Source organism: Anoxybacteroides rupiense (assembly GCF_014196195.1).
In the GTDB taxonomy this organism is placed as follows: domain Bacteria; phylum Bacillota; class Bacilli; order Bacillales; family Anoxybacillaceae; genus Anoxybacteroides; species Anoxybacteroides rupiense.
Window position 1 is genome coordinate 346,029 of record NZ_JACIDF010000003.1, and the last position, 54,781, is coordinate 400,809.

The 54,781-nt window shown below is 42.6% G+C and carries 50 protein-coding genes, 1 other RNA gene, 1 CRISPR repeat array and 1 other annotated feature (1 of these 53 running past the window's edge); of the genes, 48 read left to right on the plus strand and 3 right to left on the minus strand.

Features of this window, described 5'->3' with window-relative positions; genetic code table 11:
- Both GGQ95_RS07580 and dtd read left to right on the plus strand, forming a co-directional pair.
- Positions 1–1,921, plus strand: partial view of a RelA/SpoT family protein gene (locus GGQ95_RS07580; RefSeq protein WP_066146097.1) — the 3' portion only. Its footprint begins 278 nt before the window's first position; only the last 1,921 of its 2,199 coding nucleotides appear in the window; the start codon falls outside the window, past its left edge; the stop codon is at positions 1,919–1,921.
- Positions 1,922–1,935: 14 nt separating this feature from the next.
- A complete protein-coding gene (dtd, locus tag GGQ95_RS07585) occupies positions 1,936–2,388 on the plus strand; it encodes a D-aminoacyl-tRNA deacylase (RefSeq protein ID WP_044744648.1) in 453 nt (150 codons plus the stop codon).
- 383 nt (positions 2,389–2,771) lie between these two features.
- Here the strand turns inward: dtd and GGQ95_RS07590 are convergent, their stop codons facing one another.
- Positions 2,772–4,187: an N-acetylmuramoyl-L-alanine amidase family protein gene (locus GGQ95_RS07590; protein ID WP_183186563.1), complete on the minus strand. Its 1,416-nt coding sequence runs from the start codon at positions 4,185–4,187 to the stop codon at positions 2,772–2,774.
- 377 nt (positions 4,188–4,564) lie between these two features.
- Here GGQ95_RS07590 and GGQ95_RS07595 point away from each other — a divergent pair, with 377 nt between their 5' ends.
- The 29 genes from GGQ95_RS07595 to GGQ95_RS07735 all read left to right on the plus strand — a co-directional run bounded on the left by GGQ95_RS07595 (position 4,565) and on the right by GGQ95_RS07735 (position 32,334).
- Complete coding sequence (locus GGQ95_RS07595; RefSeq protein ID WP_183186564.1) at positions 4,565–4,741, plus strand: hypothetical protein; 177 nt, start codon at positions 4,565–4,567, stop codon at positions 4,739–4,741.
- Between the two features lie 64 nt (positions 4,742–4,805).
- Positions 4,806–5,035: a binding site (T-box leader), on the plus strand.
- Positions 5,036–5,092: 57 nt separating this feature from the next.
- Positions 5,093–6,370: a histidine--tRNA ligase gene (hisS, locus tag GGQ95_RS07600; RefSeq protein ID WP_066146088.1), complete on the plus strand. Its 1,278-nt coding sequence runs from the start codon at positions 5,093–5,095 to the stop codon at positions 6,368–6,370.
- 12 nt (positions 6,371–6,382) lie between these two features.
- Positions 6,383–8,167, plus strand: a complete 1,785-nt coding sequence (aspS, locus tag GGQ95_RS07605) for an aspartate--tRNA ligase (protein ID WP_080862251.1) — start codon at positions 6,383–6,385, stop codon at positions 8,165–8,167.
- A 50-nt stretch (positions 8,168–8,217) separates the two neighbouring features.
- Positions 8,218–8,401: non-coding RNA, 6S RNA (ssrS, locus tag GGQ95_RS07610), on the plus strand.
- A 457-nt stretch (positions 8,402–8,858) separates the two neighbouring features.
- The gene (locus GGQ95_RS07615) at positions 8,859–9,623 is read left to right on the plus strand and encodes a tRNA threonylcarbamoyladenosine dehydratase (protein WP_044744645.1); all 765 of its coding nucleotides are present in this window, start codon (positions 8,859–8,861) and stop codon (positions 9,621–9,623) included.
- A gap of 18 nt (positions 9,624–9,641) precedes the next feature.
- The gene (locus GGQ95_RS07620; protein ID WP_156450478.1) at positions 9,642–9,815 is read left to right on the plus strand and encodes a hypothetical protein; all 174 of its coding nucleotides are present in this window, start codon (positions 9,642–9,644) and stop codon (positions 9,813–9,815) included.
- 89 nt (positions 9,816–9,904) lie between these two features.
- A complete protein-coding gene (locus GGQ95_RS07625; RefSeq protein ID WP_066146083.1) occupies positions 9,905–10,777 on the plus strand; it encodes a TetR/AcrR family transcriptional regulator in 873 nt (290 codons plus the stop codon).
- Positions 10,778–10,839: 62 nt separating this feature from the next.
- Positions 10,840–12,135 (plus strand): replication-associated recombination protein A, encoded by a 1,296-nt coding sequence (locus GGQ95_RS07630; RefSeq protein WP_183186565.1) that lies wholly within the window; start codon positions 10,840–10,842, stop codon positions 12,133–12,135.
- Between the two features lie 53 nt (positions 12,136–12,188).
- Positions 12,189–12,827, plus strand: coding sequence for a YczE/YyaS/YitT family protein (locus tag GGQ95_RS07635; protein ID WP_183186566.1), 639 nt, complete (start codon positions 12,189–12,191; stop codon positions 12,825–12,827).
- 10 nt (positions 12,828–12,837) lie between these two features.
- Positions 12,838–13,254, plus strand: a complete 417-nt coding sequence (cymR, locus tag GGQ95_RS07640) for a cysteine metabolism transcriptional regulator CymR (protein ID WP_044744641.1) — start codon at positions 12,838–12,840, stop codon at positions 13,252–13,254.
- Positions 13,255–13,277: 23 nt separating this feature from the next.
- Positions 13,278–14,423: a cysteine desulfurase family protein gene (locus GGQ95_RS07645; protein WP_066146075.1), complete on the plus strand. Its 1,146-nt coding sequence runs from the start codon at positions 13,278–13,280 to the stop codon at positions 14,421–14,423.
- A gap of 12 nt (positions 14,424–14,435) precedes the next feature.
- Complete coding sequence (mnmA, locus tag GGQ95_RS07650) at positions 14,436–15,551, plus strand: tRNA 2-thiouridine(34) synthase MnmA (RefSeq protein ID WP_080862253.1); 1,116 nt, start codon at positions 14,436–14,438, stop codon at positions 15,549–15,551.
- 76 nt (positions 15,552–15,627) lie between these two features.
- A complete protein-coding gene (locus GGQ95_RS07655) occupies positions 15,628–16,290 on the plus strand; it encodes a tetratricopeptide repeat protein (protein WP_080862254.1) in 663 nt (220 codons plus the stop codon).
- Positions 16,291–16,309: 19 nt separating this feature from the next.
- Positions 16,310–18,667 carry an SF1B family DNA helicase RecD2 gene (gene recD2 / locus GGQ95_RS07660; protein ID WP_183186567.1) on the plus strand — a complete coding sequence of 786 codons (2,358 nt, stop codon included), beginning with the start codon at positions 16,310–16,312 and terminating at the stop codon, positions 18,665–18,667.
- Positions 18,668–18,770: 103 nt separating this feature from the next.
- Complete coding sequence (locus GGQ95_RS07665) at positions 18,771–18,962, plus strand: YrzR-like zinc ribbon domain (protein WP_044744703.1); 192 nt, start codon at positions 18,771–18,773, stop codon at positions 18,960–18,962.
- A 21-nt stretch (positions 18,963–18,983) separates the two neighbouring features.
- Positions 18,984–19,118, plus strand: a complete 135-nt coding sequence (locus GGQ95_RS07670; protein WP_183186568.1) for a DUF3918 family protein — start codon at positions 18,984–18,986, stop codon at positions 19,116–19,118.
- A gap of 89 nt (positions 19,119–19,207) precedes the next feature.
- On the plus strand, positions 19,208–20,269 hold the full coding sequence (locus tag GGQ95_RS07675; protein WP_369824171.1) for an AI-2E family transporter: 1,062 nt from the start codon (positions 19,208–19,210) through the stop codon (positions 20,267–20,269).
- Between the two features lie 333 nt (positions 20,270–20,602).
- Complete coding sequence (gene alaS / locus GGQ95_RS07680; RefSeq protein ID WP_080862258.1) at positions 20,603–23,239, plus strand: alanine--tRNA ligase; 2,637 nt, start codon at positions 20,603–20,605, stop codon at positions 23,237–23,239.
- A gap of 73 nt (positions 23,240–23,312) precedes the next feature.
- A complete protein-coding gene (locus tag GGQ95_RS07685; RefSeq protein WP_044744634.1) occupies positions 23,313–23,570 on the plus strand; it encodes an IreB family regulatory phosphoprotein in 258 nt (85 codons plus the stop codon).
- Between the two features lie 12 nt (positions 23,571–23,582).
- Entirely contained in the window at positions 23,583–23,999 is a 417-nt protein-coding gene (gene ruvX, locus GGQ95_RS07690; protein WP_044744633.1) for a Holliday junction resolvase RuvX, read from the plus strand.
- 14 nt (positions 24,000–24,013) lie between these two features.
- Positions 24,014–24,307, plus strand: coding sequence for a DUF1292 domain-containing protein (locus GGQ95_RS07695; protein ID WP_044744632.1), 294 nt, complete (start codon positions 24,014–24,016; stop codon positions 24,305–24,307).
- A 111-nt stretch (positions 24,308–24,418) separates the two neighbouring features.
- Positions 24,419–25,513: an endolytic transglycosylase MltG gene (gene mltG, locus GGQ95_RS07700; RefSeq protein ID WP_080862259.1), complete on the plus strand. Its 1,095-nt coding sequence runs from the start codon at positions 24,419–24,421 to the stop codon at positions 25,511–25,513.
- Positions 25,514–25,629: 116 nt separating this feature from the next.
- Positions 25,630–26,283: an O-methyltransferase gene (locus GGQ95_RS07705; RefSeq protein WP_044744630.1), complete on the plus strand. Its 654-nt coding sequence runs from the start codon at positions 25,630–25,632 to the stop codon at positions 26,281–26,283.
- Positions 26,280–27,209, plus strand: coding sequence for a peptidase U32 family protein (locus GGQ95_RS07710; RefSeq protein WP_183186569.1), 930 nt, complete (start codon positions 26,280–26,282; stop codon positions 27,207–27,209). Before GGQ95_RS07705 ends, GGQ95_RS07710 begins: the two co-directional genes overlap by 4 nt.
- Before the next feature lie 24 nt (positions 27,210–27,233).
- Positions 27,234–28,499 carry a peptidase U32 family protein gene (locus GGQ95_RS07715; protein WP_183186570.1) on the plus strand — a complete coding sequence of 422 codons (1,266 nt, stop codon included), beginning with the start codon at positions 27,234–27,236 and terminating at the stop codon, positions 28,497–28,499.
- A 1-nt stretch (position 28,500) separates the two neighbouring features.
- Positions 28,501–29,136, plus strand: coding sequence for a uridine kinase (gene udk / locus GGQ95_RS07720; RefSeq protein ID WP_080862263.1), 636 nt, complete (start codon positions 28,501–28,503; stop codon positions 29,134–29,136).
- A 156-nt stretch (positions 29,137–29,292) separates the two neighbouring features.
- Positions 29,293–29,769, plus strand: coding sequence for a transcription elongation factor GreA (gene greA, locus GGQ95_RS07725; protein ID WP_044744626.1), 477 nt, complete (start codon positions 29,293–29,295; stop codon positions 29,767–29,769).
- 55 nt (positions 29,770–29,824) lie between these two features.
- Entirely contained in the window at positions 29,825–31,600 is a 1,776-nt protein-coding gene (locus tag GGQ95_RS07730; protein WP_080862264.1) for a peptidoglycan D,D-transpeptidase FtsI family protein, read from the plus strand.
- A 110-nt stretch (positions 31,601–31,710) separates the two neighbouring features.
- A complete protein-coding gene (locus GGQ95_RS07735) occupies positions 31,711–32,334 on the plus strand; it encodes a YrrS family protein (RefSeq protein ID WP_066146558.1) in 624 nt (207 codons plus the stop codon).
- A gap of 29 nt (positions 32,335–32,363) precedes the next feature.
- Here GGQ95_RS07735 and GGQ95_RS07740 read toward each other — a convergent pair whose 3' ends face one another.
- Entirely contained in the window at positions 32,364–32,570 is a 207-nt protein-coding gene (locus GGQ95_RS07740; RefSeq protein ID WP_044744624.1) for a YrzA family protein, read from the minus strand.
- Positions 32,571–32,945: 375 nt separating this feature from the next.
- Between GGQ95_RS07740 and GGQ95_RS07745 the strand changes: the two genes are divergently transcribed.
- From GGQ95_RS07745 to cas2, 13 genes are all read left to right on the plus strand, one after another.
- A complete protein-coding gene (locus GGQ95_RS07745) occupies positions 32,946–33,587 on the plus strand; it encodes a class I SAM-dependent methyltransferase (protein ID WP_066146046.1) in 642 nt (213 codons plus the stop codon).
- An 18-nt stretch (positions 33,588–33,605) separates the two neighbouring features.
- Positions 33,606–34,307 carry a 5'-methylthioadenosine/S-adenosylhomocysteine nucleosidase gene (mtnN, locus tag GGQ95_RS07750; protein WP_159720173.1) on the plus strand — a complete coding sequence of 234 codons (702 nt, stop codon included), beginning with the start codon at positions 33,606–33,608 and terminating at the stop codon, positions 34,305–34,307.
- Positions 34,308–34,360: 53 nt separating this feature from the next.
- Positions 34,361–35,284: a PLP-dependent cysteine synthase family protein gene (locus GGQ95_RS07755; RefSeq protein WP_183186571.1), complete on the plus strand. Its 924-nt coding sequence runs from the start codon at positions 34,361–34,363 to the stop codon at positions 35,282–35,284.
- A complete protein-coding gene (locus GGQ95_RS07760; protein ID WP_183186572.1) occupies positions 35,285–36,418 on the plus strand; it encodes a bifunctional cystathionine gamma-lyase/homocysteine desulfhydrase in 1,134 nt (377 codons plus the stop codon).
- A 72-nt stretch (positions 36,419–36,490) separates the two neighbouring features.
- Positions 36,491–36,736: a YrhC family protein gene (locus GGQ95_RS07765; protein WP_183186573.1), complete on the plus strand. Its 246-nt coding sequence runs from the start codon at positions 36,491–36,493 to the stop codon at positions 36,734–36,736.
- 778 nt (positions 36,737–37,514) lie between these two features.
- Positions 37,515–38,243: a CRISPR-associated endoribonuclease Cas6 gene (gene cas6, locus GGQ95_RS07770; RefSeq protein ID WP_066146034.1), complete on the plus strand. Its 729-nt coding sequence runs from the start codon at positions 37,515–37,517 to the stop codon at positions 38,241–38,243.
- Complete coding sequence (gene cas8a1 / locus GGQ95_RS07775; protein ID WP_183186574.1) at positions 38,240–40,012, plus strand: type I-B CRISPR-associated protein Cas8b1/Cst1; 1,773 nt, start codon at positions 38,240–38,242, stop codon at positions 40,010–40,012. Before cas6 ends, cas8a1 begins: the two co-directional genes overlap by 4 nt.
- Entirely contained in the window at positions 40,009–40,896 is an 888-nt protein-coding gene (cas7i, locus tag GGQ95_RS07780) for a type I-B CRISPR-associated protein Cas7/Cst2/DevR (RefSeq protein ID WP_066146026.1), read from the plus strand. Before cas8a1 ends, cas7i begins: the two co-directional genes overlap by 4 nt.
- 2 nt (positions 40,897–40,898) lie before the next feature.
- Positions 40,899–41,600: a type I-B CRISPR-associated protein Cas5b gene (cas5b, locus tag GGQ95_RS07785; RefSeq protein WP_066146022.1), complete on the plus strand. Its 702-nt coding sequence runs from the start codon at positions 40,899–40,901 to the stop codon at positions 41,598–41,600.
- Positions 41,601–41,613: 13 nt separating this feature from the next.
- On the plus strand, positions 41,614–43,794 hold the full coding sequence (locus GGQ95_RS07790; protein ID WP_066146019.1) for a CRISPR-associated helicase/endonuclease Cas3: 2,181 nt from the start codon (positions 41,614–41,616) through the stop codon (positions 43,792–43,794).
- A gap of 15 nt (positions 43,795–43,809) precedes the next feature.
- Positions 43,810–44,307: a CRISPR-associated protein Cas4 gene (gene cas4 / locus GGQ95_RS07795; RefSeq protein WP_066146016.1), complete on the plus strand. Its 498-nt coding sequence runs from the start codon at positions 43,810–43,812 to the stop codon at positions 44,305–44,307.
- Positions 44,308–45,291, plus strand: a complete 984-nt coding sequence (gene cas1b, locus GGQ95_RS07800; RefSeq protein WP_183186575.1) for a type I-B CRISPR-associated endonuclease Cas1b — start codon at positions 44,308–44,310, stop codon at positions 45,289–45,291.
- 1 nt (position 45,292) lies between these two features.
- Positions 45,293–45,556, plus strand: a complete 264-nt coding sequence (cas2, locus tag GGQ95_RS07805; protein ID WP_066146010.1) for a CRISPR-associated endonuclease Cas2 — start codon at positions 45,293–45,295, stop codon at positions 45,554–45,556.
- A 200-nt stretch (positions 45,557–45,756) separates the two neighbouring features.
- Positions 45,757–49,053: direct repeats of the CRISPR family, unit length 29 nt; unit sequence GTTTTATCTGAACTTAGTGGGATATAAAG.
- Between the two features lie 344 nt (positions 49,054–49,397).
- Here the strand turns inward: cas2 and sigK are convergent.
- Positions 49,398–50,108 (minus strand): RNA polymerase sporulation sigma factor SigK, encoded by a 711-nt coding sequence (gene sigK / locus GGQ95_RS07810; protein ID WP_066146007.1) that lies wholly within the window; start codon positions 50,106–50,108, stop codon positions 49,398–49,400.
- A 191-nt stretch (positions 50,109–50,299) separates the two neighbouring features.
- Here sigK and gltP point away from each other — a divergent pair, with 191 nt between their 5' ends.
- From gltP to ytvI, 4 genes are all read left to right on the plus strand, one after another.
- The gene (gene gltP, locus GGQ95_RS07815) at positions 50,300–51,568 is read left to right on the plus strand and encodes a glutamate/aspartate:proton symporter GltP (protein ID WP_044744602.1); all 1,269 of its coding nucleotides are present in this window, start codon (positions 50,300–50,302) and stop codon (positions 51,566–51,568) included.
- A gap of 149 nt (positions 51,569–51,717) precedes the next feature.
- Positions 51,718–52,314 carry an undecaprenyl phosphate transporter UptA gene (uptA, locus tag GGQ95_RS07820; protein WP_183186576.1) on the plus strand — a complete coding sequence of 199 codons (597 nt, stop codon included), beginning with the start codon at positions 51,718–51,720 and terminating at the stop codon, positions 52,312–52,314.
- A gap of 451 nt (positions 52,315–52,765) precedes the next feature.
- On the plus strand, positions 52,766–53,545 hold the full coding sequence (locus GGQ95_RS07825) for an undecaprenyl-diphosphate phosphatase (RefSeq protein ID WP_044744600.1): 780 nt from the start codon (positions 52,766–52,768) through the stop codon (positions 53,543–53,545).
- A 112-nt stretch (positions 53,546–53,657) separates the two neighbouring features.
- A complete protein-coding gene (gene ytvI, locus GGQ95_RS07830) occupies positions 53,658–54,683 on the plus strand; it encodes a sporulation integral membrane protein YtvI (RefSeq protein ID WP_066146553.1) in 1,026 nt (341 codons plus the stop codon).
- The last annotated feature ends 98 nt before the right edge of the window (positions 54,684–54,781 follow it).

A 54,781-nucleotide genomic window follows, 5' to 3' on the forward strand; every position in this document is an offset into this window, starting at 1 on the left:
GTTTGGCGGCGAAGTAGCTATGCTTGTGGATGGTGTGACAAAGCTCGGCAAGATTAAATACAAGTCCCAAGAAGAGCAGCAGGCTGAAAATCATCGAAAAATGTTTTTAGCAATGGCACAAGATATTCGTGTGATTTTGATTAAATTGGCAGATCGGCTCCATAACATGCGGACGTTGAAGCATTTGCCAATTGAAAAACAGCGAAGAATCGCCAACGAGACACTGGAAATTTTTGCGCCGCTTGCCCATCGCCTCGGAATTTCGAAAATCAAATGGGAGCTTGAGGATACGTCGCTTCGTTATTTAAATCCGCAGCAATATTACCGCATTGTGAATTTAATGAAGAAAAAACGAGCCGAGCGCGAGCAATATTTGGAAGAGGTTATTCAAGAAGTGCGCGATCGGTTAAGCGAATTTTCGATCAAAGGTGAAATTTCCGGAAGGCCGAAGCATATTTACAGCATTTATCGAAAAATGGCGCTGCAAAATAAGCAATTTAATGAAATTTATGATTTACTAGCGGTTCGCATCATTGTGAACAGCATAAAAGACTGCTATGCGGTGTTGGGCATTATTCATACATGCTGGAAGCCAATGCCAGGCCGTTTTAAAGATTATATTGCGATGCCAAAGACCAATATGTATCAATCTTTGCATACGACTGTCATTGGCCCAAAAGGGGAGCCTTTGGAAGTGCAAATTCGCACGTTTGAAATGCATCAAATTGCCGAATTCGGGATTGCGGCACATTGGGCGTACAAAGAAGGAAAGATGGTCAAACCGAATTCTTTTGAAGAAAAGCTTTCCTGGTTTCGGGAAATTTTAGAATGGCAAAACGATGCAAGCAATGCCGAAGAATTTATGGAAACGCTAAAGATGGATTTATTTTCGGATACGGTGTTCGTCTTTACTCCGAAAGGCGACGTTATTGAGCTTCCAGCAGGTTCGGTGCCGATTGACTTCGCTTATCGGATTCATTCTGAAATCGGAAATAAAACGATCGGAGCGAAAGTGAATGGGAAAATGGTACCGTTGGATTATAAACTTAAGACAGGCGATATTGTCGAAATATTAACATCCAAGCATTCATACGGTCCGAGCCAAGATTGGCTAAAGCTTGCGCAAACTTCCCATGCCAAAAATAAAATTCGCCAATTCTTTAAAAAACAGCGACGCGAAGAGAATATTGAAAAAGGAAAAGAGCTTGTGGAAAAGGAAATTCGCGCTCTTGGCTTCGATGTGAAAGATATATTGACGGTTGAAAATGTCAAGAGAGTGGCGGAAAAGTTCAACTTCTCTAATGAAGAAGATATGTATGCGGCTGTTGGTTATCATGGGATTACCGCTGCGCAAATTGCTCATCGCTTAACAGATAAATGGCGGAAGCAGCGCGATTTGGAGGAGCAGCAAAAAAGATTGGCGGAGTCGGCGCAGGAGATGAAGACGCCGATTGGGAAAAAACGCGATTATGGCATTCAAGTGCAGGGAATCGATAATTTATTGATTCGTCTCTCACGTTGCTGTAATCCAGTTCCAGGCGACGAAATTATCGGATTTATTACAAGAGGACGCGGAGTCTCTGTTCACCGAACAGATTGTCCTAACGTAAAATCAAGCGAAGTAGAAGATCGGCTGATTTCGGTAGAATGGGAAAGCAATACGAAAACCAACCGCGAATATAACGTGGAAATTGAAATTTCCGGATTTGATCGACGCGGACTGCTCAATGAAGTATTGCAGGCCGTTAATGAAACGAAAACGGATATTTCCGCTGTTTCAGGAAGATCCGATCACCGCAATAAGATTGCTACCATTCATATGACGATTGCGATTCAAAACGTGAGCCATCTGCAAAAAATCGTAGAACGAATCAAGCAAATTCCAGATATTTATTCTGTGCAGCGAATTATGAACAATTAGAAAGGAACGCGGTCATGAGAGTAGTAGTACAAAGAGCCAAACATGCAAGTGTAACCGTCAATGGTGAAATAGTGGGCAGTATTGAATTTGGGCTTGTGCTCCTTGTCGGTGTGACCCATCAGGATACGGAGGAAGACGCGGCGTTTGTCGCTGATAAAATTGCCCATTTGCGCATCTTTGAGGATGAATCCGGCAAAATGAATCGGTCATTACTGGATGTCGGGGGCGCTATTTTATCCGTTTCCCAGTTTACATTGTATGGCGACTGTCGAAAAGGAAGACGACCCAATTTTATGGAAGCAGCCAAACCAGATCATGCGCTGCGAATTTATGAAGCATTCAACGAAGAATTAAGAAAAAAAGGGATTTTAGTGGAAACCGGACAATTTGGCGCTATGATGGATGTGGCATTGACAAATGATGGCCCGGTGACGCTTATTGTAGAAAGCAAAGAAAAAAGCGAGTAACTATATGGTTGCTCGCTTTTCTTTTATTATTCAACGGCACAAGTGTTGATGATCCATTATTTTACGTAAAAAATACAAAATTATTTGGTCAAATGCAAGCTTTCTGTCTCTTCCCCTGAACAACGAACGATTTGCCGGGAAATGAATGGGCTCGCTGGCGTTCTTGTTCGAGAAGGGCATGCTATAAGCCTGTCCAGCGGGCAAGCAAATCGCTTGCCCACTACGACAAAAAAGCGAGGAATCCAATATTGATATACCTGATTCAACATTTTGTTTTCCGCATGGCTTGCGATAGGAAAAGTTTTTTAAGTCACTTTTTTAGGTTAAAGAGTTTGGGAAAATACGTGCGCCTTCCTCCTTTTATGGACATGGCGTTGCCCTTATTAATTGCTGAAATAGCGTTGAAGCCCGGCAACAATTGCTTTGGTGACTTGCTTTTGGTATGAATCAGAGGCAATGATGCTTGATTCCTGCGCATTGTTCAAATATCCCAGCTCAAACAGAACAGATGGCATGCTTGTTTCTCGAAGGACGTGAAAGTCGCCAAATCGAATGCCGCGATACGGGATTGGCAGGGATTGAGACAGAAAAGGATCAAACGATAAAGCGAGAGGATAGTCATTTAATGAATGGTAATAATAAATGGTCATTCCTCTTGCTGTTCCGTCTGGCGAGCTATCGTAATGAATGCTGACAAACGCATCGGCTTTATGCTGTTCAGCCATGCTTACGCGCTCGGCTAAGGACAAATAGGTGTCGTCCTTTCTAGTGAGAATAACGGTGGCTCCAGCCGCCTGCAATTGATTTTTTAGCATCTGTGCGGTTTTTAATGTCATCGTTTTTTCCATCATTCCACCGCTGCCAATCGTTCCGCTGTCTTTTCCGCCGTGACCGGGATCAATGACAATCGTTTTGTTTTTGATTGTCCCTGTGTTTCCAGCATTGCGGACAACCGCTACCACCCAATCCGCAATATATCCGCTCTTTTGATGAGACAGTTCAATTTTGTACCAGCTACCTTCTTTAGCGATTACGCGGTATTGTTGTCCACGTTTGGCTGTCCCTTGAATTTGCGATTGAAGCGAAGGTTTTGAACGAATATTCGTACCATCTTCTAACACTGTAATGTAGAGAGTTGCCGTCATTATGTATGTGCGATAGACCCAGCCAGTCATAGAGCCAGGTGATTCGATTTGATACCAATCCGCAGTCTCGCCAATGATTCGCACCTGTTGGCCAAATGTGATTTTGCCAAGAATGGTGGCCTGTTGAGAAGGCTTTGTCCGCACGTTTAGCACATCAACGGCAACCGTTCCGGATTTCGATTGGAGGGAAGTGGTCCCGGAGCCAGTAGCTGACGCGAGGTAGTCTGATGAGACCCACCCCGTAAGCGTTCCGTTTTTGATTCTTGTCCAATGACTGTTGGTGTCGAGCACTTCCACCGTTTGGCCTAGCTTTAAATAACCAATTATGCTTGCTTGGCTGCTAGGAGCAGAACGAACACGGAGACGGTCAACGGTCGCTTGCATGTTTTCATTCATATCTGCAACATATTGCCGTGAAACCCATCCGGTTTCCGTAGTGCTTAGTTTAAGCTGTACCCAATCATTTTTTTCTTGGGCCACTATGTAAATTTCTCCTTTATTCAGTTTCTTTTTTATTGGATAAGAAGTGCCTGGTCCTTCCCGAACATTGAGGTGCTCTGTTTTGGTGATCACCATTTTGGCTTCGGCGCCGTCAGAGGAAGGGAAGGACAAAAGAAACAGAGCGACCAGCAGAAAATAAGCCGCTTTTTTCACATGGCAGCCTCCTTTCAAAAGTGTGAGATGATAACAGTTCTACAAAAAGTAAAAAAACCCTTTTATTTTTTTAAAAAACGGGAAAGATAAGTAGTGCTATATTTGGCGAATCATCGGTTAGATTACTGTTGGAATTTTTTAGAACAGAATGGGCGCGGCCTCGCCTTCTGACCACGAGTTTTGACCGCTATCGTCCGTTCATCATATTAATACGGCACAAGAACTGTAAGTGAATCGATCGGATCTTCGCGCCGCGAGCAACTTACGAATGGGGCCTGTGCAAACCCGGGGTTGTTTTCGTTAAACATTTGCGTGACATATCGATGCAAATCGTAACATGTCAAGTTACTGTCTTGAAAAGAGAAAGGATGAAGCAGGTGAGAAACAGCGCTAAAGGAGAATTTGCGCAACGCAAAGCAAGCGAGCTATTTCATGTAGACTTTCATGAATTTATGCGAAAGGAAGCCGATTATACCAATTATGAGTTAGCTTCAGAATTCGGTCTAACGTTGCGGGATGTGCGAAAATTGAAAAAACAGCTCTTTCGCTCATAAATCTTTTTCGTCTTCTTGACAAAATGATGATTCATTCGTAACATAAAAGATAAAAATTGCTGCAAAAAAGCCGATGATGGAGAAAAGTAGTTAAGAGTACACATGGCCAGAGAGGAAATGCCATAGGCTGAAAGCATTTCTCCGTGATGACTTAACGAAGGAACACTCCGTAGGTTTCTCTTTGAACGCGCATGCTAGTAGAAGGGAACGCGTACCGGGCGTTATCGGGATAAAGCGGAAGCGTTTGAGCTTCAATTAGGGTGGCACCACGGGAAAACGACTCTCGTCCCTATTATTTTAATAGGGAAGGGAGTTTTTTATTTTTACATAGAAAAAGTAGGAGGATGGAGCATGTCGTTTCAAATTCCGAGAGGAACGCAAGATATTTTGCCGGGCGAAGCTGAAAAGTGGCAATATATTGAGCAAATGGCACGGGATATTTGCCGACGTTACAACTATCAGGAAATTCGCACGCCGATCTTTGAACACACAGAATTGTTTTTAAGAAGTGTGGGAGACACAACAGATATCGTTCAAAAAGAAATGTATACATTTGAAGATCGAGGAGGGCGCAGCATTACGCTTCGGCCTGAAGGAACTGCGGCCGTTGTTCGTTCTTTTGTGGAAAACAAAATGTACGGGAACCCCAACCAACCTGTTAAATTGTATTATATGGGGCCTATGTTTCGTTATGAGCGGCCACAGGCGGGCAGATTTCGTCAGTTTGTGCAATTTGGCGTTGAAGCACTTGGAAGCAGCGATCCCGCTATTGACGCAGAAGTGATCGCGCTTGCGATGGAGCTATATCATTCATTAGGTTTGAAAAAGCTAAAGCTTGTGATGAATAGCTTAGGAGATGCTCCAAGCAGAAAAGCGCACCGTCAAGCGCTTATTGACCATTTTAAAGGACGGATCAGCGAGTTTTGTGAGGATTGTCAATCAAGACTTGAAAAAAATCCGATGCGCATTTTAGATTGCAAAAAAGACCGCGACCATGAATTAATGGAAACGGCACCGTCGATTCTTGATTATCTGAATGATGAATCGCGCCTTTATTTTGAAAAAGTGCAACTGTATTTAACGAAATTAGGGATTGCATTCGAAGTCGATCCACGGCTTGTTCGAGGGCTCGATTATTATAACCATACTGCCTTTGAAATCATGAGCGAAGCGGAGGGCTTCGGCGCGATTACGACGTTATGTGGCGGCGGCCGTTACAATGGATTAGTGCAGGAAATAGGCGGACCAGAAACGCCAGGAATCGGTTTTGCTTTAAGTATTGAACGTTTGCTCGCTGCCTTGGCTGCCGAGGGGATCACGTTGCCTGTAGCTCAAGGAATCGATTGCTTTATCGTAGCGTTAGGGGAAAAAGCGAAGGATGAATCGGTGATCCTTGTGAACAAGCTTCGTCAGTCGGGAATGAAGGTGGAAAGAGATTATCAAGATCGAAAAGTAAAAGCGCAGCTGAAGGCGGCGGATCGCCTTGAGTCCGCTTATGTTGCCATTCTTGGCGATGACGAGCTTGAAAAGCAAGTGATTGCCATTAAAAATATGGCGACAGGCGAGCAAACAGAGGTATCGCTTCATTCGTTTGTGCAATATATGAAAACAGCAGTTGAATCAAAGTAGGAGGGGACCATGATGTTTGGCAGGACGTATTACTGCGGAGAAATGACGGAACAAGCGGTGGGAGAAAAGGTCGTATTGAAAGGATGGGTGCAAAAGCGCCGCGATCTTGGCGGACTCATTTTTATTGATTTGCGTGATCGCACCGGTATTGTACAAATTGTTTTCAGCCCTGAAGTATCTGAGGAAGCGCTGCGTGTAGCTGAAGGGATTCGCAATGAATACGTATTGGACGTTGAAGGAACGGTTGTTCGTCGCGAAGAAAGCCAAGTCAACCCGAATTTGCAAACGGGGAAAATCGAAATTCATGTTCATCGTGTGACCGTTTTAAGCGAAGCGAAAACGCCACCGTTTATCATTTCTGACGAAACGGAAGTTGCCGAAGACGTACGGCTGAAATATCGCTATTTGGATTTGCGCCGTCCGGTTATGTTTCAAACGTTTAAAATGCGTCATCAAGTGGCAAAAGCGATTCGAGATTTTCTTGATGAAGAAGGATTTCTTGAGGTGGAGACCCCGATTTTAACCAAAAGCACTCCGGAGGGGGCCCGCGACTATTTAGTTCCAAGCCGTGTCCATCCAGGAGAATTTTACGCGCTGCCGCAATCGCCGCAAATTTTTAAACAATTGCTAATGGTTGGCGGATTTGAGCGCTACTATCAGATTGCACGCTGTTTCCGTGATGAAGATTTGCGGGCGGATCGTCAACCGGAGTTTACCCAAGTGGATATTGAAACCTCGTTTATGAGCCAAGAGGAGATTATGTCCATGATTGAGCGCATGATGGCGCGAGTCATGAAAACGGCAAAAGGAATCGAGCTATCGCTCCCATTTCCGCGCATGTCGTATAACGAAGCGATGAGCCGATATGGTTCTGACAAGCCGGATACGCGCTTTGGCATGGAGCTTGTCGATTTGTCGGAGCAAGTACGAGACTGTGGCTTTAAGGTGTTTTCAAGTGCAGTTGCGAATGGAGGACAAGTAAAAGCGATAAATGTGAAGGGAGCGGCTCAGCAATATTCACGCAAAGATATGGATGCATTGACCGAATTTGTCGCTCGTTATGGAGCGAAAGGGCTGGCATGGCTTAAAGTGGAAGAAGGCGGATTAAAAGGTCCGATTGCGAAGTTTTTCATAGAGGAAGAGCAAAAAGGAATCATTCAAGCATTAGAAGCGGAGACGGAAGATTTATTGCTGTTTGTCGCTGATTCCAAAGCGGTGGTCGCTGATGCTCTCGGTGCATTGCGTCTGAAGCTTGGAAAAGAGCTGCAGCTGATTGATGAAACCAAATTCCAGTTTCTCTGGGTCACAGATTGGCCGCTTTTGGAGTATGATGAAGAAGAAGGGCGCTATTATGCGGCGCATCATCCGTTTACAATGCCGGTGCGCGAAGATTTGCCTCATTTGGATACAGATCCGGGAAGCGTGCGTGCCCAAGCTTATGACCTTGTATTAAACGGCTATGAATTAGGTGGTGGCTCGCTGCGCATTTTTGAACGCGATGTACAGGAAAAAATGTTTCAAGTGCTTGGATTTACAGAAGAAGAAGCCCGTGAGCAGTTTGGCTTCTTGCTTGAGGCATTTGAGTATGGAACGCCGCCGCACGGAGGAATCGCTTTGGGATTAGACCGCCTTGTGATGCTGTTGGCAGGACGTACGAATTTGCGTGATACTATTGCCTTTCCAAAAACGGCTAGTGCAAGCTGCTTGTTAACAGAAGCGCCGAGCCATGTAAGCGATAAGCAATTAGAAGAATTGCATTTAACTGTGGATGTAGAAAAAATCAAAAATTTCAGTTAATTCCCTTCTTGAAAAGGCGAAAAAAATATGATATGATGCTTTCAAACCTAACAGTCCTGATGTGTTCGTCGTATAACCTATTGTTTTGACCGAACAATATGTTATACGGGAGTCCGCAGTTTTCAAGCGGCGTACATGCCTCAAACCGAGAGGACGTGCAAACCTTGAAACAGGACACCCACCTGCGTGGAGCGGGATCAAAACGAAGGCATCGACGGCACGATTGGGACTTGAGGCGATAAGTTGAAAAGCTTGTAAATCCAATAAAGATGAGTCATTTGTGCCAAATCGGACACATGTCGGGAGCCGGGCAAAAAGGAAGTGTTCGGACTTGGCCAAATGAAAGGCAATGAATCCCCTATGTAAAGAGAATCCTTTACATAGGGGATTTTTTATCCATTCGTGGTGTTAGATCAAATCCATTCCCTGACGGTCCTCACGCTATATACATAGGATCAATAAGCAGGATCTGGAAAAGCTTACGGTCAAAGGCAAGCTCTCCACTTTCTTCGATGATCGAAACGTCTCTCGCTTTTTTTCTGAATTTCTAAACGGTTCATTCTATCGTTTTCCAAACAGATGGAAGTTCAACTAATGGATCATCGAAAAATAAAATCCGATTGAAATACTGAACTTTATTGTGTAGGATAATATCGATGCAAAAATGATGAAAAATTCATGGAGGGTATCAATGCTACATCAATTTTCACGTAACGAATTAGCGATCGGCAAGGATGGACTAGAAACGTTAAAAAAGGCGACTGTAGCCATATTAGGAATTGGCGGCGTCGGTTCTTTTGCCGCTGAAGCACTGGCACGTTCGGGGGTCGGTCGGCTCGTCTTGGTAGACAAGGACGATGTGGACATTACGAATATCAATCGACAAATTCACGCTCTTCTTTCCACAGTAGGTCGTCCGAAAGTGGATCTAATGAAAGAGCGTATTGCGGATATTAACCCTGAATGTGAAGTTATCGCACTCAAAATGTTTTATACTGAAGAGACGTACGAGCAATTTTTCAGCTATGGGCTCGATTTTGTCATTGATGCTTCTGATACGATCACGTATAAAATTCATTTAATGAAAGAATGCTTGAAGCGCAATGTGCGGATTATCTCAAGCATGGGAGCGGCCAATAAAATGGACCCAACTCGTTTTCGTATTGCCGATATTTCGAAAACCCATACAGATCCCATTGCCAAAGTGATTCGGACTAAGCTGCGAAAAGAAGGAATCCGCAAGGGAATCCCTGTTGTTTTTTCTGATGAAAAACCGATTATTATTCGCGAAGATGTCCGCAAAAGGGTCGGCAACGATCAATCGGCGATTCGCAAAGCGCAAATGCCGCCATCATCGAATGCGTTTGTCCCTTCCGTAGCGGGGCTGATTATGGCTTCATATGTTGTGCGCGAGCTGCTAGAAGGAATCAAAATTTATCGCGTCGGTGAAGAATGAGCAAAGCAGGGCTTGCCTATGAAGGCAGCCCTGCTTTTTACGTTTATGCTGACAAAAGCATCGGAAAGGCTAATTTCTAAAAAGCGATGGAATAAGAGGATGAACGTCGCTGACATGATTGACGCGGATGGCCGTTTCGGTCGAACGATTTTTCAGCCGTCAAGCCAAAAAGGAAGAAAAGAGGGCTTGTAAAGCTTTCCCTTTTTAGCCATTCAAATTCGCTTTTTGGTCATGTTATAATAAAAATAATTAGGATAGATAAGGCGAGGAAGGAGAGCGCATTGAATAAAAAAGAAACCATTATTCGGGCAGCTATGAAGCTATTTGCACAAAAGGGATATCACGCAACGTCGATGCAGGAAATTGCTGAACAAAGCGGAATGGCGAAAGGTTCGCTTTATAATTATTTCAAATCGAAGGAAGAAATCGCGGTATCGATTTTTCGTTACCACTATGAAATTTTGTTTCGCAAAATATTTGAAGTCAGCCAAGACAAAAATCTATCGGCAAGAGAAAGATTTGAAAAGCAGCTTTGTATTCAAATCGAAGAGTTCATTCGCCATAAAGAATTAGTGCGAATGCATATGGGGGAGCAGGCGGTGAAGGTGAATGATGAGGTTCATCAACTTGCTTTCCGCATTCGTGCTCGAATATTAAATTGGTATCGCCAAGCTATTATTGACATATATGGAGAGCCGGTTCGCCGCTTTTCGCTTGATTGCGCTGCCATCTTAAACGGCATGCTGAAGGAGTATATGTTTTATGTGGCGGTTGAGCAAAAAGAATTGCAGCGTTCCCATTTTGTTCCTTTCGTGCTTCGACGCCTTGATGCGATTGTCAAAAGTCTGACGGAGGAGGAAAAGCCGCTGCTAAACGATCAAATGATGGAAGATTATCTCTGTCTCGGACTATCAACTAAAGAGGAAGCGAGGCAGCAAATTGTCGCCTACATTCAGCAAATGATGGATATGCTTAAGGACACGAGAATGAATGAAAGCGGCATCATCGACTCCCTTGAGACGTTAGAGCAAGAGTTTACCCAAGAGGATGACGTCCGAAAATTTATGGTTGAAGCCATTTTGCTTTATTTAGAACGCTTTTCTCTGCCATTGTGGAAGGAATTGAACGAAGCGATTGCCCGCTATTTTGCATAAAGTTCTCTGCTTTTGGAGCAGAGAGCTTTCTATTTTCAAAGGAACGAAGGAGGAAGCGAAAGATGCTTTTTTCACAAGAGCCCCTGTCGATCCGCATGAGGCCAAGAACGATTGATGAAGTGGTGGGACAGCAGCATATCATCGGTCCGCATACCGCTTTATATAAAATGATTCAAAACGGCTATGTGCCTTCCATGCTTTTATATGGAGAACCAGGAGTTGGGAAGACATCGCTCGCTTATGCGATTGCTGGAACTGTCGAGCGGGAATTTTTTGCATTAAATGCAACGACATCGGGAAAAAAAGAAATGGAAGAAGTGGTCGCGGTTGCAAAAATGTCGGGAAACGTTATTCTATTTATTGATGAAATTCACCGCTTTAATAAAGCACAACAAGATTATTTGCTGCCTAATATAGAAAACGGGTTGATCACATTGATTGGGGCCACGACAGAAAACCCGTTTCATGAAGTGAATCCGGCTATTCGCAGCCGCTGTGGACAAATTAAGCAGCTAAAGCGATTAACAGTTGAAGAGGTCACGGTTTTGCTACGACGAGCGCTGCACGATGACAAAAGGGGATTTGGCACTTTACCGATTGAAATGGACGACCGTTTGCTGCAACGCATTGCTGTCGGAACAAACGGCGATGCCCGTTCTGCATTAAATGCATTAGAAGCGGTTGTGTATGCTTCGCCAAAAAGCGGAGACCGCATTGTCGTCGATGAACAAACTGTCTCACAGTGCATAGAAAACAAAGGATTTTTCCATGACAAAAAAGGGGACGTCTATTATTCGTTATTGTCTGCATTCCAAAAAAGCATCCGAGGAAGTGATGTCGACGCGGCGCTTTATTATTTGGCGAGATTATTGGAAGGCGGCGACTTATCCGCTATTTGCCGGCGTTTGCTGGTGATTGCCTATGAAGATGTCGGCTTGGCCAATCCGCTGATGGGCATCAAGGTGAATGCGGCCATCCAAGCTGTGGAACGGCTGGGGCTTCCTGAAGCGAGGATTCCGCTGTCAGTTGTGACAATTGAATTATGTCTCTCGGCGAAATCCAATTCAGCATACAAAGCGATTGACCAAGCGATCCGTGATATCGAGCAAGGAAAGCTGGGAGAGATTCCTGCCCATCTAAAGGATGCGCATTATAAAGGAGCTAGCGTTCTTGGCCATGGAATAGGGTATCAATATCCGCACGACCATCCAAATGGATGGGTAGCGCAGCAATATTTGCCAAGCGAGCTGGAAGGAACGCAATATTATGTGCCGAAAGAAAACGGCGATGAGAAGCATTATGCGAAAGTGTATGAGCGTCTCTGTTCATTAAAAAGCAAGCACAATGAAGTAAGATGAAAAGTATGGTATAATGATTTCCGATTTATTGATTAAAAAAGTGGGGCGTGAATATGAAAGAGTCGATTGTTCGCTGGACCGTTTATTTTCTTGGTTTATTGGTCATGTCGTTTGGGATTGTTTTAACCATTAAGGCGGACATGGGAAGCGCTCCATGGGATGTGCTTCATATCGGTCTATATCGTCAGCTTGGCTTGACGATTGGTACATGGTCTATTATTGTGGGGATTATTGTTTTGGTGGCTTCCTCGCTTCTTTCGAAACAATGGCCCCAAATAGGGGCTTTTCTTAATATGCTCCTTGTGGGCTTGATGATCGATATGTATATGATGATCCCATCACTGCAAACTCCCCATACATTTATCGGGAAAATGGCGATGCTCTTTGGCGGAATCATCATAACAGGCTATGGAATGGGACTTTATATTTCGGCAAAGATGGGAGCCGGACCGCGCGATAGCTTAATGCTCGTATTGATGGAGAAAACCGGATGGAGAGTGGAGTACATCCGCATTGCGATGGAAGTGTTTGTGTTGTTGGTCGGCTGGCTACTGGGAGGACCTGTATCGATTGGCACGCTGGTTTTTAGTGTTACGATCGGCAAGGTCATTGGCATCGCCCTGCCGCAATGTCAGCAATGGACGGTGCGGATGGCAGTGGCGAAAACGGGAATGAATGGTTTAAGTCGTTAGGAGGAATAGGATGAAAATTTCAACAAAAGGTCGCTACGGTTTAACAATGATGATTGAGTTGGCAAAAAAATATGGAGATCGCCCGATTTCGCTCAGATCGATTGCAAAAACGCATAATTTGTCTGAGCATTATTTAGAGCAACTCGTTTCGCCGCTTAGAAATGCAGGGCTTGTAAAAAGCATCCGCGGAGCGTATGGCGGCTATGTGTTGGCCGATCATCCGGCGAAAATTACGGCGGGAGATGTGATTCGGGTGCTTGAAGGGCCCATCAGCCCTGTAGAAGAATTGGAAGAAGAAGAGCCGGCTAAGCGTGAGTTGTGGATTCGCATTCGTGATGCTGTACAGGAAGTATTAGATAGCACAACACTTGAAGATTTGGCGAAATATAGCAATGGGGATCAAGAATCCTACATGTTTTATATTTAAGCAGTGAGAAAGGAGAATTTTGGTTGGAACGTATTTATCTTGACCATGCGGCGACATCTCCCGTTCATCCTGCCGTCGCTGAGCGAATGCTGCCGTTTATGACAGAATGCTTCGGCAACCCGTCGAGCATTCATTTTTTCGGCAGGCAAAGCCGGCTTGCATTGGATGAAGCGCGTGAAACAGTAGCAAAAAGCCTTGGCGCAAAACCTTCGGAAGTGATTTTTACAAGCGGTGGAACAGAGGCGGATAATTTGGCGCTCGTAGGAGTGGCCTTAGCGAACCGGGAAAAGGGAACCCATATTATTACTTCATCTGTCGAGCATCACGCTGTTTTGCACACGTGTCATTATCTTGAAAAACAAGGGTTTGAGATTACTTATCTTCCAGTTGACGAATATGGAAAAATTTCATTGACAGATCTGAAAAAAGCGCTCCGCAACGATACCATCCTCGTCTCGATCATGTTCGGCAATAATGAGACCGGAGTGTTGCAGCCTATTCAACAGATCGGGGAAATGCTGAAAGACCATCCGGCTTTTTTCCATACGGATGCTGTCCAAGCATATGGGCTGATCCCCATCGATGTGAATCAACTTCATATTGATTTGTTGTCTGTTTCCGCACATAAAATTAATGGGCCGAAAGGTGTTGGCTTTTTATACGCTAAAGAAACCGTTAAGCTAATGCCTCGTTTATACGGGGGCGAGCAAGAGCGAAAACGGCGGGCTGGAACGGAAAACGTCGCCGGAATTGTCGGGATGGCAAAAGCCGTTGAAATTGCGCAGCAAACGATGAGCGAAAAAGCAGAGAAGTACCGTTCGTTTAGAAAGAAAATGCTCGCTATTTTTGCGCAAGCGGGGATTTCATACGCTGTCAACGGTGATGACCAGGAGGCGCTACCGCATGTATTGAATGTCACGTTTCCGGGAACGAACGTAGAATCGCTGCTTGTGAATCTTGATTTAGCGGGAATCGCCGTATCGAGCGGCTCAGCATGTACAGCGGGTTCCATTGATCCATCGCATGTTCTTGTGGCGATGTTTGGCAAGGATTCTGACCGCATCCGCTCCTCGATCCGTTTTAGCTTTGGGCTTGGAAATACGGAAGAACAAATTGAAAAGGCAGCGTATGAAACCGTAAAAATTGTTCAAAGACTTGTAAGCAAATAGAGGAGGAGAGAGATGAACAAAGCACCAAAAGACACGCGCGTCGTTGTTGGCATGTCCGGAGGGGTGGACTCATCGGTGGCTGCCCTTCTTTTAAAACAGCAGGGATATGATGTGATCGGGATTTTTATGAAAAATTGGGACGACACAGATGAAAACGGGGTGTGTACGGCAACGGAAGACTATGAAGATGTGATGCGTGTCTGCAATCAGATTGGCATTCCTTATTATGCGGTAAACTTCGAAAAACAGTATTGGGAGAAGGTATTTACGTATTTTCTTGATGAGTATAAAGCAGGGCGCACGCCAAATCCGGATGTGATGTGCAACAAAGAAATTAAATTCAAAGCGTTTTTAGAGCATGCGATGTCGCTTGGCGCCGACTATTTGGCGACAGGGCATTACGCGCGTGTTGCCTATTGCGATGGCGAATATAAAATGCTGCGCGGGGTTGATCAAAACAAGGATCAAACCTATTTCTTAAATCAGCTGGGACAAGCCCAATTATCGAAAGTCATGTTCCCGCTTGGAGAGCTTGAAAAAGCGCAGGTGCGTCAAATCGCCAAAGAAGCAGGACTGGCGACAGCAGGGAAAAAGGATAGCACAGGCATTTGTTTTATTGGTGAACGGAATTTTAAAGAATTTTTAAGTAACTACTTGCCAGCTCAGCCAGGAACTATGCAAACACTTGCTGGCGAAATAAAGGGCAAGCACGACGGAATCATGTATTATACGATTGGACAGCGTCATGGTCTCGGCATTGGCGGGAATGGCGAGCCATGGTTTGTCGTTGGAAAAAATGTGAAAGAAAATATTTTGTATGTTGCGCAAGGATTTGAGAATGAGCTGCTATATTCTGATTCAATCATCGCCACGAATGTCAGCTGGGTATCGGATCGAGTGCCGGCTGAACCGTTAAAATGTACGGCCAAATTCCGTTATCGTCAACCGGATAACGGCGTTGCGGTTCATGTCATCGACGACCGGACGGTGCGCGTTGTATTTGACCGTCCCGTTCGTGCTGTTACGCCGGGGCAAGCTGTCGTGTTTTATGATGGAGAAGAATGTCTTGGCGGCGGGACCATTGATGAAATTTTCCGCAATGGAGAAAAGCTTTGGTATGTGGGATAGCTTTGCAAAAACCTCAGCTCTTGGCGGAGTTGGGGTTTTTCCATTAAGATAAATGCAAAAGGGAGAGTTGGAAACGATGGAGAATCAAAATGCATTAGGCATTCAGCACATGCAGCAAGGGCGCTATGAGGAAGCAGTGAAATGCTTTCATGAAGCTATTGAAGCCAATCCAAACGATCCAATCGGCTACATTAATTTTGGAAATGTACTAGCGGCCGTGGGGGAAGAAGAGAAAGCGATCCGTTTTTTTAAAAAAGCGCTTGAGCTTGATCCAGAAGCGGCCACTGCTTACTATGGGCTTGGCTCTCTTTACTATAATCGCCAGCAATTTGTTTTGGCAAAGGACATGTTTGAACAGGCGGTGCAAAAAGGGATGGAGGACGGCGATGTATTTTTTATGCTCGGGATGTCGCTCTTGCTTTTAGAGCAGCCGCGTCTGGCTTTGCCGTATTTGCAACGCGCCTCCGAATTGAACGAAAACGATGCAGAAGCGCTTTTTCAGCTTGGCTTGTGCTTAGCGCAGCTTGAACTTGTGGATGAAGCGATGAACTGCTTCGAGAGAACCGTCGCTTTAGATGAAGGGCATGCCGATGCCTATTATAATTTAGGAGTGGCTTATGCTTATAAAGATGATGCACAGCAGGCACTTCATATGTTTAACAAAGCGCTTGCCATACAGTCAGATCATTTGCTTGCAGGACATGGGAAAAAATTGATGGAAAAAGCGCTGGAAAAATAAAAAAAGGCAGGGATTCCAATTGCAGCGGCAAGAATCATGGGCGTTAGGGGAAAAATCGTTTATTAAAGGGACGCATATCGTCACTATTTTTCATAACGAAAGCAACCTTTATTCCGTGGTCCGCATTCACGTTGAAGAAACGAATGAAGGGTATGACGAGCAAGAGGTTGTTGTAACTGGATATTTCCCGCGTATGAACGAACATGATGTTTATGTGTTTTACGGCGCTTTTAAAGATCACCCAAGATTTGGACGGCAATATGTAGCCGAGTATTTTCGAAAAGAAATGCCGCAAACAAAGGAAGGGTTGATCTATTATTTATCGAGCGATTTGTTTAAGGGGATCGGAAAGAAAACAGCGGAACAAATTGTGGAAGCGCTCGGGGACCAAGCGATTTCAGTGATACTAGCAGATCCGGAAGCGCTCGCGAAAGTGCCTAAGCTTCCGAAAAACAAAGCGAAAGAGCTATACGAAACGTTAAAGGAGCACCAAGGCCTTGAACAAATTATGATTGCTCTTTCTCAGTTCGGCTTTGGTCCGCAGCTGTCAATGAAAATTTACCAAGTATATAAAGAAGCTGCACTTGATGTCATTCAAAAAAATCCGTATCAGCTTGTCGAGGATGTAGAAGGGATTGGGTTTCGGCGAGCCGATGAGTTAGGCCAGCAGCTCGGCCTTTCCGGCAGCCATCCAGATCGTGTCCGAGCCGCCTGTTTATATGTCATCGAAAGCGATTGTTTGCAAGAGGGACATGTATATGTGACAAAAGAACAGTTGCTTTTTAAAGCTAAGCAGCTGCTTGAATCGAAAAGAGGAGAGGACATTCCTCCTGACATGATTGAGCGTGAACTGCTTGATCTAGCCAAGGAGGGAAAAGTCATTCATGAAGATGGCCGCTTTTATATTCCGACTCTTTACTTTGCGGAAAAAGGAATCATCACCAATATAAAGCGCCTGCTTGAACAAAAGGTAACAGGATTTCCAGAAGCGGAATTTTTGCTGGCGCTCGGCCGGTTGGAGGAGCGGTTGGATGTACAATATGGCCCGTTGCAAAAGGACGCGATTCAACAAGCGATTTCTTCCCCTCTGTTTATTTTGACAGGCGGGCCGGGAACGGGAAAAACAACGGTGATAAAAGGGATTGTGGAGATTTTTGCCGACCTCCACGGCGTTTCGCTTGACCCGAAGGATTATCATAAAGAAAATCCTTTTCCGATTTTGCTTGCTGCGCCAACAGGGAGAGCCGCAAAACGAATGAGCGAAGCGACAGGATTACCAGCGATGACGATCCATCGTTTACTTGGTTATAATGCTACAGAAGGATTTACTCATCATGAAGATGAACCGATTGAAGGAAATTTGCTCATTGTCGATGAAATGTCCATGGTGGACACATGGCTAGCTAACCAATTGCTGAAGTCCCTTCCAACTGGTATGCAAGTCATTTTGGTCGGTGATGAGGATCAATTGCCGTCAGTCGGACCGGGGCAAGTATTAAAGGATTTGTTAAAAACGTCGCGAATTCCTACTATTCGCTTGACAGAAGTATATCGTCAAGCAGAAGGATCCTCCATCATTGAATTGGCTCATTGTATGAAAAAAGGGGAGCTTCCTGCTGATCTAAGCTCTCCGAAAACAGACCGTTCCTTTATTCGCTGTAAAGCTGAACAAGTGGTTGATGTCGTGAGGCAGATTGCTGATAATGCGTGGAAAAAAGGGTATTCGGTAAAAGATATTCAAGTGCTCGCCCCAATGTATCGCGGTCCTGCCGGCATCGATCGTCTCAATCGAACGCTTCAAGAGCTGTTTAATCCAAAATTGCCACAAAAGCGCGAGCTGTCCAGCGGCGAAACGGTTTATCGCGTTGGCGATAAGGTGTTGCAGCTTGTCAATCAACCGGAGCAAAATGTGTTTAATGGCGATATTGGTGAAATTGTCGCCATCTTTTACGCGAAAGAGAATACGGAACAGCAGGACTTGGTTGTCGTATCCTTTGATGGAAACGAAGTCACTTATACAAGACAGGATTTAACACAAATTACCCACGCTTATTGCTGTTCGATTCATAAGGCGCAGGGCAGTGAATTTCCGATTGTGATTTTGCCGGTGGTGAAAAGCTATTATCGAATGCTACAGCGGAATTTGTTATATACAGCGGTGACAAGAAGCAAAAAATTTTTAATTTTATGCGGTGAGGAGGAAGCGTTTCGCATCGGAACGGCACGCTGTGATGACGGGGTGAGGCAAACAACATTAGCGGAAAAAATTCAACAGCTGTTTGAGCCTGCTGATGAAACGGAGCTGCCGTTGGATGATGCGGGGATCGGGATGGAAAACGTTTCACCGTATGACTTTATGATAGAAGAAACAAAATAAAACCATAAGGCACGCATCAAGCGCTCTTCCTTAGCCATGTATATTTTTACAACTGCTTGTCTAACATAACAGGTAAATGATGTGAAGAGGAGCGTGCCTTTTGGTGTTGAAATGTCCAAATTGCCAAAGTAAGGATTTGGGAAAAATAGGTGTGAATCAATATTATTGCTGGAACTGTTTTATTGAATTAACCATCAATAAAGGGATGATTCATACTCATCAAGTCGAAGAAGACGGAACGCTCAGCTCGCTCGATGATTTATTCAGCGATGAAGAACGAACGCTTTCGTCTTAAGGGAAGCGAGGAGGAATGACCATGAATCGTACAATGAAATCGCTCGCTGCTATTGGTTTGGGCGTTGCAGCTTACCAGCTTGTTCAACGCAATGGTGGTATGAATATGCGGAAAATGAAGAAGATGGGAAAGCAAATGATGCGTTCATTTATGTAACAAAGAGGGGGAGCCTATATAAAGGCCCCCTTTTTTGATGTATAATCTCCTCTCCTTCTTTTCAAACTATGGGAACAGGAGGGGTATTCGTGCAAAATGAGCAAATGCGTTTTTTCATTCGTCTTACCAAAATGCTGTTAGTCGTTATACTTCTATATTTTATTATGAGATTGAGGGATTTCTGGCTGCCTGTTTTACGGCTCATTGTTACGGTATTAACTCCGTTTATCATTGCGGCTTTTATCGCTTATTTGCTTCATCCGCTTGTCGAGTATATTCATAAAAGAGGAATTCCGAGAGCCCTAGCTATTTTAATGATTTATATCGTGTTTTTTGGAGGGGTGGGCTATGGTGCATACAAAGGGATTCCTGTGCTGCTTGATCAGTTGCAGGAACTGACTAAAAGCTTACCGATGCTGGCGGATACGTATCATGGATGGACGACGAAAATCCATGACCAAACAGCAAAATGGCCCAAAGAAATGCACAAGCGCGTGGAAACCTCTATTCTTGAAGTGGAGGCCTTGCTTGGCCTTTGGTTGACAAAGGCGGTTACAAGCGTTAAAAGCATCTTAAATTCAGCGATGGTCTTTTTACTTGTACCATTTATCGCCTTTTATATGTTAAAAGATATGGATGAAATGAAGCAAGCGGTTTGGAAACTAACACCGAAAAAGTGGCGAAAAGAAGGAATCGAATTTCTAAAAGATGTAGATGAGTCTTTAGGAAACTATATCCGCGGCCAGTTATTTGTTTGCACTTTAATTGGCGGAGTGGCTGCGCTTTCACTTTGGATTGCCGGCATGAATTATCCGCTTTTATTGGGGCTCATTATTGGCGCAACGAATGTCATTCCTTATTTTGGCCCGATTATTGGAGCGATACCGGCAGCCCTTTTGGCTGCGACGATTTCAGCAAAAATGATGATGATTGTGATGGGGATTATTTTTTTATTGCAATTTCTCGAAGGAAATGTTTTGTCGCCGCTGATTGTTGGAAAAAGCCTGCATATGCATCCCTTAATTATTATGCTCTCTTTGTTTTTAGGCGGGGAGCTTGCTGGAATTGTGGGAATGATTATTGCTGTTCCTTTTGTGGCGGTTTTAAAGGTGGCTGTTTTACATGCGCGCGAGCGTTTTAGTACACATTGACAAACGAAAGCCGCTTGTCTATAATCTTTGAATGAAAAGGTATACATGTATACATACAAGGCGATGAAGGATCGAGTATGTTACAGTCCATCTTAACGCGCCCGTGCGCACAGAGAGGAATTTCCGCGGCTGAAAGAAATTCCAGATGAAGGGTAACAGAACGCTAATCCCGAGCGCAGGAAAAACCTGACGGAGCAGCCACGTTACGGCTTATCGAGGTGATGGACGTCTTGTCCATAAGCAGGGTGGTACCGCGAGCGTAACTCTCGTCCCTGAGCAAGGGATGGGAGTTTATTTTTTATACCATAAATATGACTAAAGGAGGCACGAAAGATGAAAAAGCTTACATCAGCACAAATTAGGCAAATGTTTTTAGACTTTTTTAAAGAAAAAGGACATTCGGTAGAACCAAGCGCGTCTTTAATTCCGATTGACGATCCGTCGCTCCTATGGATCAACAGCGGAGTCGCGACATTAAAAAAATATTTTGATGGGCGCGTAATTCCAGATAACCCGCGCATTTGTAATGCCCAAAAATCCATTCGTACAAACGATATCGAAAATGTCGGCAAAACGGCGCGCCACCATACGTTTTTTGAAATGCTCGGAAATTTCTCGATCGGCGATTATTTTAAGCGTGAAGCGATCCATTGGGCTTGGGAGTTTTTAACAAGCAAAAGATGGATTGGTTTTGATCCTGGCCGCTTATCTGTTACGATTCATCCGGAGGATGATGAAGCGTTTGAAATTTGGCATGAAGAAATTGGGTTGCCGAAAGAACGGATCATTCGTTTGGAAGGGAATTTCTGGGATATTGGAGAAGGCCCGAGCGGACCGAATACCGAAATCTTTTATGACCGCGGGGAGCAATTCGGTAATGATCCAAATGATCCAGAATTATATCCGGGGGGCGAAAATGAGCGTTATTTAGAAGTATGGAATCTTGTTTTTTCTCAATTTAACCATAATCCAGATGGCACTTATACGCCGCTGCCAAAGAAAAATATTGATACAGGCATGGGTTTGGAGCGCATGTGCTCTATCATACAAGATGTGCCTACTAACTTTGATACCGATTTATTTATGCCAATTATTCAAGCAACGGAACAAATTTCTGGCGAAACATACCGCGTGGATGCGGAAAAAGATGTCGCGTTTAAAGTGATCGCTGACCATATTCGGACGGTGACGTTTGCGATTGGCGATGGCGCTTTGCCGTCCAATGAAGGACGCGGTTATGTATTGCGTCGCCTGCTTCGCCGAGCGGTGCGGTATGCGAAAAAACTGAATATCAACCGTCCGTTTATGTATGAATTAGTGCCGACAGTCGGTGAAATTATGGTTGACTACTATCCGGAAGTGAAAGCAAAAACGGAGTTTATTCAAAAAGTGATTAAAAATGAGGAAGAGCGTTTCCATGAGACGCTTCATGAAGGATTAGCCATTTTGTCAAGCGTTATCCAAAAAGAAAAAGCAAATGGCAGCCGCACTATTTCTGGAACAGATGTGTTCCGCCTTTACGACACATATGGATTCCCAGTTGAATTGACAGAAGAATATGCCGCCGAAGAAGGAATGACGATTGATCATGCCGGCTTTGAACAAGAAATGGAGCGTCAACGCGAGCGGGCTCGCGCGGCGCGCCAAGATGTCGATTCGATGCAAGTGCAGGACAGCTTACTTGGCGCCCTCAAAGTAGAGAGCCGATTTGTTGGCTATGACGAGCTCCATACTTCTTCTTCTATTGCTGTTATCGTGAAGAATGGCGAGCTTGTTGAGGAAATAAAAGAAGGAGAAGAAGCGCAAATTATACTTGATGTGACGCCATTTTATGCAGAAAGCGGCGGTCAAATCGCCGATCAAGGCTTTATCGAAGGAGAAGCGGCGAAAGCTTATGTAAAAGACGTGCAAAAAGCGCCAAATGGTCAGCATTTGCATCATGTGGTGGTCGAAAAGGGAACACTGAAGAAAGGCGAAACTTATCAGGCCTACCTGCTTGAAGAAAAACGCAACCGTATTGTCAAAAACCATACAGCCACCCATTTGCTGCACCAAGCGCTGAAAGATGTCCTTGGTACGCACGTCAATCAGGCGGGATCGCTGGTCACTCCAGAACGTTTGCGTTTCGACTTCTCGCATTTTGGACAAGTGAAACAAGAAGAGCTAGAGAAAATTGAAGCGATTGTTAATGAGCAAATTTGGCGCAGCCTTCCTGTTCAGATTGATTATAAGCCGCTTGAAGAAGCGAAAGCGATGGGAGCAATGGCGCTCTTTGGTGAAAAATATGGCGACATTGTCCGCGTTGTTCAGGTGGGGGCCTACAGCTTAGAGCTTTGCGGCGGCTGCCATGTAACGAACACGGCAGCGATCGGTCTTTTTAAAATTGTGTCCGAATCGGGCATTGGGGCTGGCACGCGCCGGATTGAAGCGGTCACGGGAGAAGCCGCCTACCGTTTTATGAATGATCAGCTTGCTTTATTACAGGAAGCAGCGCAGCAATTAAAAGCGAATCCAAAAGATGTAGTCGGAAGAATTGAAGCATTAATGAATGAAATCCGCCAGCTACAGCGTGAAAATGAATCGTTAGCTGCGCGCCTCAGCAATATGGAAGCCGCTCATCTGGCCGATCGAGTACAAGAAGTAAACGGCATTCAAGTTTTAGCAAGCAAAGTCCATGCGGCAGATATGACTAGCTTGCGCACAATGGTGGATGAACTGAAACAAAAACTTGGTTCAGCTGTGATCGTCCTTGCTTCCGTACAAGGCGAGAAGGTAAACCTCATTGCGGGCGTAACCAAAGATTTAGTTGAAAAAGGCTATCATGCAGGCAAACTGATTAAAGAAGTGGCTGTTCGTTGTGGAGGCAGCGGGGGAGGCCGCGCCGACATGGCTCAAGCGGGAGGAAAAGACCCGCAAAAAATAGGAGAAGCCTTGCAATTTGTCGAAGAATGGGTAAAATCCATTTTATAATTTCACTCTAATGGTGTACAATGGATGTAAGGTATGGCGATGCCAGTGTGAATGGAGAGCGAGGTGCATAACGGTGAGCTCATTTGATCAAACGATGCGGTTCAATTTTTCGGAAGAGCCGCCAGAAACGAATATTCGCGAAGTATTATTGACAGTATATGAGGCTCTTCAAGAAAAAGGGTATAATCCGATCAATCAAATTGTCGGCTATTTGCTATCTGGCGACCCAGCTTACATCCCTCGTCATAAAGATGCTCGTACGCTTATTCGGAAAATTGAACGGGATGAATTAATTGAAGAATTGGTGAAATTCTATTTACAGAGTCGTTGAAAGGATTGATTTATGCGCATATTAGGATTAGATTTAGGGACAAAAACGCTCGGGGTGGCCGTGAGCGATGAATTCGGTTGGACCGCTCAAGGAGTAGAAACCATTCCGATTGATGAGGAAAAAAAGCAATTTGGCTTGGAGCGGCTTCGTGAAATTATGGAAGAATATCAGGTGGAAACGATTGTGCTCGGTTTTCCTAAAAATATGAACGGCACAGTTGGCCCACGCGGTGAAGCGAGCCAGCGTTTTGCGGAATGGCTGAAACGCCAATTTTCCTTGCCCGTTATTTTATGGGACGAGCGTCTGTCGACAACAGCGGCAGAACGTATGTTGATCGCTGCGGATGTAAGCCGAAAAAAACGGCGCCAAGTGATTGATAAAATGGCAGCCGTCATCATTCTGCAGTCGTATCTTGACAGTAAACGATAATTGGAGGAAATAACATGGAACATGGTGATAAGCAGATTACAGTCGTAGACGAAAACGGAAACGAGCAGCTATGCGAGGTATTATTCACATTTGAATCTGAGGACTTTGGAAAGTCGTACGTTTTTTATTATCCTATTGGGGTTGAGTACGAGGACGAGGAAGAAACAGAGATTCACGTTTCCGCTTTTATTTCAGGAGAAGGCGAGAAGGAAGGAGAACTTCAGCCGATCGAAACGGAAGAAGAATGGGATATGATCGAAGAAGTATGGAATACATTTTGTGCGGATCAGGAAGAAGACGAGGAATAAATTCCTAAGGCGGCCGGGTAAGGCCGTCTTTTTTTGTAGAAAAAAATAAGAGATAGAAGAAAAAAGCAGAAATTTGTAGTATAATATCTCGAGAATGAAGGGAGGGATTATATGGACCATAATGGATTTGCTTCAAAGGATATCCAAACAGTAAGAAAAGTGGTCTTTATGATTAGCGCGCTTGTTTGCGTATTGTTGCTGACAACCGTTATAGGCGGTTATGTATATATCCGATCTGCACTTCAGCCTGTCGATCCAGAGGATAAAAAAACCGTTCAAGTCTCGATTCCCATTGGCTCTTCTGTAAGCGATATTGCTGCAATCCTTGAAAAAAAGGGGATCATCAAAAGCGCAGCTGTATTTCGCTACTATGTCAAATTTAAAAATCATGCTGATTTTCAGGCAGGAAACTATCAATTGACTCGCTCGATGACGTTAGAAGAAATCATTTCCTCACTAAAAACAGGAAAAGTGATGAGGGAAATGAAGCTGAAAATCACGATTCCGGAAGGAAAACAGTTAACGCAAATCGCGACGATTATCGCTCAAAAAACAGGGTATAAGCAGGAACAGGTCATGAATCAGCTTAATGACCGTGCTTACATTCAAGAGCTGATCAAAAAATATCCGATGGTTCTGTCGCCAGATATCTTAAACAAAAATATTCGTTATCCGCTTGAAGGATATTTATTTCCAGCGACTTATTCCTTCCCGGAAGAAAAACCGCCGCTACCTGCTATTATCGAGCCAATGATCGCCAAAACGGCAGAAGTGCTTGCAAAATATGAAGAAAAGAAAACCGAGAAAGGATTTACGACCCATCGGCTATTGACAATGGCTTCACTCATTGAGGCAGAAGCAACGGAAAAGGCTGACCGTCAAAAAATTGCGAGCGTATTTTATAACCGTCTGCGCATCGGAATGCCGCTGCAAACCGACCCAACGGTGCTTTATGCGCTAGGAAAGCATAAAGAACGCGTTTATTATGAAGATTTAAAGGTCAATTCTCCTTATAACACTTACATCCATCAAGGATTGCCGCCAGGCCCGATCGCAAATGCGGGAGAGATGTCGATTGAGGCGGCTTTGGAGCCGGCAGAAACCGGATATTTCTATTTTCTTGCTACTCCAGCCGGCGAAGTCATTTTTACGAGCACATTGGCTGAGCATAATCGCGAAAAGGCAAAGTATATTGGAAAAGAATAAATATTTCGCATTTCTGCCCGTTTTATGATAGTATATATAAAGTTATGGGTATGATCCTATATATTTCGTTCATAAGAGTCTAATGTGGACTCTTATTTTTACGAGGAGGAGCACGTTTGTTATCGCATGACATCATTCGCTATTTGCAAGATCTTATGCCAAAACGCGAAACAGTAATCCAAGAAATGGAAGATTATGCCCAAGAGCATCGTGTGCCTATTATGGATGCTGTCGGGATCGAAGTGGTGTTGCACGTTTTGCGTCTTATTCAGCCAATGCGCATTTTAGAAATCGGAACAGCGATTGGCTATTCGGCTATTCGGATGGCGCTGGCGCTGCCGAATGCGACGATCGTTACGGTCGAACGCGATCAAGAGCGGTATGAAAACGCGCTTTTTTATATAGAGCGAACCAAAACAGCTCATCAGATTCATGCGCTGTTTGGCGATGCGCTTGAAGTATCCAGCGAAGTAGAAAAATATGCCCCATTTGATGCCATTTTTATCGATGCAGCAAAAGGGCAGTATCAGCGGTTTTTTGAAATGTACGAGCCGTTTTTGGCTCCCCGTGGCGTTATCATTACCGATAATGTCCTTTTTAAAGGGCTTGTGGCGGCAGGAGATGGGATTGAAAATAAGCGAATTCGTTCGCTTGTGAAGAAAATTCGCCAATATAATCAGTGGCTGATGCAAAATGAAGCTTATGATACCGTCATTTTGCCGGTCGGCGACGGCATTGCCATATCGAGAAAAAGAGGTGAGAAACAGTGAAAAAACCAGAATTGCTTGTAACACCGACAGACGTTTCCCATATCCATGCTTTGGCGCAGGCAGGAGCGGATGCCGTTATAGTTGGCGAACAACGCTATGGTTTGCGCTTAGCTGGAGAGTTTAAGCGCGCTGAAATGGCGGAAGCGGTGGAAGTGGCCCGCCAGCATGGGATTCGCGTGTATGCGGCGATGAATGCGATTTTTCATAATGAGAAAATAGACGAACTAGGTGAGTATATTCGTTTTTTAGCTGATAGCGGCGTGGATGCTATCGTATTTGGAGATCCTGCTGTATTAATGACTGTACGTGAAGTAGCTCCGCATATGAGGCTCCATTGGAATACGGAAACAACGGCAACCAATTGGTATACATGCAACTACTGGGGGCGAAAGGGCGCGAAACGCGCGGTTTTAGCGCGTGAATTAAATATGGATGCCATTATGGAGATTAAAGAACATGCAGAAGTGGAAATTGAAGTGCAAGTGCATGGAATGACATGTATGTTTCAATCAAAGCGGTCGCTCATCGGCAACTATTTTGAATATCAAGGAAAAAAGATGGAAGTTGAAAAGCAAAAGTACGAAAAAGGAATGTTTCTGCATGACAAAGAGCGCGGTAACAAATACCCGATTTTTGAGGATGAAAACGGGACGCACATTATGAGCCCGAATGATATTTGCATTATTGACGAGCTTGAGGAAATGGTGGATGCGGGAATCGATAGCTTTAAAATTGACGGTGTGCTTCATGAATCGGACTATATTACGAAGGTGACAGCGATCTATCGCCGTGCCATTGATTTATGTGCGGGGAACCGCGAGCAGTATGAAGCGGAAAAAATGCAGCTGTTGGAGGAAATTGAAGCGATTCAGCCAAAGCATCGTCCTTTAGATACAGGCTTCTTTTTTAAAGAAACGATTTATTAAATGCAACATAAAGGAGGGAGCGGTATGTTGAAAAATGATCAAATTTCGCAAATCGTGAATGGAAAGCGTGTGATTGTGAAAAAGCCTGAGCTGCTTGCTCCTGCCGGTAACCTAGAAAAATTAAAAGTAGCTGTCCATTATGGAGCGGATGCTGTCTTTATCGGCGGCCAAGAATATGGGCTTCGTTCCAACGCCGACAATTTTACGCTTGAAGAAATGGCAGAAGGAGTCCAATTTGCCAATAAATATGGTGCCAAAATTTATGTGACGACAAACATTTATGCTCATAACGAAAATATCCCTGGACTTGAGGAGTATTTACAGGGGCTTGAGGAAGCGGGTGTGCATGGCATTATCGTGGCGGATCCTCTGATCATTGAAACGGCTCGCCGGGTAGCGCCAAAGCTAGAGGTGCATTTAAGCACCCAGCAATCTTTGGCTAACTGGAAAGCGGTGCAATTTTGGAAGGAAGAAGGACTGGAGCGTGTCGTGCTGGCCCGTGAAACAAGTGCGGAGGAAATTCGTGAAATTAAAGAGAAGGTGGATATTGAAATAGAAACCTTCATCCATGGGGCGATGTGTATCGCCTACTCAGGGCGCTGTGTCTTGAGTAACCATATGACGGCTCGCGATTCCAACCGCGGCGGCTGCTGTCAATCATGCCGTTGGGATTATGATCTGTACAAGCTTGATGGCAGCCAGGAAATCGCTTTATTTGATGAAAATGATGATCCATTTGCCATGAGCCCGAAAGATTTAAATCTTATTCAATCTATTCCCAAAATGATCGAATTGGGCATTGATAGCTTAAAAATTGAGGGACGGATGAAGTCGATTCATTATGTGGCCACCGTTGTCAGCGTCTATCGCAAAGTGATCGATGCCTATTGTGCCGATCCAGACCATTTTGTGATTCAAAAAGAATGGCTCGATGAGCTTGATAAATGTGCCAATCGTGATACCGCACCTGCCTTTTTTGAAGGGGTGCCAGGATATAAAGAACAGATGTTTGGGGTGCACGGCAAGAAAACAACCTACGATTTTGCTGGTTTTGTGTTGGACTATGACCGCGATACGAAAATGGTGACTTTACAGCAACGCAATTTCTTTAAACCTGGCGATGTTGTTGAATTTTTTGGTCCGGAAATCGATAACTTTACCCAAGTGGTGGGCACGATCTGGGATGAAGATGGAAACGAGATCGATGCAGCGCGCCATCCTTTACAAATCGTAAAATTTAAAGTAGAGAAAGATGTCTTCCCGTACAACATGATGAGAAAGGAGCGCTAAGATGGGGAAGAAGCCGGTGGTGATCGGAGTCGCAGGCGGCTCCGGTTCGGGGAAAACGAGTGTTGTCAGAGCCATTTATGAGCATTTTCAAGGGCATTCGATTTTAATGCTTGAGCAGGATTATTACTACAAAGATCAAAGCCACCTTCCATTTGAAGAGCGTCTAAAAACAAACTATGATCACCCTTTAGCTTTTGATAATGATTTATTAATTGAGCATTTGCATAAGCTGCTCAGCTATGAGTCGATCGAAAAGCCGGTTTACGATTACACGCTGCATACAAGAGCGGATGAAGTCATTTATGTCGAACCGAAAGATGTGATTATTTTAGAAGGAATTCTCGTATTAGAAGATGAGAGATTGCGCAACTTAATGGATATTAAAGTATATGTAGACACAGATGCCGATATTCGGATTATTCGCCGGCTGCAGCGCGATATTAACGAGCGCGGCCGAACATTGGAATCCGTGATTGACCAGTATGTTTCAGTCGTTCGTCCTATGCACAACCAATTTGTTGAACCGACGAAGCGGTATGCCGATATTATTATTCCGGAAGGCGGTCACAATCACGTAGCGATCGATTTGATGGTTACAAAAATTCAAACAATTCTTGAACAAAAGTCTTTTTTGTAATAACATAGCATAGATAACATATGAAGGATGAACGTTTCTTACCGTTCGCGGACATTTGGCTTAAGGGATATGCATATTCATAAAGCCTTATTTGTACGAACGCGCTTTGCCGTTCGTACCTTTTATATACATAAATATTTAAGGAGGTAAGGGGATATGTCAAATGAAAAACAATATCCAATGACGAAAGCAGGGAAGGAGAAGCTTGAACAGGAGCTTGAATATTTAAAAACGGTCAAGCGCAAGGAAGTCGTTGAACGCATCAAAATCGCACGCGGATTTGGCGATCTTTCCGAAAACTCCGAGTACGATGCGGCAAAAGATGAACAGGCCTTTGTAGAATCACGTATCCAAACATTAGAAAACATGATTCGCAATGCGCAAATTATCGAAGAAGACACTGAAAATCCAGATATCGTATCTCTTGGAAAATCTGTGACTTTTGTTGAGCTACCTGATGGTGAAGAAGAAACATATACGATTGTCGGAAGCGCTGAAGCGGATCCGTTTGAAGGAAGAATTTCCAATGATTCACCAATTGCTAAATCGCTAATCGGGAAAAAAGTAGGCGATGAAGTCAGCGTACAAACACCTGGCGGCGAGATGCTTGTCAAAATCGTAGCTGTACAGTAATAGAAAAGGTTTTAAAATCTTACACCTCGTCAACAATGAAGACGAGGTGTTTTTTATGAGCAAAAAACGGATGATCATCATGAGTGCACTTATACAACTTGGCATTTTTTTATTAATTGGCCGTCTCGTCCAAATTCAACTAGTGAGCACGGAATCATTTTCAAAAAATCATGTGAATTTAATTGAGGAAAGCGTGGCTCAGCGAACACAAGAAATGGTCATTAGCGATGGGCGCGGAACGTTTGTGGATCGCAGCGGTCAGCCGCTTGCAGAACAATCGGTTCCTTCCCTTATCCTGTTTCCTTTTTTAAAGAAAATGGATTGGCCAGTGGAAAAGGTGGCGGACATTTTACACGTTTCCGCAAGCTCCATTCGTTTACAGCTACAAGATGCGAAAGAACCGTTTGTGCTTTTAGCGGAAGACAAACCGCTTTCATTAACAAAGAACCAAATAAAAAAAATTAACCAGCTCCACATTCCGGGTGTCCTGGCCATTAATAAACAATATCCATTGGAGCATCCGTATGCTGAACATCTGCTCGGTTTTACACGAGAGGATCCGCAACTGCTGCGAGAGCGTTATCGTGACCGGAACCTTTCGCCGCACACAAAAATCGGGATTCATGGATTAGAAAAGGCATTTGATGAATTTTTGCTGCCTGAGGGAGAAACAAAGCTGTTATACCATGTCGATGCAGAAGGCGGGCCGTTATTTGGCATTGATGTGAAATATAACGATCCGGGAAATCCTTTTTATCCGATTACGGTTCAGACAACACTCGATCGCGACTTGCAGCGAATAATGGAGAAGGTATTAGAGGAGCACCAATTGAAAAAAGGTGGAGCTGTGCTGCTGGATGTAGAGACAAATAGCGTCTTGGGGATGGCCAGCCGACCAGCGATGGATCCGCGCGATCCATATAAAAATAATGCCGCGGAAAATCAAATGCTTCTCCCGCAAATTCCTGGCTCGGTCTTTAAAACGGTGATCGCTGCTGCTGCTATCGATAAAGGGGTGGCTACTAACAAACGAGCATTTGATTGCAGTCGAAAAATTGACGGCGCTACCCCTGATACGGAGCATTCTTATGGCGTGCTGCCTTTCGATGAAAGTTTTGCTGTCAGCTGCAACAACGCTTTTGCTACTTTAGGAAAAGAGCTTGTCAAGCAAGACCCTAACGTCATTGAACAATATGCGCAAATGCTTGGTTTGTATCCGCTTGTCGGTTGGGAGGGAGATGTATATCATTTTAAAAATTTCCGCCAGCTTCCTGAAGAAAAAAGCGGGACGATTTGGTATGACAAAAGCGACAAGTCCGTTCCTCTAGCCATAGCGCAAACGTCGATTGGACAGAAAAATGTCCGTGTTTCTCCGCTTGCTATCGCTAACATGATGGCCACGATTGCTAGGGGAGGAGAAGCAGAACAGGTAAGAGCCGTCGAGAAGATGCTCTATAAAAATGGAACCACCTTCTTTTCGTTTCATAAGCAGCCGTTTTCGAATGAAGGATCACTGTTGCGGTCGACAGTGACGAAATTGCAGGAGCTGCTTCGCAAGGTCGTTACCGATGAGCGCGGCACAGGCCGGAGATTTCAAACGCTTCCCTATGCGGTAGCAGGCAAATCGGGAACGGCGCAAACGGAAAAAAAGGCGGCAAATGGAGAAGCGCTGATTAATAAATGGTTTGCGGGCTATTTTCCAGCAGAAGCGCCTAAATATGTGCTGGTTGTTGTTGATCTTGACAGTCCGAACTCACAAGCTGTGACAAATGATGTATTTTATGATATTGTCAAGAGAATATATGAGTTTGATACGAAACAACATTCATAGGACGGAAATCCGAAATCATCAAGAAATCGTTTATGAGGATGAAGCAAAATGTTACAATAAAAACGATCGTAAGGACGCAGGGAGGGATAGGATTGGCAAAAGAAAAAGAAATGAATTCGCGTTTTGAACAGCGTGCCAAACGCCGAAAGATCAATCGCGTGTTAAATATCGCTCTTGTGTGCGTGTTAATGCTGATTATCTTTTTTAGCTGGCAGCTGCTTTTCTCGCACGATGATAAGGACAGCGCACAGCCAGCGACAAAAGAAAAAGTCATAAAGAAAAAAGAAGAGGAAGATGAAAAGGTGGAAGTAGAAATAGGCGATACAAAAACAACACAAGAGAAGGACGGTGAAACAGCTGATGAAGAGGAACAGCCATCCGAAGAAGAACAACCATCACAGGAAGTAATTGAAACAGCTGGCGATCCTTCTTCTGGAGTGTTGAAGGAAATTATTAATCCATCGTGGCAGCCAATTGGGACGACGCAAACAGAGCCGCATGTCACTCAATTTGACGAGAATTCAGTCGATTGGAAGGAAATGCTGGATGCTGTCAGCTATGCCACTGGAGTGTCGCCAGCAGATATGATTGTGTGGTTTATTGGCAACAATGGTCCGAATAAAGCGGTGGCTACCATTTCTCCTAAGGACAAAAGCGCCAAATATCGCGTGTATATTGAATGGGTGGAAAATCAAGGATGGAAACCGACGAAAATGCAGCAGCTAAAAAATTAAACGGATTTCTCCATAAGCGAGAAATCCGTTTATTTTTTGGCTTTGAAATGAACAACGGCGCTGTAAAACCGTTGTCCGTTTGCTGAGACGTGCATTTGATGGGAAACATGATGAACCTCGAGCAAAAGCGCTTTATTATGCTCGATTTGTTCATTGATTTTTTTCTCTAAGGTGGCTAAATCTGCGGCTTCAAAGCATTCGACTTTATCTTGGATCAAGTCAAGCGAAATGTTCAATGGCTATCCCTCCTTCTTAATTTATACAAATAGGCAATTGCGCTTATGATTGCTTGGAAAAGCTCTATTTTTCGGCGATCGGACGCAAGTGAACGTGCCGTCGTCACGCTAAAGTGCGTGACAGAGAAGCAAATGACGAGTCCCATTCATTGGTTTGGAAGCAGCACAATATAATTCGGTCACCCGACCGTCGGAATCAAACAATCGCCTAACCGAAGCAACGAAAATAATGGACCTGCCCAATTCTCTATATACACATGTAGTGTAGCATATTTTCATTGAACAAATGAAAAAAATATGATAGATTGAGAACAGCATAGCAGTTAATTCATAGTATACTTATATGAATTATAAAAATTTTGGAGTGTGACATCGATGGGTAGAGAATTCCTTGATTTATTTGAAACGTGGGCACAGTCATATGATGAATCTGTTCATGGACATGACGAGCAATATCGAGATGTATTTGCTGAATATGATACGATTTTAAATACAGTTGTTGGAAAATCAGGAAATGTTGTGTTGGAGTTTGGCGTCGGCACAGGAAATTTAACGCAAAAATTGCTTCGCAGCGGCAAAACGGTTTATGGTATTGAACCTTCGGAGCCGATGCGCCAAAAGGCGTTTGAAAAGCTGGGCGATACGGTCACGATTCAGGACGGCGATTTTTTAAGCTTTCCATTGCCGAATGAACCGATTGATACGATTGTCAGCACATATGCTTTCCATCACCTGACAGATGAAGAAAAAGAACAAGCGATTAGCCAGTATGGAAAGATGCTGAACAAAGGTGGTAAAATAGTGTTTGCGGATACAGCTTTCGTCGATCGCGAGGCTTTCGAGCAAATGGTCATCGAAGCAAAGGAAAAAGGGTTTCATGATTTGGCTGAAGATTTAAAGCGCGAATACTATCCGACATTGCCGGTGCTTGAGAGCATGTTTACGAAGCACGGATTCTCTGTATCTTTTGTACCGATGAACCGTTTTGTTTGGTTGATGGAGGCTACGAAACAATAGGTGAAAGAGGTTGAAGGGATGAAGGTAGCAATTATTGGAGCGATGGAAGAAGAAGTCGCCATTTTAAGAGAAAAAATGGACAACCGTCAAGATACGGTTGCTGCCAATTGCGAATTTTACACAGGAACATTAAACGGTGTTGATGTTATTTTATTAAAATCAGGAATCGGCAAGGTCAATGCGGCCATGTCAACGACGATTTTGCTTGAACGTTTTCGGCCGGATTATGTGATTAATACAGGCTCCGCAGGCGGATTTTCCGCTTCGCTCAATGTGGGGGATATTGTCATTTCCAGCGAGGTTGTTCATCATGATGTTGATGTGACGGTATTCGGCTATGAATATGGGCAGGTACCTGGTATGCCTGCACGCTATGCGGCGGATGCTAAACTTGTTGCTATCGCGGAAGCAAGTGCTGAGCGCATTCAAGGAATCCAAGTGGTCAAAGGCTTGATTGCGACAGGCGACTCATTTATGAGCGATCCGGAACGAGTAGCATTTGTGCGCGAGAAGCTAACAGATTTGCATGCAGTGGAGATGGAAGGGGCAGCCATTGCGCAAGTATGCTTCCAATTTGGCGTCCCGTTCGTTGTGATTCGCGCCCTTTCTGACATTGCTGGTAAAGAATCAAACGTGTCATTTGAGCAATTTTTGCACAAAGCAGCGCTCCATTCTTCCGAGCTTGTTCAAATGATGGTGGATGAATTAAAACATTCATAGGAAGGAGAGGGAATGCTCTCTCCTTTTTTCATGATGAAGAAAGAGGTGACAGCATGAAAGTAGCCAAAAGTGTTCACGAATTAGTCGGAAATACTCCGATTGTGGAAATTACCCGATTCCCTCTGCCAAAAGGCGTGCGTTTGTTTGCTAAACTGGAATATTTGAATCCGGGTGGAAGCGTAAAAGATCGCCTTGGCCAAGAATTGCTGCAGGATGCGTTTGAAAGCGGCAAGCTAAAAGAAGGTGGAACCATTATTGAGCCTACGGCTGGCAATACAGGGATCGGATTAGCGTTGGCGGCCATTGGCAAAAACGTCAATGTGATTTTTTGTGTGCCGGAAAAATTCAGCGTGGAAAAACAGCAGCTCATGCGGGCGCTTGGCGCAACAGTTGTTCATACACCGACGAGCGATGGAATGCAGGGAGCGATTAAAAAGGCGAAAGAACTGCTAGCAGAAATTCCAAATTCATATTGCCCACAGCAATTTGCCAATCCGGCGAATCCAAGAACGTATTACAAAACGCTCGGTCCAGAGCTTTGGGAGCAGCTTGATGGAAACATTGATATTTTTGTAGCTGGTGCGGGGACAGGCGGAACATTCATGGGAACGGCGCAATTTTTGAAGGAAAAAAATGCGGGCATCAAAACCGTCATTGTTGAACCAGAAGGCTCTATTTTAAATGGAGGAGAGCCTGGGCCACATAAAACGGAAGGGATCGGTATGGAGTTTCTTCCAGAATATATGGATGAGAGCTACTTTGATGCCATTCATACGATCACCGATGAAGATGCTTTCCGACGCGTGCAGGAATTAGCAGCAAAAGAAGGTTTGCTCGTTGGCAGCTCTTCAGGCGCCGCTTTCCACGCCGCTATGCTTGAGGCTCTTCAGGCCCCGCCTGGGACCCATATTGTCGTGATTTTTCCAGATAGCAGCGAACGGTATTTAAGCAAAAAAATTTATGAAGGTGGGATATAAATGAGACGGAAAACGAAGCTGATCCATGGCGGAGTTGCTGGCGATCCGCATACGGGAGCCGTATCAGTGCCGATTTATCAAGTGAGTACGTATAAGCAAGAGGGCGTCGGCGGACATAAAGGCTATGAATATTCCCGCACAGGAAACCCAACACGCCATGCTCTAGAAGAACTTATAAAAGACCTTGAGGAAGGCTATGCAGGCTTTGCCTTCAGTTCAGGCATGGCGGCGATTACAGCGGTCATGATGCTGTTTAATAGCGGCGATCATGTCATTTTAACGGATGATGTGTATGGCGGTACGTACCGTGTCATGACAAAAGTGCTCCACCGCCTTGGCATTGAATCGACATTTGTGGATACAAGCGATTTAACGAACATTGAAAAACAGCTGCGTCCGAACACAAAAGCCATCTACATCGAAACACCAACCAACCCGTTATTAAAAATTACGGATTTGAAAGAGGCGGCCGCCATCGCCAAACGGCACGGATTGCTGACGATTGTCGATAACACCTTCAGCACTCCATATTGGCAAACACCGATTGCGCTTGGTGCGGATATCGTCGTTCATAGCGCAACGAAATATTTGGGCGGTCACAGTGATGTGGTCGCAGGGCTTGTTGTTGTAAATTCGGAGCCGTTAGCTACAGATTTGCATTTTATTCAAAATTCAACTGGCGGCATTCTCGGCCCGCAGGATTCATGGCTGTTAATGCGCGGTATAAAAACGCTCGGTATCCGCATGGAAGAGCACGAGCAAAATACGCGTAAAATTGTTGAGTTTTTAGCAGGACATCCAGCAGTGAAAAACATCTACTATCCAGGACTTGAAACGCATCCGAATCATGAAATTGCGAAAAAGCAAATGCGCGGCTTTGGCGGCATGGTATCGTTTGATGTGGGAAGCGCTGAAAAAGCGGATCAGTTATTAAACCGCGTTCAATATTTTACCCTTGCGGAAAGCCTTGGAGCTGTAGAAAGCTTGATTTCGCTTCCAGCAAAAATGACACATGCTTCCATTCCACAAAAGCGGCGTGAAGAGCTTGGCATTACTGATGGACTTGTCCGTATTTCGGTTGGTCTTGAGGATGTGGAAGACTTGCTAGAGGATTTAGCACAAGCATTGGCATAAATTACATCGCCTTCTTTTCGCCTTCCTATGGTACAGTGAAAAGAGAAGCACGGATCAGGGAGGGAAGCGGAATTGTGTCAACAGGAACGAAAGCAGCTTCGCGCAAAGGCGAATGATTATAAAATGTACAGTCTCGTTTTGTTGGCGATCGGCGCGCTGTTTTATCTCGGTGTGATTTTACCTGGTGCGCTCGAAGCCGGCAAAAAGCCATTGATCCTTATTGCAATCGCGGCTTTTTTGGCCGCTTCGATCTATTTTCTGCGCCGTTCAGCCTCATGCAGGCGAATGCTTGAAGATGAGGACGAAATGTCTCTATAGAAAGCTGATCCTTCACAAAGGAAGGATCGGCTTTTTTTTATGGGTTTATAGGCCGGATTACTTACAATGAATGATGGCTATTTAATAAGGACTTATGGACTATAGCCATCCTGATTGCCTCTAGAACGAATTTCGCAAATTGTTCAAAAACCCGCTGCGTTTCCTGCTTTTCATCGATGTAAAATAAAAATAAACAACCGTTAAGGGAGGAAAAAGGGATGTTCGCCATGGTGATGGGGATTGTTATTACAGCGTCAATTGCGCTCATTATTAGCGCAGAAGTCAGCGTAGAAGCGGAGTGAAGTAGAAGAAAGCGGCCTTCTTGAATAAGAGGCCGCTTTTCATGTAAGAGGTTAGTTCTATCTAGCAGAAAGCAAACAGAACTTAGTCATTGAAAAAATTAGTTTATGTTAAATAATGGAATTGTTGCGATTTAGACATATCATTATTTAAAAGCTACATGAATTTGAGGTTTACATATAAAATTAGGTTTTATTCTTACATAATGTCGAACGTTTGTTATGGTCGTCTATCTAAAAAGGAGAGGCTGAAAAGATAAAATTTTTATTGTTGTATCAAGATTGCTCATTTTTTTAGAAAAAATATATATTCAGAAACACCCCGAACAGTATGCCCTTTTTTTATGATACGCCGCCTGTGCTTCAGGGCAATGAGGTGAACATAGATCGATAAAAAACAGAGTATTTCGACAAATAATGACAACATTTTTTGCTGGAGTGATTTAGAATAGTACATATGTATTAAGGGGAGGTGTGTCATGAGAATTTTATGTACGTTTAAAACCGACAAAATACCTATTAATTATCGGATGACCATTGTATCCATCATGAAAGAAGCATTAAAAGCATCAGACGAGTCCTATTATCAAAAATTGTATCGACAAGGAAAACGGACAAAACCATTTGTTTTTTCGGTTTTTCTCAAAAACTTTGAATATGAACATGATGAAATCAGATTAGATGAATTAACGATTATACTTAGTTCTCCAGACTATGAGTTTTTATTGAATGTGTATAACGGTTTACAAAAAAACAAGGAATTCTTATACAAACATTATCAATTGTCAAGGAAAAAAATGAGCATCGTAAAAGAAAAACAAGTGGGTGGTTCTAAAGTTGTCTTCCGTACTCTTTCCCCTATTTTAGTCGAAGATGAACAAGGATTGCCGGTTTCACCTAATGATCCTAGCTATGAAAAGCATATCAATCATTTGGCCAATTTGATTTTATTTGAATATCGGGGAGTTGGATTATTTACGCCTCTTTTGATTCGACCGCTTAAATTTAGAAAGATGGTTGTTAAAGAGTCAAATCGGGAGTTTGAGCGTAAATTTGGGCATCAGTCCTATTTGTATTTTACTGCGTACCATGGTTTTTTTGAGATCACAGGACATCCTAATGATTTGCAATTGCTGTATCAGCTCGGTTTATCCAAACGCCGCAACCAAGGATTTGGCATGCTGGAAGTGGAGGAGGTGAAAGGATGAAAGTTGAACTGAGGATGGGCGAGTGGATGATCAATATGGGGCTTGTCGGGCTCTACCGCGTCTTTGAATACGGACAAAAGCAAGGAATCATCGATGATGAGTACAAAAATAGTATGGTCATTCAACCGTGGGGAATCGAGCTTGATACGAATGTATTGCCGCAATTGCCGCGGGCGTATTTTTTGTATTTGTTGGATGAGTACAGCGTTGCGAGACGTGAAAGCGAGAAGCTCGACACATACATGGAACAAGCGAAAAAAGAGGAGCAATTTAAAAACGCTGTATCTTCCATCAAAAAAACGATGGAAATAGGAAAGAAAGTGCTTAAATATTATCCTAACAAAGAACTAGAACATGTCTTGGAACAAATGAAGCAAATAAAAAAATATGAACAGTTTGAGATCTTAACAGACTGTGTTCGTTCTTTTAAGGAAGTGCTTCATGAACCCGAAGTGAATGAGAAACTGACTTTTAATTATTTTAAAGCTACCATCCTTCAAGCATTCTTTGGTCAAGTTTCATTTTTAAATGTATCTAAAAACAATTTAAATTTAGAAGAGCATATTGAAGAATTTCAAAAAAGCTACATAGTTCCTGTTGTTTGTGATTTAGGTTTGGAGCAAGTATTGAAACAAGCGACTTCTTCGGAAGAAGTGCACGCTTTTTTAGATCAACATAAAGACTATAAAGTGTTCAAACAGTGGAAACGGGGGTGGAAAAAGAAAGATATTGTCCAAATTCGTGAAGACGTTAAAACGAAGTTGAATCACTGTCTTTTCTTTCATGAACATATCGCTTTTTACAATTTTGAAGAAATGGTATTCTCTCCGATCGGCGTGGCCAAAGATAACGCGTTTAACTTTAGCTGGCACTTTCAAGATGATCAACCTAAACCACTTTCTTCTTTAGCCAAAATGGTTCTTTTCTTTGCGCCGATCGGCGTGGCTGTTTATTTCAAAACTGAAGGCGTGAATGGACAAACACAACCGCGCTTATATGCGGGATTTGTGCAAACAGACGCTACGTTTTCTGAGATTTTACAAAAAAATAATCATTTTAAACAGTTAAAGAAGCAAAAAGAACCATTCAATAAAATTGTCAGCCAACTGATCCAAGGTATCCAAAAAGAATCGGATTACGTCGTTGAACATCTGTTTTTCCTAGAGTTTTTCTCTGAATATAGCAGTAAAAAAACGCATTTACATTACTATCATTTGCCTATGTACTTAGCCCATTACTTTAAAAGATATGCCAACAAGCTTGATTATATTAAGCCATACGATTATCGCGAACATTTTGTTCAACACGTTTTGCGCGGCGCCGATCCGATTTATGTGATTTACCACTATTTGCGCGATTGCATCAAAAGTGGAAAAAGCATGATCGGTCCATACATTGCTGTGCGGGAACGAAATCGAATTATGCAGTTTAAAAAAGGAGTGAAAGATATGACCGCTGCTGATAAAAGGGTAAGCGCCTTGTTTCATCAAGGGAGGGAGATTCGCAAAGCGATGATTCAATCGAGCGGATCGGATAAAAAAGTGACAAGCATTGCCTATCGTCTGTTAAATGCTGCAAAAGCAGGAAATAAAAAAAGTTTTATGGATACGTTGTTTCGCGTTTATATGTCAGTCGACCGCCCAATCGCACCGATTTTTTTAAATGCGCTCCATGAACGCGACTTAGATTTTGCGACGGTTGCCAACGCTTTTATCTCAGGATTATTAGCAGATCAATATAAAGAAGAACAAGAGGAGGTACAAGCATGAAAAAAGCATTGACGATGACGGTGATTTTTCAAGCGAATTCTCTTAACTACGGTGAAGGAATTGCGAACATTTCAGAGTTGAAAAAGTTTCATCGCGGCAATGGCGAAGTCCATACTTACGCATCGCGCCAAAGCATCCGCTACGATATTGTTCGCCTCGGGAATGAATGGTTTGGATGGAACTTAAACACAGTCGACAAAGCGAGCGGAGTTGTTCAATTTAAAAAAGAGGCGACAATTGAAGATTCGGTAGAAATGGATTTATTCGGGTATTTAAAAACGGATAAAAATTCACAAAAACGCCCGGCTGTTGTGCGGTTAAGCCATGCGATTTCGCTTGAGCCGTACAAAAGCGATTTAGAGTTTTTAAACAATATGGGGCTTGCCAGCCGCATTGGTCAAGACGCTAACCTTGCAAACATTGAGCAGCACCACAGCTTTTACACCTATACACTCACCATTGATTTAAGTCGAGTTGGTGTCGACGGTGAAATCGAACTTCCAAATGAGGAAAAAGCGAGACGTATTCAACAGCTCTTTGAAATTTTAAAAGGGTTGAATCGAAACATTCGCGGCCGTCAAGAAAATTTATCTCCACTTTTTGTCATCGGTGGTATGTACGAGGTAGCCAACCCGTTTTTCCTTGGCCGAGTCGAAGTGGGCGCCACGTCGAATGGATGGGAAGTAAAGACAAAACAAATTCGTGACATCATGGAACAAACGTTTGTGGGGCAGGCGATTGGTGAGGATACGCGTATGGGTGTATTGAGCGGCATGTTTGCCAATGAAGGCGAGCTTTACGATGAATTTGCAGGCAAAGTGACGCCGATTGAGCCGTTTTTCCAATACATGTCCGCAAAAATCCAAGAGTATTACGGTGTGTGAGTATGAAAGCGTTGCGTCTAAAACTTTTTCAAGAAACTGCCTGCTATAAAAAGCCGTTTGCTTCTAAAGTAGCGGAAACATATCCGTTACCGCCGTATTCGACAGTCAAGGGAATGCTTCACGCGCTTGTTCAAGCTGAACAGTTTATTCCAATGCGTTTAAGCGTTCAAGGAACGTATGAAGCGAAACTACTTGATTATCAGCGCTACTATTTTTTTAAAAAGAAAGAGTTGTCAAGCTTTCCGCTTATATTAGACGGATTGGCCCGCATTGATTTTTCTTACGATAAAGATGAGATTACAACGATGCCGATGTACACGCATCTCCTATACCATGTCCATTTAGTGGTTCACGTTGCCGCTGACCAGCATATTTTGGAACGAATCATGGAAGGAATCGAAGGAAGCGACCATCACTACAGTCTTGGACGATGGGAAGATTTAGTCCGGGTTGATGAATACAAGCTCGTCGATGTAGAGGAGCTGGAGGACGAGCAAGATTTGCGGTATAACGCCTATATTCCAAGAAGCATGCTCGATCCGGAAACGAAAAATATTCCGTATCAATTAAATTGGAAATATGAAATTGTCAATGGGATTCGCCAATGGGAAAAAATCGATGTTGGTTACGTGCTGAAAGGAATGGTTGCTCCTGAAAGAGCGTTCATTGATGAAGATGGGGAGTTAGTATTTTATCACATATAGGGAGGATGAGCCCGTGATTTTCTATGCTAAATCTGAGACAAAAGAGACGATTCGTAAGCATACGGATCGTCTTCTTGATAATTTGCATTTGTTGAAGAACAGCTATGGGCATAAGCTCATTCGCATGAATGAACGAATGTGGCGACTGCTGGAGCTAGGTGTTCAATATCATGATGTAGGCAAGGCAAACACTCCGTTTATAAATCAAATGCGCCGACTGATTGATAAAGTTGTCATTGAAACCGATTTTGAAACAAACGTACCTCACAACTATTTGTCAGTGGGGCTCATCCCATTACGGCAATTGGGGCTGACAACAGAAGAAGAACGATTGCTCATTCATATGGTCGGGTATCACCATGAGCGCGATCAGCTCCCGGATAAAGAAATGATTCGCGATGTATTAGAAAACGATATAAAACAAAAGCTTCCGCAAATCGCTGAGCATATGGGCTTGCCGCTTGCTGAAAAATTTTCCTACCGTTTCGTCGATCGGTTATTAAATCGATACACTCCTCATGACGGCGAAGAATTTTGGAAATACGTGATGTTAAAAGGGCTGTTGCACCGTTTAGATCATGCGTCATCCGCAGGCATTAAAGTTGAGAAAGATGTAGAAAAGTCGATTGGGGTATATGTCAATCGCTACATGGAACAAAAGGGATTCCGCAAAAACGATTTACAGCAATTTACCGAGAAGAATGGCGATAAAAATGTGATAGTTGTCGCGCAAACTGGAATGGGCAAAACGGAATCCGCGCTTTTATGGATTGGCGACGATAAAGCGTTTTTCACGTTGCCGCTTCGAGTTAGCATTAATGCGATTTATGACCGAATCAAACAGAAAATGGGCTACGATGCGGTTGGACTCCTTCATTCGACGAGCATGCATTACTTATCGGAAAAAGGAGAAGAAAATTGGGAAGCGATTAAACAGCACTCTGAGCAATTCGCAATGAAATTGTTGCTAACGACAATTGATCAAATTTTAAAATTCCCGTTTTATTACAAAGGATTTGAAAAAGAATTGGCGACGATGGCCAACGCCAAAGTCGTCATTGATGAAATTCAAGCATACGATCCAAAAATCGCGGCGATGTTGATTAAAGCTTTGGAAATGATTCATCAAATCGGCGGCAAATTTATGATGATGACGGCCACTTTGCCAACATTGTATATGGATGAGTTGGAGAGAAGAAACGTGATTCGTGATAACGACATCGCGGTCGGACAATTTTTCGATTTAAGCATCAATCGCCACTGCATTTACCTTCATAAGAAAGAAATAAAAGAGGCCGTCGCTGACATGCTCGATTTAGGGAAAACGTCGCAAGTGCTTGTCATTGTAAATACCGTTCGAAAAGCCATAGAATTGTATGACTGTTTGTTGGACAATGACCACAACGTTCCCGTTTATTTGCTTCATTCGCAATTCACCCAAGAAGATCGACAACTTTTAGAACAAACGATTAAAAACTTTAATGAAAAAGGAGAAAAAGGAATTTGGATTACCACGCAGCTTGTCGAGGCGAGCATTGATATCGATTTTGATTATTTGTTTACGGAAATGTCGACGTTGGACAGCTTGTTTCAGCGTTTGGGGCGTTGTTATCGAAGACGTCAGTTAGATCACGAACAATGCAATGTGCACATTTTTACCGAAAATCTTTCCGGCATTCCGAAAGTGTACCATGAGCATCTTGTTAACGAAAGCATTCGCTTGCTGAAGCCATTCAATGGGCAAATGCTTGATGAAAAGTCGAAAATGGAGATGGTTCAACAGTTATACGATCGAAAGCGGTTAGCAGGAACCGCGTTTTTACAAGAATTCGAAGATGCCTTGGCGATGTTCGACAATCTTGATCCATATGGATTAAATCGGCGCGAAGCCCAACAAAAGCTTAGAGACATTGAAACGATTCAAGTCATTTCTCGTCCTATTTATGACAAAATGTTTGATCTATTTGAGCAATATCAAAAAGAAAAAGAGTGGAACAAACGTTTTACATTAAGAATGGAAATCGAGAAAAAAAGTGTGAGTGTTCGGCGATATGTGGCAAAAAAATATATATCTGAACGTCTGCCGAAGCCGTTCGATCATCTATATATCATAGAAGTGGAATACGAATTTGACCGCCAACACTTAAGAGGAAAGGGAATTTTGTTGGATAAGCACTTGTCTAACATTCATTAAGAAAGGGGGATAGCAATGGTCAGCGGTGTGCAAATACAATATTACAAAGTGTGCAAGCGAAAATTATGGCTATTTTCGAAAGGAATTGCAATGGAAAATGAGCATGAGCGAGTAATGGAAGGAAAAATTTTACACGAACGAGCGTATCCGCGTTTGGAAGAACGCGAAATTTTAGTGGACGGCACATTTAAGCTTGATGTGTTGGACGGCGAGTACATTCGTGAAATTAAAATTTCTAGCAAAATGTCGGAGGCTGACCGCTTTCAAATGCTGTATTACTTATATGAACTGAAAAAGCGCGGGATTGAGAAAAAAGGACTGATCAGCTATACAAAAGAACGAAAAATGGAAGAAGTTGTGTTGACGCCAAAAGACGAACAAGCCATTGAAAAAGCGCTCAAGGAAATTTATGCGATTGTGCACCAGCCGTCGCCACCGCCGCTCAAGAAACTCCCTTATTGTACAAAGTGCGCCTATTATGAATTTTGTTTTGCTATAGAAGGTGATGATTAAATGTTGCGCGATCACTATATTTTTTCGAATGGAAGATTAAAAAGAAAAGATAACACACTATATTTTTTTGATGAAGCGGACAATCGCAAAAGCCTCGCGGTACATCAGACAGATAATTTGTACGTGTTTGGGGAAGTTGATTTCAATTCCTCGCTTTTCAATTTGCTGAACCAGCATGATGTGCATTTGCACGTGTTTAATTATTATGGCTTTTATGCCGGAACGTTTTGTCCGCGAAATAAAAAAGCATCAGGTTTTACTGTCGTCCAGCAAAGCGCTCACTATCTTGATGATGAAAAACGTTTACATCTTGCCAAAAGTTTTCTGCACAGTGCCATTCATCATATGTTGCGAAACATCCGCAGACATAAGGAGAAAACGGAGGAATATATAAGGAATATTGAACACGAAGCAACGAAGATGGTGTCCGCTGCTTCGATTCAGGAAGTGATGGGCATTGAGGGACGAATTCGCCAACACTACTATCAATCGTTCAACGCGATTTTAAAACAAGATTTTATTTTTGAGAAGCGGACGAAACAGCCGCCGCAAGATCCGCTTAACGCGCTGATTTCGTTTGGCAATTCGCTTTGCTATACAGCGATTTTATCAGAAATTTATAAAACACAATTAGACCCGACGATCAGCTTTTTGCATGAACCGTCTACGAAACGTTTTTCATTATGTCTAGATTTAGCCGAGATTTTTAAGCCGCTTATTGTTGATGCGGTGATTGTTTCATCGATTAACAACCGTGTCATTGCGCAAAAGCATTTCGACTTTCTTGAAGGAATGGTTTTGCTGAATGACGAAGGAAAGAAAAAATTTATTAAAGAATGGGATGCTAAACTGTCGACAACGGTGCAGCATCGCAAGCTGAAGCGAAAGGTAAGTTACCGCTATTTGATCCGACTTGAATGCTATAAACTGATTAAACATTTTATTGGGGACGAGCCATATAAACCGTTAAAAGCGTGGTGGTAAAATGTTTGTGATTATTACGTATGATGTGGGGGAGAAAAGGGTAAACAAAGTATGCAAAAAACTTAGGGAATACTTAACATGGACGCAAAATTCCGTGTTTGAAGGCGAAATTTCTAAAAGCTTACTTTTGAAATGTTTAAACGAAATCGATCAAATAATTGATGAAGATGAGGATTCGATTTATATTTACGAAGTGGCTAATCCGAGAAATGTGAAGAAGAAAGTATTCGGACAGGAAAAAAACTTTGAAGAGCTCTTTTTATAGTGCGCTTTTGCCAACTTGCCGTAAACCGCTGTTTTTGAAAAGTGTGTGGGAAGGCTTGATAAATCAATAAAAAGCCGCTATTTTTGATGTGAACGCCCAACATAACTACCACCTTACTGCAAAAAACAGATATCGTATGTGTATCAACCCTAGCGATAAATGTTGATACATCAATGGATTGCTTCTTCTATAAAACAGGGGTTTTATCTGAACTTAGTGGGATATAAAGAAGACTAATTTTATGTTTTGGTGTCTTTATTTTTTAGTTTTATCTGAACTTAGTGGGATATAAAGAAGAAAACTGTTGATACACCACGCAACTACTTTATCGTTTTATCTGAACTTAGTGGGATATAAAGTGAGCTGATAGAGCTTGTCCTTCATGGTTTTGTACGTTTTATCTGAACTTAGTGGGATATAAAGATGAAGGAAACGCCTTTTAGTGACGATACGACATATTGTTTTATCTGAACTTAGTGGGATATAAAGGCGTTCGCATATCTTCAAACAAGGGGAGGTATGCGCGTTTTATCTGAACTTAGTGGGATATAAAGTATAAATATTAAGTTACGTTATTTTCACCGTTTTAGTGTTTTATCTGAACTTAGTGGGATATAAAGTGTCAAAGAAAAAGATATTTCTGTTTTGTTCGGTTTTGTTTTATCTGAACTTAGTGGGATATAAAGATACAAGTGTTCAAGCAAGAATGACAGAATACGAGCAGCGTTTTATCTGAACTTAGTGGGATATAAAGTCGATCGTGTTTGTGATGCATGGATATGAATACGAGTTTTATCTGAACTTAGTGGGATATAAAGTTGCAAGTTGGCGGGAAACTTGGAGATTTCTTCGAGTTTTATCTGAACTTAGTGGGATATAAAGAGGGTTTCTTCGTCTACCCATTCATCGTAGTTTTTAGTTTTATCTGAACTTAGTGGGATATAAAGTAATATTAGGAATATCTGTTTCCGTCACAGGAATAGCGTTTTATCTGAACTTAGTGGGATATAAAGGCTTAGCGATATCTTTTTCGTCTTTATTCGTTAATTGTTTTATCTGAACTTAGTGGGATATAAAGCCACAACTTCGAAAAGCAATTGAGGCTGCTACTAGCTCGTTTTATCTGAACTTAGTGGGATATAAAGCCATGTGCAGAATCATGTATAGGTGGTTTGCCATTCGTTTTATCTGAACTTAGTGGGATATAAAGTTGAAATATAAAACGAAATTACTAAAGTTAACACAGTTTTATCTGAACTTAGTGGGATATAAAGCCTGAAGGCAGGGGATTTTTTATTTTTACGACATTGGTTTTATCTGAACTTAGTGGGATATAAAGAAAGGCTTTTCATTTGAATAAACAAAATCAAACAGGTTTTATCTGAACTTAGTGGGATATAAAGGGACTTGATGAAGAAGGAAATGAAATAACAACATCGGTTTTATCTGAACTTAGTGGGATATAAAGTGGCAACGGTAGTCAACGCTTTTGTTTCTCCCCGAAAGTTTTATCTGAACTTAGTGGGATATAAAGTTGCGACCCACAGGCTTGTCCATGTCGCTGTCCTTAGTTTTATCTGAACTTAGTGGGATATAAAGAAGTGTTCATTAACAAAATTACTCTCATATGACTTGTGTTTTATCTGAACTTAGTGGGATATAAAGTCAATTCTTTTTCTAGTTCCTCTTCTTCCTCTTCGGTTTTATCTGAACTTAGTGGGATATAAAGAAATATAGCATTTCTGGACTAGTTGCAAATGTCTTAGTTTTATCTGAACTTAGTGGGATATAAAGATGCTTGACGGGGGACACAGTCCCCCGCTGCCCTCGGTTTTATCTGAACTTAGTGGGATATAAAGAGTGTGAAGAGAAGTTAGAGTTTGCTCAATCTCTCAGTTTTATCTGAACTTAGTGGGATATAAAGATTTTTAAGGGGGAATAAAAATGAAAAGTTTCTATGTTTTATCTGAACTTAGTGGGATATAAAGGGGACTCTCGCAGGTCCGTTGATTTCTTCATGATGTGTTTTATCTGAACTTAGTGGGATATAAAGAATGTCTTATACGTGCACGAAATAACTAATTCATATAAGTTTTATCTGAACTTAGTGGGATATAAAGGCGGGTTCTCTTTTTGTGATTTGGTCTCCTGCCGTTGTTTTATCTGAACTTAGTGGGATATAAAGTTGACTGGGTTGCTCGTGTTGGTCGTTGGTTTTTAGTTTTATCTGAACTTAGTGGGATATAAAGCGGAATCGAAAACGGAAATTTCCTAGTTAGACCATCGTTTTATCTGAACTTAGTGGGATATAAAGCGGTTCTCTAGCAATCTTATTTTTTCTAGAAATTTTTGTTTTATCTGAACTTAGTGGGATATAAAGCTGCGTTCCGGCCCTCCGGGTGACTTTGCCGGCTAGGTTTTATCTGAACTTAGTGGGATATAAAGATAATTGCAAGAGAAGAATAGAAAGCGACAATTTCATCGTTTTATCTGAACTTAGTGGGATATAAAGGAGACGTTGCTCCGGTCGATGGTAGTCTTCCGGCGCGTTTTATCTGAACTTAGTGGGATATAAAGATGTTTCTGGGTATTCTACTGTTGCGTACGTCACTGGTTTTATCTGAACTTAGTGGGATATAAAGAAAGAAGAACATGAAGTTGTTATGCAAAGCATCAATGTTTTATCTGAACTTAGTGGGATATAAAGCAGAGATCTCATTATTTTATAAACATCTGCACCGCTCGTTTTATCTGAACTTAGTGGGATATAAAGTCGTGAGAAGGAAGAAAGGGTTTAAATATCATGCTTCGTTTTATCTGAACTTAGTGGGATATAAAGAACCGAAAAACCGGGTACAGTGTGTTGATGTTGTTTCGTTTTATCTGAACTTAGTGGGATATAAAGATGAAACAACTATCCATCTTTGATTTTATTAGACCGGTTTTATCTGAACTTAGTGGGATATAAAGTGTAGAGACCGTGAAACTACAGGGACATGGCGCAACAGTTTTATCTGAACTTAGTGGGATATAAAGACGCCTGAACCGGTGGATGAAGAAAAAGAAATATCTTGTTTTATCTGAACTTAGTGGGATATAAAGACGCCTGAACCGGTGGATGAAGAAAAAGAAATATCTTGTTTTATCTGAACTTAGTGGGATATAAAGGACAAACGTATTATTTAGAAATAGTTTTAAACACGGTTTTATCTGAACTTAGTGGGATATAAAGATAGAGCCAATCACAACAGTCGACACATTAAAAAAAGAGTTTTATCTGAACTTAGTGGGATATAAAGTTAGCGAAAACAGACCGGAATTAAAAGGTGTGTATCAGTTTTATCTGAACTTAGTGGGATATAAAGAAAATCAGTGCTGACAAGGCTTTGCAGGCTCTTTCCGTTTTATCTGAACTTAGTGGGATATAAAGACGACTTTTATTTGAATCTTCACCAGGAACGAGAAACCGTTTTATCTGAACTTAGTGGGATATAAAGTAACGACGCTGAATACGGTCAATAGATCGCCGCAAGTTTTATCTGAACTTAGTGGATATTTTACTATTAATTTCTAAAAATGAGAGGAGCATTTTTAGAAGAAGGGATAACTTAAGATTTTCATCTTTCCTTCCTAAGACGATGTTACTGTTTTTGACAAATCCTTTTTGTTTAGGTTTCATTTTAAATCGTTTGTATGATCTGGGATTTTTTAAGTTTCTCATCAGCATGATCATATTCTTTTTTTGTAAAAAAAACTATAGATAGACAGTTCTAAGAACATCACACACCAATGATCTTTTATTGTCTATCTATAGGGAAGATGAACATACTAAAATATTTCTCTATCTCCGCTTCTCTTTTTCATTTCGATAAAATTCGTGGAACATTTTCATTAATGCTCGCTTTTCGATGCGGGAGACGTAGCTTCTGGAAATGCCGAGCTCCTTGGCGATTTCGCGCTGGGTTTTTTCCTTTTGCAAATCCAGTCCAAAACGGCTGATAATCACTTCTTTTTCCCGTTCATCCAGCACATCAATGTATTTTTTGACTTGCTCGATTTCCATGTTTAAATGAATTTCGTCGGCGACATCCTCCCCTTCAGATTTCAGCACATCGATAAGGCTGATTTCATTTCCATCGCGATCCTGTCCGATGGGTTCATGAAGAGATACATCCTTTTTTGTTTTTTTCAAAGAACGAAGGTGCATAAGAATCTCATTTTCAATACATCTTGCTGCGTAGGTTGCCAGCTTGGTTCCTTTTCCTTGGGAGTAGCTTTCAATGGCTTTGATTAAGCCGATGGTGCCGATCGAGATTAAATCCTCTGCGTCCTCTCCTGTATTCTCAAATTTTTTGACAATGTGAGCGACAAGCCGCAAATTATGCTCAATAAGCAGGTTTCGCGCTTCTTTATCGCCTTCTGCCATTCTCTGTAAATATTTTTCCTCTTCTTGAGCGCTTAGTGGTTGGGGAAATGCGTTGTTTTTAATATATGAGACTAGAAACATTAACTCTTTGATAAGGAATGCCAATGCGGAAAAAATGCCAGACATGTCTTCACCCCACCCTTTTCGTTTTAGGCATGTGCCTATTTTATATGTATGAACAGGGAAGATTGTCTGTGTTTGGACATTTCAAAAAAAGAAAGGTAATAATTTACATTATTATACGAATATTCTTGACATACTAAAACGAACATATTAGAATAACTTTTGTTGCTTTATGTCTGAAAGGGGGATCGTACATGAAAAAAATCGGATTAGCATGGCAAATTTTAATCGGCTTAATCCTTGGAATTGTTGTCGGAGCGATTTTTTATGGAAATCCAGCAGTAGCCACGTATTTGCAACCGATAGGAGATATATTCCTCCGTTTAATTAAAATGATTGTGATTCCAATTGTTGTTGCAAGTCTCATAGTGGGGGTTGCTAATGTCGGCGATATAAAAAAGCTTGGAAGATTGGGCGGAAAAACAATTATTTATTTTGAAATTATTACAACAATAGCAATCGTTGTGGGCTTATTAGTCGCTAACGTGTTCCATCCAGGGACCGGCATTAATATGAAATCGCTTGAAAAGACTGATATTCAATCGTATGTTGATACGACGAATGAAGTGCAGCACCATTCCATGATTGAAACCGTTGTGAACATTGTCCCTAAAAACATCTTTGAATCACTCTCAACAGGAAACATGCTCCCGATTATCTTCTTTTCTGTTATGTTTGGTTTGGGTGTTGCTGCGATCGGGGAAAAAGGAAAAGTGGTATTGCAGTTTTTCCAAGGTGTCTCCGAAGCGATGTTTTATGTCACAAACCAAATTATGAAATTTGCTCCATTCGGTGTATTTGCTTTGATTGGTGTAACGGTTTCGAAGTTTGGGGTACAATCGCTTATTCCGCTAAGTAAGCTAGTTATCACAGTGTATGGAACGATGCTTTTCTTTGTGATCGTCGTTCTTGGAGCAGTTGCTCGATTAGTTGGAGTGCGGATTTGGCACTTCATTAAAATTTTAAAAGATGAGTTAATCCTTGCTTACAGTACATCCAGTTCAGAAACAGTACTGCCGAAAGTGATGGAGAAGATGGAAAAATTCGGCTGTCCGAAAGCGATTACATCTTTTGTCATTCCGACAGGCTATTCGTTTAACCTTGATGGATCTACGCTATATCAAGCATTGGCCGCTATTTTTATCGCACAGCTATATGGTATTGATCTGTCGATTTCGCAGCAAATTTCACTACTGCTCGTGCTTATGATCACATCAAAGGGAATTGCAGGAGTGCCTGGCGTGTCGTTTGTTGTTTTGCTGGCGACTTTAGGAACGGTGAACATTCCGATTGAAGGACTGGCCTTTATCGCTGGAATCGACCGAATTTTAGATATGGCACGCACAGTGGTAAACGTAATCGGAAACTCACTGGCTGCTGTTGTTATGTCTAAATGGGAAGGACAGTACAATGAACAGAAAGCAGTAAAATATATAGAGGAAATCACGCAGAAAAGTGCGTAATGATATCGCGGCTATCTCATTTATGGGATAGCCGTTTTTTATCGGTCCCGTTATTTTTATTTTTTTCTGTCCAAACGTATAGTATAATCTTGATTTGAGTGAATATGGTTTTAATGAGGAGCTTGGCTCGTGAAATAGGAGGAAGAACGATGCACGAATTGATCCAAAACATTCTAATGTTTTTAATCGATTTAGGCTACATAGGAATCGCGCTGGCATTGATGATTGAAATCATCCCAAGCGAAATTGTTTTGGCATACGCCGGGTACTTAGTATCGCGTGGAGAAGTATCGTTCACTGGAGCGGTTATTGCAGGAACGATCGGCGGGACCATCGCACAGATGTTCCTTTATTGGATGGGGCTTTATGGAGGGCGTCCGTTTTTGGATAAATACGGAAAATATTTGTTGATTAAGAAAAAACATCTTGATTTATCTGAAGAATGGTTTAAAAAATACGGTTCAGGGGTTATTTTCACAGCTCGGTTTATTCCGGTTGTCCGCCATGCTATTTCCATTCCGGCAGGGATTGCGAAAATGCCATGGACGAGGTTTACTTTGTATACGACGTGTGCCATTATCCCGTGGTCTATTTTCTTTATTTTTCTTGGGGAACGTCTCGGAAGTAAATGGCAGGAAATCGATGAGTTCGCTCAGCCGTATTTACGGCCAATTATCATTATCGCTATTGTAATCACTGTTTTATATGTAGCCTTTCATCTTTATCGTCGTCGGAAAAACAGATAAAGATGTGCTAAATGCTTACGCTCGCTTTTCTTTGATTTTGTTTGCGAAGCAGCAGGCTTCTTTTTGCCGATTGAAGCAGAGCGATATCAACAAATATCCGCATTTGCCATCTTTGAAGCATTTTGCTCATGTCCCTTTTCCATGTTTGATAAAAGGGAATCGTTTGAATGGATGTATTGTTGCTATGAATATTAATGGGGAAGCAATGACTCGATTAAAACAAAAAATCTCTAGTATGGCTTTTCACGGGAAGGTTGTCCCAACCACAAACGGCTTCACTAATTTATCAATGCATCGGAAGCGCCGCTGTATCGCGCGAGCGCGCGAAAAAGATAAGCGATTTGTGCGTCCAGCGGCTTTCAAAGATGCCTTTCACTTCAATAAAGAATCTGTTCCAAGCTGAACGGAACCGAATGTGATTCTGTTATGAAAAGCGGAAAAGGGGGATAACATGAGCAAGCTAGAGGCGTTTATTCTAGGGATTATCCAAGGATTAACGGAGTTCTTGCCCATTAGCAGTACGGGTCATTTATATTTAGGAAGACATCTGTTTGGATTGGATGAAGCGGGGCTGTTTCTTGATACGATGCTGCACATTGGAACGTTGTTTGCTGTTTTTGCTATCTATAAGAAAGAATTGCTTTATATGATTCGCAGGCCGTTTAGCAAGCTGACTTTTCTGTTGATTGTCGGCACGATCCCGGCCGTAGTCATCGGACTGCTGCTTCAAGATTATTTTGAAGAGATCTCAAAAACAGGTGTAACCATCGGTTGGGAATTTCTCATTACAGGCGTATTTTTATGGTTTGCGGATGGCATCAAAAACGGCTATAAACGAATGGAAAATCTCTCATATACGGATGCGTTTGTCATTGGAATGTTTCAAGCCGCTGCTATTTTTCCAGCGATTTCTCGTTCCGGTCTTACGATTGTTGGAGGGTTAATGCGGAAATTAGATCGGGAAACCGCAGCTTATTTCTCCTTCCTCTTATCGATTCCAGCAATTGCGGGAGCGATCGTCTTACAATTCGTGGATGTATTCGCAGGCAAAGCGGAAAACATTTCTGCTGGCGCATTGTTTATGGGCACACTCTCTTCTGCTATATTTGGCTATATTGCTGTGAGGTGGATGATTCAATATTTACAGAGACACTCGCTAAAAGCATTTGCCGTATATGTATCGATTCTCGGTTTACTTGTTCTCTCTCTTCAGATGACAGGAGTTTTTTAAAGCGGTCCGTAGCTTGTGGCCGTTTTTTTATTGATTATACAGAATGAATCGGCTATATTTAACATAGCGTTGACTCGAAAAGAAACAGAGATGGGATGAATAAGGGACGATGATAAAAAAATGGCTTGTAGTGATTGTGATTATTGCAGTTGGTTGTTTTTTAATTCCTTATAGCTTGCCGCTTATTTTAGCATTTATTACCGCGCTGTTGCTGGAGCCGGCCATTCAGAAGTTAATCAAAGGCGTTCGGTTAAAACGAATTCATGCGGTAACGATTGTGTTTTCCCTGTTTGTGCTAGTGATCGGTTTTCTTTCTTATTTTATTGTGGCCATTTTGGTTCAGCAAACGATGATGTTTTCACAAAAACTGCCATTTCTTTTGTCAGAGATGACCAATGTGGTGAATCAGCTTATTCGACAATGGCAATCTTACTCAAGCTCTATTCCGAAGGAGATTATCGTTTCACTTGAAAATAGCGTAGAAACTGTTAAGAATTTATTGTTGTCGTTTGCAACCAATTTCACTCAGTCGATGATTCGCTATATTACGATGATTCCGGAATTTATTATTCACTTTCTTGTCTATCTCGTAGCTCTTTTTCTCATTAGCCTAGACTGGCCGCAGTTAAAGAAAGGGCTTGAAAACCATTTATCCGACCGCACAAAGCAGCGTCTAACCATTATCGTCACGCAACTCAGCCGCGCAGGCATCGGCTTTATTAAAGCACAATTTTTGTTAAGCCTTATTACCTTTCTGTTAGCCTTAGGAGGCTTGCTCATATTAAGAGTCGATTACCCGATTCTTTTTTCGCTTTTAATCGTGATTGTTGATATTTTGCCGATTTTAGGAACAGGGTCGGTGCTTGTACCATGGGGGATTTTCAACATTATGAACGGCCATAGCGGGACAGGAATTGGCTTAATTGTTTTGTTTGTGCTGATTACTGTTATTCGCCGAACAATCGAACCAAAAATTTTCTCTTCTAACTTGGGAATCAGCTCCCTGGCTGCGTTAATAAGCGTATATTTAGGCTTCCGCTTACTGGGGGTGGCGGGGCTGTTCATTGGCCCAGCGCTTGTCATTATTATCGAGGCCATGATTAAAGCAGGAGTGATTAAATTTACATTTAAAATTTAAAAAGGGGCTGTCCAAAAAGTCAGGGTAACTGACTTTTTGAAGCCCCTCTCATTTTTTTCATTTTTTAAAAAAGTACACAAAAAAATCGTCCTATCCTG

Bases quoted from the DNA above. Each gene is read 5' to 3' on its own strand.
- GGQ95_RS07825 (WP_044744600.1), top strand. From the start codon at position 52,766: ATGAGCAAGCTAGAGGCGTTTATTCTAGGGATTATCCAAGGATTAACG.
- cas2 (WP_066146010.1), top strand. From the start codon at position 45,293: ATGTTTGTGATTATTACGTATGATGTGGGGGAGAAAAGGGTAAACAAA.
- alaS (WP_080862258.1), top strand. From the start codon at position 20,603: ATGAAAAAGCTTACATCAGCACAAATTAGGCAAATGTTTTTAGACTTT.
- GGQ95_RS07630 (WP_183186565.1), top strand. From the start codon at position 10,840: ATGCTTTTTTCACAAGAGCCCCTGTCGATCCGCATGAGGCCAAGAACG.
- cas8a1 (WP_183186574.1), top strand. From the start codon at position 38,240: ATGAAAGTTGAACTGAGGATGGGCGAGTGGATGATCAATATGGGGCTT.
- gltP (WP_044744602.1), top strand. From the start codon at position 50,300: ATGAAAAAAATCGGATTAGCATGGCAAATTTTAATCGGCTTAATCCTT.
- greA (WP_044744626.1), top strand. From the start codon at position 29,293: ATGTCAAATGAAAAACAATATCCAATGACGAAAGCAGGGAAGGAGAAG.
- GGQ95_RS07745 (WP_066146046.1), top strand. From the start codon at position 32,946: ATGGGTAGAGAATTCCTTGATTTATTTGAAACGTGGGCACAGTCATAT.
- GGQ95_RS07695 (WP_044744632.1), top strand. From the start codon at position 24,014: ATGGAACATGGTGATAAGCAGATTACAGTCGTAGACGAAAACGGAAAC.
- sigK (WP_066146007.1), bottom strand. From the start codon at position 50,108: ATGTCTGGCATTTTTTCCGCATTGGCATTCCTTATCAAAGAGTTAATG.
- hisS (WP_066146088.1), top strand. From the start codon at position 5,093: ATGTCGTTTCAAATTCCGAGAGGAACGCAAGATATTTTGCCGGGCGAA.
- mltG (WP_080862259.1), top strand. From the start codon at position 24,419: ATGGACCATAATGGATTTGCTTCAAAGGATATCCAAACAGTAAGAAAA.
- GGQ95_RS07715 (WP_183186570.1), top strand. From the start codon at position 27,234: ATGTTGAAAAATGATCAAATTTCGCAAATCGTGAATGGAAAGCGTGTG.
- GGQ95_RS07730 (WP_080862264.1), top strand. From the start codon at position 29,825: ATGAGCAAAAAACGGATGATCATCATGAGTGCACTTATACAACTTGGC.
- GGQ95_RS07615 (WP_044744645.1), top strand. From the start codon at position 8,859: ATGCTACATCAATTTTCACGTAACGAATTAGCGATCGGCAAGGATGGA.
- cas4 (WP_066146016.1), top strand. From the start codon at position 43,810: ATGGTCAGCGGTGTGCAAATACAATATTACAAAGTGTGCAAGCGAAAA.
- cas1b (WP_183186575.1), top strand. From the start codon at position 44,308: ATGTTGCGCGATCACTATATTTTTTCGAATGGAAGATTAAAAAGAAAA.
- GGQ95_RS07635 (WP_183186566.1), top strand. From the start codon at position 12,189: ATGAAAGAGTCGATTGTTCGCTGGACCGTTTATTTTCTTGGTTTATTG.
- udk (WP_080862263.1), top strand. From the start codon at position 28,501: ATGGGGAAGAAGCCGGTGGTGATCGGAGTCGCAGGCGGCTCCGGTTCG.
- GGQ95_RS07735 (WP_066146558.1), top strand. From the start codon at position 31,711: ATGAATTCGCGTTTTGAACAGCGTGCCAAACGCCGAAAGATCAATCGC.
- GGQ95_RS07760 (WP_183186572.1), top strand. From the start codon at position 35,285: ATGAGACGGAAAACGAAGCTGATCCATGGCGGAGTTGCTGGCGATCCG.
- cas7i (WP_066146026.1), top strand. From the start codon at position 40,009: ATGAAAAAAGCATTGACGATGACGGTGATTTTTCAAGCGAATTCTCTT.
- cas5b (WP_066146022.1), top strand. From the start codon at position 40,899: ATGAAAGCGTTGCGTCTAAAACTTTTTCAAGAAACTGCCTGCTATAAA.
- ruvX (WP_044744633.1), top strand. From the start codon at position 23,583: ATGCGCATATTAGGATTAGATTTAGGGACAAAAACGCTCGGGGTGGCC.
- GGQ95_RS07670 (WP_183186568.1), top strand. From the start codon at position 18,984: ATGAATCGTACAATGAAATCGCTCGCTGCTATTGGTTTGGGCGTTGCA.
- dtd (WP_044744648.1), top strand. From the start codon at position 1,936: ATGAGAGTAGTAGTACAAAGAGCCAAACATGCAAGTGTAACCGTCAAT.
- aspS (WP_080862251.1), top strand. From the start codon at position 6,383: ATGTTTGGCAGGACGTATTACTGCGGAGAAATGACGGAACAAGCGGTG.
- GGQ95_RS07755 (WP_183186571.1), top strand. From the start codon at position 34,361: ATGAAAGTAGCCAAAAGTGTTCACGAATTAGTCGGAAATACTCCGATT.
- GGQ95_RS07655 (WP_080862254.1), top strand. From the start codon at position 15,628: ATGGAGAATCAAAATGCATTAGGCATTCAGCACATGCAGCAAGGGCGC.
- cas6 (WP_066146034.1), top strand. From the start codon at position 37,515: ATGAGAATTTTATGTACGTTTAAAACCGACAAAATACCTATTAATTAT.
- cymR (WP_044744641.1), top strand. From the start codon at position 12,838: ATGAAAATTTCAACAAAAGGTCGCTACGGTTTAACAATGATGATTGAG.
- mnmA (WP_080862253.1), top strand. From the start codon at position 14,436: ATGAACAAAGCACCAAAAGACACGCGCGTCGTTGTTGGCATGTCCGGA.
- uptA (WP_183186576.1), top strand. From the start codon at position 51,718: ATGCACGAATTGATCCAAAACATTCTAATGTTTTTAATCGATTTAGGC.
- mtnN (WP_159720173.1), top strand. From the start codon at position 33,606: ATGAAGGTAGCAATTATTGGAGCGATGGAAGAAGAAGTCGCCATTTTA.
- GGQ95_RS07620 (WP_156450478.1), top strand. From the start codon at position 9,642: ATGAAGGCAGCCCTGCTTTTTACGTTTATGCTGACAAAAGCATCGGAA.